Here is a 57,671-nt window from a genome sequence, read left to right as displayed (position 1 = left end):
GTGGCGCCGACGAGGACCTCTGGGAGCGTTGCCGCGATCGCCTCGGTGATCGAGGGCACGAGCGACACGACGCGGCGCGCCGGCCCCGCGAGGGGAACCGGCGCGCCGAGGTCGTCGACGAGCGACACGACGTGGGCCTTCGGCGGGGTCAGACGTTGCGGCGATACTGGCCGCCGACCTCGAAGAACGCCTCGGTGACCTGCTGGAGCGAGCACACCCGCGCCGCGCGCATGAGCACGTCGAAGACGTTGCCGCCCTCGATGGCGACGCGTCGCAGCTCCTCGAGCGCGGCCCGTGCCTCCTCCTCGTGCTCGGAGCGGAAGGCCCGGACGCGCGAGAGCTGGCCCTGCTTCTCCTCCTCCGTGCCGCGGGCGAGGACGACCTCGCGGGGCGTCTCCCCCTCGTGCGGGTTGCGGAAGGTGTTGACGCCGATGATCGGCAGGCTGCCGTCGTGCTTGCGGTGCTCGTAGAGCATCGACTCGTCCTGGATCCGGCCGCGCTGGTAACCGGTCTCCATGGCGCCGAGGACCCCACCACGCTCGGTGATGCGGTCGAACTCCTTGAGCACGGCGGCCTCGACGAGGTCGGTGAGCTCGTCGATGACGAACGAGCCCTGGAGCGGGTTCTCGTTCATCGCGAGGCCCCACTCGCGGTTGATGATGAGCTGGATCGCGAGCGCGCGGCGCACCGACTCCTCCGAGGGAGTCGTGACCGCCTCGTCGTAGGCGTTGGTGTGCAGGCTGTTCGCGTTGTCGTAGATGGCGATGAGCGCCTGGAGCGTGGTGCGGATGTCGTTGAAGTCCATCTCCTGCGCGTGCAGGCTGCGGCCCGACGTCTGGACGTGGTACTTCAGCTTCTGGCTGCGCTCGCCGGCGCCGTACCGCTCCTTCATCGCCACGGCCCAGATGCGTCGGGCGACGCGGCCGAGCACCGAGTACTCGGGGTCCATGCCGTTGCTGAAGAAGAAGGAGAGGTTGGGCGCGAAGTCGTCGATGGCCATGCCGCGCGCGAGGTAGCTCTCGACGTAGGTGAACCCGTTGGCGAGGGTGAAGGCGAGCTGGCTGATGGGGTTCGCCCCGGCCTCGGCGATGTGGTAGCCGGAGATGCTGACCGAGTAGAAGTTGCGGACCTTCTTCTCGATGAACCACTCCTGGATGTCGGCCATCATCTTCAGGCTGAACTCGGTGCTGAAGATGCAGGTGTTCTGGCCCTGGTCCTCCTTGAGGATGTCGGCCTGCACCGTGCCGCGGACGTTCGCGAGGGCGTACGCCTCGAGCTCGGCGCGCTCGTCGGCGGACGGCTCGCGCCCCTCGCGCTGGCGGAACACGTCGACCTGCTGGTCGATGGCCGTGTTGAGGAAGAAGGCGAGGATCGTCGGCGCGGGACCGTTGATCGTCATCGACACCGACGTGGTGGGCGAGACGAGGTCGAAGCCGCCGTAGAGGACCTTCATGTCGTCGAGCGTGGCCACCGAGACGCCGGACGTGCCGACCTTGCCGTAGACGTCCGGGCGCGGGTCGGGGTCGCGGCCGTAGAGCGTCACCGAGTCGAACGCCGTGGACAGGCGGGTGGCGGGCTGGCCCTCGGACAGCAGCTTGAAGCGGCGGTTGGTGCGGAACGGGTCGCCCTCGCCGGCGAACATGCGGGCGGGGTCCTCGTTGTCGCGCTTGAACGGGAAGACGCCGGCGGTGAAGGGGAAGAAGCCGGGCAGGTTCTCGCGGCGCAGGAACGACACGAGCTCGCCGTGGTCGGTGTACCGCGGCAGGGAAACCCGACGGATCGTGTTGCCGGACAACGACTCCCGGGTCAGCTTGGTGACGAGCTCGCGGTCGCGCACCTTCACCACCTGCTCGTCGCCCGAGTAGGACTCGACGACGGCGGGCCAGCCGGCGAGCGCGTCGGCGACCGGCTGCGGCACGTCGGTGCGCGCCGCGTCGAGCAGGCCGTCGACACCGGACGCGTCGGACCCGGCGTCGGCGAGCTCGCCGCGCACGAGGTCGAGGCGCTGGACGCGCGAGGCCGCGGCCGCGAACCGCGCGGTGTCGGAGTGGTACCGGCGGACCGTCTCGCTGATCTCGGCGAGGTAGCGGACCCGGGCGGCGGGGACGACAGTGGCGATGCGCGTCGACTGCTTGGTGGACACGTGCGGCAGGACACCCTCCTGCACCGGCATCCCCTTGTCGGACAGCAGGTTCCGCAGCTCCTGGTACAGCGCGGTGACGCCGTCGTCGTTGAAGGTCGCGGCGCTCGTTCCGTACACAGGCATGTCGGCCGGGCCCTTGCCGAAGGCCTCGCGGTTACGGACCATCTGGCGGCCGACGTCGCGCAGCGCGTCCTCGGCGCCACGGCGCTCGAACTTGTTGATGGCCACGACGTCGGCCATGTCGAGCATGTCGATCTTCTCGAGCTGGCTGCTCGCGCCGAACTCGGGCGTCATGACGTAGAGGGACACGTCGGAGTGCTCGACGATCGCGGCGTCGCCCTGGCCGATGCCGGGTGTCTCGAGGACGACGAGGTCGAACCCGGCGGCCTTGACCACGGCGAGGATGTCGTCGAGGCGGGCCGGCACCTGGCTCTTACCGCGCGTGGCGAGGCTGCGGAAGAAGACCCGGTCGCCGTCGAGGGCGCTCATCCGGATGCGGTCGCCGAGCAGGGCGCCGCCGCCGCGGCTGCGGGTGGGGTCGACGGCGAGGACGGCGACCCGCAGCTTGTCCTGCTGGTCGAGGCGCAGGCGGCGCACGAGCTCGTCGGTGAGGCTCGACTTGCCGGAGCCGCCGGTGCCGGTGATGCCGAGGACCGGCACGTGCCGGCGCGACGCGGCCTCGCGGACGCCGGCGAGCAGCTCCTCGTCGAGCTGGCCCTCCTGGGCGCCGGTGACGGCGCGGGCGACGGCGGCGCGGTCGCCGGCGAGGACGGCCTCGAGCGTCGGGACCGAGACGCCCCAGGGGTCGAAGTCGCAGTCGGCGACGACGCCGTTGACCATCCCGACGAGGCCGAGGCGCTGGCCGTCCTCGGGGCTGAAGATCGTGACACCGGAGTCGCGGAGGCGGGAGATCTCCTCGGGGACGATGACGCCGCCTCCACCGCCGACGACGCGCACGTGCCCGGCGCCGTTCTCGCGGAGCAGCTGCACGAGGTACTCGAAGTACTCGACGTGCCCGCCCTGGTAGGAGCTGACGGCCACGCCCTGGGCGTCCTCCTCGATCGCGGCGTCGACGACCTCCTGGACCGAGCGGTTGTGGCCGAGGTGGATGACCTCGGCCCCCTGGCTCTGCATGATCCGCCGCATGATGTTGATCGACGCGTCGTGGCCGTCGAAGAGGCTCGAGGCGGTGACGATGCGGACGTGGTGGGACGGCTGGTGGAGCTCGCGCTGCGCTGCGTCGGACATGGCGAAAATACTAGGACTTCCAAATAATGGACGTCAACGCGTCACCCCCCCTACGATGAGCGCATGACTGCGGAGACGAGCGCGCCGGCCGGCTCCGGCCTCGGCTTCGACCCCATCTCGCGGGCCCGCGAGCAGTGGCACGAGCAGGGCTGGGACACCGCCGCCGACGGCATGGCCGCCATCACCTCGCTCATGCGTGCCCACCAGATCGTCCTGGCGCGCGTCGAGGCCACCCTCAAGCCGCTCGGCGTCACCTTCGCCCGCTACGAGGTGCTCATGCTCCTCTGGTTCAGCCGCCGGGGGTCGCTGCCCATGAAGGTCATCGGCAGCCGCCTGCAGGTGCACCCGACGAGCGTCACCAACGCCGTGGACCGGCTCGAGGACGCCGCCCTCGTCGTCCGCTCGACCCACCCCGAGGACCGACGCGCCATGCTCGTCGCGCTGACGCCGAGCGGTCGCGAGCTGGCCGAGCGGGCCACCAAGGCGCTCAACGCCGAGGTCTTCGAGCAGCCCGGCCTCGGGGCCGACGACGTGCGCGACCTCGTCGACACGCTGACGCGCCTGCGCAGCCACGCCGGCGACTTCTGAGCCGACCCTCGGCAGACTGGCGGCATGACCGCACCCGAGACGACGTCCCCGGCCGGCCCGGAACCCAGCGAGCACCTCGCGTGGCTCGCCGAGCAGCGACGCGGCCTCCGCGCCTTCGCCCGGGGCGCCGTGCACCCCGCCGGCGGTTTCGGCCGCCTCGACGACGCCGGCCGCCTCGCCGAGGGCAGCGCGGTCGAGACGTGGATCACCGCCCGGATGACGCACGTGGCCGGCCTGGCCGTCCTCGAGGGCGATCACGGCTGCCGGGACCTGCTCGACCACGGCGTCGCCGCGTTCGCCCCGGGCGGCGTCCTCGCCGACGCCGACGCCGGTGGCTGGTACGCGTCGGCCGACGCGTCCGGCCGGCCCGAGGTCACCGAGAAGCGCGCCTACGACCACGCCTTCGTCGTCCTCGCCGCCGCCACCGCGTCGGCGGCGCGGCACCCCGCCGGCGACGACCTGCTCGACGCGGCCCTCGACGTGCTCGACCGCCGCTTCTGGCGCGACACCGACGGCCTCGTCGTCGACGTCTGGGACCGCGGCTGGACCGACCTCGAGCCCTACCGCGGCGCCAACGCGAACATGCACACCGTCGAGGCGATGCTCGCGGCGTGGGACGTGACGCGGGACCCGCGCTGGCTCGACCACGCCCGCAGCATCGTCGAACGCGTCGTGCACGCGTTCGCCCGCGACTGGGGCTTCCGCCTGCCCGAGCACTTCAGCCCCGACTGGGTGCCCGACCCCGGGTACAACCGCGACCGGCCCGGCGACCCCTTCCGGCCCTACGGCGTCACCACCGGGCACCTGCTCGAGTGGTCGCGGCTGTGCCTGCACCTGCGCCACGGGCTCGACGGAGCCGCGCCCGCGTGGCTGCTCGACGACGCCCGCTCCCTCTTCGACGTCGCCGTCCACGAGGGGTGGTCGGTGGACGGTGAGGACGGGTTCGTCTACACCACCGACTTCGAGGGCACCCCGGTCGTGCGCGACCGCCTCCACTGGGTCGTGGCCGAGGGCATCGCGGCCGCCCGCACCCTCCAGCTCGCGACGGGCGACCCGACGTACGGCACGTGGTACGACACCTGGTGGGCCCACGCCCGCGACCACTTCGTCGACGAGCGGCTCGGCTCGTGGCGTCACGAGCTGTCCCCCACCCTCCAGCCGGCGAGCACCGTGTGGGAGGGCAAGCCGGACGTCTACCACGCCTACCAGCTGTGCCTGCTCGGCGCGCTGCCCGAGATCACCTCCTTCGCCGGCGGCCTGCGCGACGGGCTCCTGCCGACGGTCGGCGACCCACCCCGCGCCTGACCCGGAGCCTGACCCGGGCCTGCGCTCAGCCGCCGATGACGCGCTCGAGGAAGGCGTTGCCGAAGACGCGGTCGGGGTCGACGCGGTCGCGCAGGGCCCGGAACTCGGCGAAGCGGGGATAGAGCGGCTCGAGATCGGCCGCCGTGGCGACGAAGCACTTGCCCCAGTGCGGGCGCGCACCGAGCGGCAGGAGCAGATCCTCGAGCGTCGGCAGCACGGCGTACACGGCCGGCACGTCGCGCACCCACGTGAAGTGGATGCCGACGACGTCGTGGCCGTAGGAGCTGCTGAGCCAGAGGTCGTCCGCGGCCACCGTCCGCAGCTCGCACGCCTGGAGCACCGGCGCCATCCGGTCGCGGAGGGCACGCAGGCCCTCGATGGCCCGCAGCGCGGCGGCGCGCGGCACCAGGTACTCGCTCTGCAGCTCCTCGCCGCGGCTCGGCGTGAACTCCATCCGGAAGTGCGGCAGCCGGTCGAGCCACGGGCCGGCCTCGCCCTGCTGGCGGGTGACCGACTCCGAGGGGCCGCCGTCGAGCATGTGCATCGTGCGGTCGGCACGAGCCGCCCCGAAGAAGGTGTCGGGCGCCGAGTCCTCGCGGCTCTTGCGCCACGCCTGGTAGATGCCCGCGTCGTCCCAGCGGGTGAAGAGGCTGACGCTGTACGCGTCGGAGGTGATGGCGTCGAGGTCGGCGTCGACGCGTTCCCACGCCAGTCCGGTGTAGACGTCCTGACGGACGAGGTAGGTGGGCTCGAGGTCGAGGGTCAGGCCGGTGACGACACCGAGGGCGCCGAGGGCGACGACGCTGCCGGGCAGGTCGGCGTCTCCACGCGTCAGCGTGCGGATCGCGCCGTCGGGCCCGACGACCTCGAGGCCCGAGACAGCCGCGGCGAGCGAGCGGTTGCGGTCGCCCGACCCGTGCGTACCGGTGGCGACGGCTCCGGCCACCGAGATGTGCGGTAGCGAGGCGAGGTTGCCGAGCGCCCAGCCCTGCCGCTCGAGGGCCCGCGCGACGTCGCCGTAGAGGGCCCGGCCCCGGACCGTCGCCGTGCGCGACTCGGCGTCGACCTCCACGCTCGTCGGCAGGCCCTCGAGGGAGACGAGCACGCCGTCGCTGTCGGTGACGTCGGTGAAGGAGTGCCGCGACCCGAGTGGCCGGACGCATGGCTCGCGCGCGACGACCTCCTGGAGCTGCTCGACGCTGGCAGGCCGCTCGACGCGTCCCGTGTAGGTGTGGTTACCGGCCCAGTTCGTCTCGACGATCGCCATGTCGCCCAGTCTGCCCGGCCCTGACCCGGTCGCCCCGTCGAGAGAGTGGCGGTGGGACGGATGGGGGCGCTGGGGATTCGTGCTCACTCGATGGCAGAGAGGGGTGAGCGGCGCCGGGCCGTCAGGCGGGTGGGCCGTCGCGACGCACGAGGGCCGCGTCCCGGCGTGTGGGACGCGGCCCTCGGTGCGGTGTGACGACCGCCGCTCGGTGGCTCAGTGGCGGCGGCGGTGGCGCGGGTCCTCGTGGAACTCGGGGTGGACGTCCTCGGGCAGCTCCTCCGGCTCGGCACCCTCGCCGGCCTGGGCGACGCCCCAGCCCTGCGTCGTGATGGTGTCGATGGGCGGGTTGCCGACGAGGTGGGAGCGCTCGGCTCCCTCGGGGTGGTGGTCGCGCTCGACCGCGGTGTCGTCGGCGTGCCGGTTCAGCGTGTCGTTGTCGCCCCCGCGTCGGCTCTGCATGAACGCGGCCCCCGCGACGACGATGACGACGACGCCGAGCAGCACCCACAGTCCGATGTTGTCACCCATGGCACCTCCTGGTCCGTTGGTCACGGGTGAGCCGCCCCGACGCCCCCGATCGGGTCGGGAGAGGTCGTGCCGCGTGGGTCGGGGCCGCGTCGCCCTGGCGATCGTGCGCCGCTTCGAGTCTACGCCGCAGGGCCGTTCGCGCCGGGGAACCGTGACGCACCGGGGCCGGGCCGGCAGTGCGGCCCGGCCCCGGTGCGGTGGGGGTAGGGGTGGGGTGCGGACGCGTCGTGCGTGACGCGTCGGGCGAGCAGCCTCAGGCGGCCACGGACGCGTCGGCGGCGACGAGTGTCGCGAGGGCGTCGGTGAGCCGGGCGAAGACGGCCGGGTCACCGAGGACGTCGGTGTCGATCGTCGTCTGCGAGACCTCGACGTCGGCGACGACGTGCGCGCCGGCGATCTGGGCCGACCGGCGGGTGTCCTCGTGGGCCCACTTGCCGCCGTAGGGGGTCGGCGTGGCACCGACGACGGCGAAGGGCTTGCCCTTGATGGCGCCCTGGCCGAAGGGGCGCGAGAGCCAGTCGATGGCGTTGTTGAGGACGGCCGGCATCGTGCCGTTGTACTCGGGCGTCACGGCGAGGACGCGGTCGGCCGAGCCGACGACGCGGCGCAGGTCGGCGACGACGGGGGGCACGTCGGTACCGTCGACGTCCTCGTTGTAGAACGGGAGCGCCCCGAGGCCGTCGACGATCTCGAGCTCGACGCCTTCGGGCGCCCGGTCGCGCAGGGCCTCGGCGATGCGGCGGTTCACCGAGTCGGTGCGCAGGCTCCCGACGAGGACGGCGACACGGGTGCGGGGGGTGGCAGCGTTGGTCATGACGAGCCAAACGGACCCCGGTCCGCTTCTATTCCCGAACCCTCCGGACGGTCGGTCGAACCGAAAACCGGCGGACGCCGTCCGCCGCTCCCCCTACGATCAGCGGGTGTCACCGACCCGTCCGCCCGTCGCCGCCGGACGCCGCCCGGGGCAGCCCGTCGACCTCGGGCTGCGGCCCGAGCGCGCGGAGCGGGCCGATGCCGCGCGCAACCGCGTGGCCCTCCTGGACGCGGCGCACCACCTCGTCGAGTCGTGCGGCGTCGACGCCGTGACGATGGACGCCGTCGCGGGCGCCGCGCATGTCGGCAAGGGCACGGTGTTCCGGCGGTTCGGCAGCCGGGCCGGGCTCATGGCCGCCCTGCTCGACCACAGCGAGACGCTCTGGCAGCAGCAGGTCATCTCCGGGCCGGCACCGCTGGGCCCGGGCGCCCCGCCCCTGACCCGCCTGCTCGCCTTCGGCGAGTCGCGCCTCGACCGCAACCTCCTGCACGGCGACCTCGTCGTGGCCGCCGTCGGGCGCTACGGCCGCTCCCTGCCGGCCGCCGCCTTCCACACGGCGCACGTGCGCGTGCTCCTCGCGTCCGCGGGGGTCGAGGGCGACCTGCCGGTGCTCGCCACCGCGCTCCTGGCCCCGCTCGAGGTGCCGATCCTGCGCCAGCAGCTCGACCTCGGCATCGACCGCGACCGCATCCTCGCCGGCTGGACCGACCTCGCCCGACGCGTCGTCCGCGGCTGAGCCCTCCCCCGGCGCCACCCGACGAGCAGTGACGGTCGGGTGCCCCGACGCCTCAGGCCCGACCGGTCGGGCGCTGCGACGCGGCCGCCTCCCCGAGGTCCTCGAGGGTGAGTCGGTGCCGCGGCTCGTGGTCGACGACGACCTCCTCGGTCACGCGCAGGTGCTCGTCGACGTGGAGCAGGACCCCGGGCTCGAGCATCCGCCACGGGTCCTCGTCGAGGCGCTCGCTCGCGACGACGACGCTCGGGGTGTCGGACAGCTCGTCGGACACCACGCGTGTGCCGGCCCGCGACCGGTGGTGCAGCCGGCCCCGGGGCCGGTGCCGCTCGAGGACCCACAGGGCGTGAGTGTCGGGGTAGCGCACGGCCCACAGGTCGGTGGCCGTCGTCAGCACGAGGTTGGCGGCGTACACGGGCAGCTCGTCGGCGACCCAGCGCAGCGCGGCCGTGATCCCGGCGCCGACGTCGCCACCGGCACGGGCGGTCTCGCGCGTCACCAGCGCGAAGAGGCGCTCGGAGTCGGTCTGGCCGTGCACGAGGCGGCGGTCCTCGTCGAGATGGCGGTCGAGGACGTCCATCCCCGCGACGACGCCGTTGTGGGCGAACAGCCGCCCGTCCTGCTCGAAAGGGTGGGTGTTCTCCGGTGCGACGGCGGCCCCGGACGAGTGCCGCACGTGTGCCACGAACGTCGTGCTGACGCGCTCACGCGCCTCGCTCGCGAAGGCGGCGTCGTCGAAGGCGGCCAGCGGCTGCTTCTCGACGACCGGCCGGTCGTCGGCGTCGAAGGTGCCGAGGCCGGTGCCGTCGGGGTTGGCGTGCGACTGCTCGGCGAGGCTGTCGGGCGCGTCGAGGAGCCAGAACGTCGCCCGGACGCGGGTGCTCCCGGCGGTCAGTCCGAACAGTCGGCACACGGTGGCCTCCTCGGTGACTGGCGGGCGCGGCATCGGCGCCGCACCTCGATCCTGCCCTCATCGACGGCTCTCGAGGACCTCCTTGGACTTCGCGATGGCGAAGCCCCAGCCCTGCGCGAGCGTCGGCTTCGGCGGCACCGCCACCTCGTCCGGGTTCGTCACGACGTCGAGCAGAACGGGCCCGTCGACGCCGAACGCCCAGCGGACGGCGTCGTCGAGCTCGGCGGCGTCGGTGACGCGTCGGGCCGTGAGGCCCATGGCCGAGGCGACGGCGGCGAGGTCGGGGTTGTCGAGCTGCGTTCCGAACTCCGGCAGGCCGCCCTGCTCCTGCTCGAGCTTGACCATGCCGAGGCGGCCGTTGTCGAAGACGACGACGCGCACGGGCAGCCGGTAGGTGACGGCGGTGCGTAGGTCGCCGAGGAGCATCATCAGCCCGCCGTCACCGGCGAAGGCCACGACCGGGCGGGTGCGGTCCAGGGCCTGCGCGCCGAGGGCCATCGGCATCGCGTTGGCCATCGAGCCGAGGTTGTAGGAGCCGACGAGCCGGCGGGTGCCGGCCATCCGCACGTGCCGCGCCAGCCACGCCGTCGACATCCCGGTGTCGCTGGTGAAGATCGCCGTCTCGGGCGCGTGCCGGTCGACGGCCGCGGCGACGGCCTCGGGCCGGATGCGCTCGTCGGGGTTGTCGAGGACCGCCCGGGCCCGGCCGAGGAGCGAGTCGTCGTGGTGCGGGTCGAGCAGCGCGGACTGCCGCTCGTGCCAGGCCCGGTAGGCGTCGGTCGCGGCCTCGAGGTGGCCGCGGTCCTCGCGTCGGGCGAGCAGCGGCAGCAGCGCGCGCAGGGTGGCGCGGGCGTCGCCGACGAGGGCGTGGTCGACGCGGGTGCGGCGCCCGATGTGCTCGCCCCGCGCGTCGAGCTGCAGGACGGCCTTTCCGGTCGGGTACCAGTCGCGGTAGGGGAAGTCGGTGCCGACGAGGACCAGCACGTCGCACGAGTCCATGGCCTTTGCGGCCGCCGGGTTGCCGATGAGGCCGGACTGGCCGACCTCGAACGGGTTGTCGTGCTCGAGGCCCTCCTTGGCCTTGAGCGTCAGCACCATCGGGGCGGCCAGGGTGTCGGCCAGCTCGAGCACCTCGTCGCGTGCCTCGCGGGCGCCGCAGCCGACGAGCAGCGTCACGGCTGCGTCGCCGCCGAGCACCTCCGCCGCGACCCGCAGCTGGTCTTCGGGGGCCGGCGCCGGCGCCGCGGCCGGGGCGAACGACGCGGGCGCGACCCCCTTGGGCACGTCGAGGCCGCCGATGTCACCGGGCAGCGTCAGCACGGCCACCCCGCGGTGGGCGTACGCGGCGTTGACGGCCTGCTCGAGCAGGTGCGGCAGCTGGCTCGGCGAGGTCAGCGTGTGCGTCCACACCGACACGTCGGCGAAGAGGGCGTCGTTGTCGACCTCCTGGAAGAAGTCAGAGCCGATCTCCTCGCTCGGCACCTGACCACAGATCGCGAGGACCGGCGCGTGCGACTTCTTCGCGTCGTAGAGGCCGTTGAGCAGGTGGATCGAGCCCGGCCCGACGGTGCCCATGCAGACGCCGATGGTTCCGGTCAGCTGGGCCTGGGCGCTCACGGCGAAGGCCGCGACCTCCTCGTGGCGCACGCCGACCCACTCGATGCGGTCCTCGGTGCGGATGGCGTCGGTCAGCGGGTTGAGCGCGTCGCCGACGACGCCCCACACCTGCGTGACGCCGGCCTCCGCGAGCGCCGTGACGATGTGCTCGGCGACGGTGGTCATGTCGGCTCCTTCCTTCAGAGGTGACGGGGCGACGCGTGCGGCGCGAACCGGTCGGCCGTGGCGACGTCCCAGTCGGCGGCCCAGGCCTGCGGCGGCTCGGCGAGCAGCTGACCCGGCTCGAGCCACTCGTAGAGCTCGGCGTAGGAGAGCGTCGTCGTCGAGGTGACGTTGCGGCGCAGGTGGTGCGGGTTCAGCCGCGCCGGGTCGGTGACGCCCATCGCCGCCATGATCTTCACGGCCGACTCGACCGTCGCCTCCTGGTACTGCTTGACCCGCACGCTCTTGTCACCGACGTCGAGCGCCCTGGCGCGGCGGGCGTTCTGGGTCGCGACGCCGCTCGGGCACTTGTCGGTGTGGCAGCGCTGGGCCTGGATGCAGCCCGCGGCCATCATCATGGCGCGCGCGGCGTTCGTGTAGTCGGCGCCCTGGACGAGGCGCTTGACGATGTCGTTGCCGGCCGCCACCTTGCCGCTGGCGCCGATCCGGATGCGGTCGCGCAGGCCGACTCCCACGAGCGCGTTGTGCAGCGTCATGAGTCCGTGGGTCAGCGGCATGCCCACGTGGTCCTCGAACTCGAGCGGGGCCGCGCCGGTACCTCCCTCCGAGCCGTCGACGACGATGAAGTCGGGCGTCGTGCCCACCTCGAGCATCGCCTTGCAGAGCGAGAGCACGTCGACGCGCGAGCCGACGCAGAGCTTGAAGCCGGTGGGCTTGCCGCCGGCGAGCTCGCGCATCCTGCCGATGAACTCCACGAGCTCGACCGGAGTGTGGAAGACGCGGTGCGAGGACGGGCTGACGCACTTCTCGCCCTGCGGCACCTGCCGGATGTCGGCGATCTCCTTGGTCACCTTCGCGCCGGGCAGGACGCCACCGATGCCGGGTTTGGCCCCCTGGCTCAGCTTGAGGGACACGCACTTGACGGCGTCGTGGGCGGCCTTGTCGCGGAAGGAGTCCGGATCGAAGTCGCCGTCCTTGGTGCGGGCGCCGAAGTAGCCGGTGCCGATCTCCCAGACGATGTCGCCGCCGTTCTCGAGGTGGTAGGGCGACAGGCCTCCCTCGCCGGTGTCGTGGGCGAAGCCGCCCATTGCCGCGCCCTTGTTCAGGGCGCGGATCGCGTTGGCCGACAGGGCTCCGAAGCTCATCGCGGACACGTTGAGCAGGGCCATGGAGTAGGGCTTGGTGCAGTCGGGGCCGCCGACCGTGACACGGGCCGGCTGCTTCGGCGGGTCGGTGGGGGCCATCGAGTGGACGAGGTACTCGTAGCCGACCTCGTTGACGTCGAGCTCGGTGCCGAACGGCCGCTCGCCGTGGATGCCCTTGGCCCGTTCGTAGACGACCGAGCGCGTGTCGCGGTCGAAGGGGCGGCCGTCCCAGTCGCGCTCGATGAAGTACTGCTGCAGCTCGGGCCGGATGTCCTCGAGCAGGTACCTCATGTGGCCGATCACGGGGTACCGGCGCAGGATCGTGTGCTTGCGCTGCACGAGGTCCCACGTCGCGAGCGCCGCGACGCCCGCCCCGACGCCGCCCAGCAGGGCACCGGCGCGCCCCACCCGTCCCGTCCGTCCCGCACCAGCCATGCCCGCTCCTCCCGGTCGCGGCGGCCCACCCGGCCGCCTCGTCGCGTTTGATCGCTCCCCATGGCGATACCCGGCAGGACAGGGCGACAACCTGAGAGTTCCCTGCGCGTCACGAGGTCCACAGGAGACGTCCAGCGAACGTCCAGCGCTGCGGTCCATCGTCATGGCATGGCCACTCGCCGACCGGTCGACCCGGGCTCGCCCCGCGCAGCGCGCGTCCTCACCGGAACCTACGCCGTCGCCACCGTGGCGGCCGTGCTCCTCGCCCTGTCGCACCCACGCCGCCCCGGCCCCTCAACCACGGAGGTCGTCTTCGGGCTGCTCAACGTGCCGGTCGCGCCGACCGTCGTGTCCGTCGTCGTGCTGGCGATCGTGACGCGGGCCCTCCTCGGCCGCAAGCGGATCGGCCTCTGGCTCGTGGCCGCCTTCCAGGCGCTCGGCGTGCTCATCGGCCTCGTCGCGGCGCTGCCGCCGGCGCGGCGCCCCTTCGTGTGGATGTGGCAGACCCGCGGCGACCTCGGCCGCGTCGTCGACATCGCGGGCATCGTCGTGGCCCTCGCCGCCGGATGGTGGCTGTGGCGCCTGCGCGGACAGTTCACCGGACGCCTGCAGCGGGGCTCGGGATGGCTCGCGGCGGTCGCCCTCGTCGTCGGCTCGGTGGCGACGCTGGGCGTCGCCTGGGTCCTCCTCGGCGCGGTGGGGGTGCCGCGGTCGCAGGCCCGCGCCGTCGTCGGCACGGTCTTCGCCGTCCTCGGCGGGGTGTCGCCGCGGCCCGGCGGCTTCGTGCCGCCGTGGGTCGTCGACGTCGTGGCCCTCTGCGTCGGCCTGACGATCCTCGTGGCCGTCACCCTCTTCCTCGCCTCGGCGCGCCCGGTCAACCGGTGGTCGCCCGACCGCGAGGTGTCGCTGCGGCGCCTGCTCGCTCGCACAGGCGCCGGCGACTCCCTCGGCTACTTCGCCACCCGGCGCGACAAGGCGTCCGTCTTCGACGACGAGGGCCGCGCGGCCGTGACGTACGCCGTCGCCGCCGGGGTCTCCCTCGCCGCGGCCGACCCGATCGGGCCGCGCGAGGGGTGGCTGCCGGCCATCGACGCGTGGCGCGCCGAGGCCCGCGAGTACGGCTGGCTCCCAGCGGTCATCGCGGCCAGCGAGGAGGGCGCGCGCGCCTACGCCTCGCGCGGCATGCGTGTCGTCGCGCTCGGCGACGAGGCGGTCCTCGACCCGCGCCGCATCGACCTCGACAGCGCCCGCCTGACGCGGGTGCGGCAGGCCGCGACGCGCGCGCGGCGGTCCGGCGTCACCGTCCGCGTCCGGCGCCAGGCCGACCTCTCGCCGGAGGACCGCGACCGCGCCGAGACCCTCGCGCGGCAGTGGCGCTCGAGCGACACCGAGCGCGGGTTCTCCATGGCGCTCGGACGCACCGCGGACCCGGCCGACGGGCACGTCCTGCACGTGCTCGCGACGGGCTCGGACGGGGTCGAGGTCGGCCTGCTCACCTTCGTGCCGTGGGGCCGCGGCGGCGTCTCCCTCGACCTCATGCGCCGCTCCCCCGACGCCCCGAACGGCACGACCGAGCTCATGGTCACCGAGGTGCTCGCCCGCGCCGACGAGCTCGGCGTCGGGCGCCTGTCGCTCAACTTCTGCATGTTCCGCGGGGTCTTCGCCGGCTCGGCGCGGCTCGGGTCGGGCACGCTGACCCGGCTCAACGCGTCGGTGCTCGGGCTGTTCGACCGGTTCTGGCAGCTCGAGCGGCTCTACCGGGCCACCGACAAGTACGACCCCGAGTGGACGCCGCGCTTCCTCTGCTACGACGACGGGCTGTCGCTGCCGCAGATCGCCCTCGCCGCGGCGGCCCTCGAGGGCTTCGTGCCCTGGCCGGCCCGGCACCGTTCGACGAGTGCGGTCCTCGACGCCGAGCACCTCGCCGAGGTGGCCGCGGTCGAGGCCGCCGGACCGTCCGTCGACGCGGGACGGCTCGCGCCGCGGCGCAGCGAGGAGTCGCGGCACCGCCTCGCCACGCTCGACCGGCTCCGGGCGTCCGGCCTGGACCCCTACCCCGTCGGTGGCGGCACCGCCACGCCGCTCGCGCTCGTGCCCGGCGTCCGCTGCGGCGCGTGGAGCGAGGGCGACGCCGTGGAGGTCGTGGCCCGCGTCCGGGAGCTGCGCGACCACGGCGCCGTCGTCTTCGTGACCCTCGAGGACGCCGGGGTGCGCGTCCAGGCGCTGCTCGAGTCCTCCCGCACCGGACGCCGGTCCGTCGACCGGTTCGCAGCCGACGTCGACACCGGCGACCTCGTGCGGCTCGCCGGCGAGACCGGCCGCTCGCGCACCGGCACCCCGAGCCTGCTCGTCGAGGACTGGCGCCTCGAGGCCAAGGCGCTGCACCCCGTGCCGTGGCGGGGCCTCGCCGACCCCGAGGCGAGGGTCCGTCGGCGGTCGACCGACCTGCTCACGCACCCGGGCGAGCTCGAGCTGCTGCGTCGCCGCTCGAGCGTCGTGGCCGCCCTGCGCCGCACCCTCGCCGACCGTGGCTTCCTCGAGGTCGAGACCCCGATGCTGCACGTGACCCACGGCGGCGCGACGGCCCGGCCGTTCCGCACCCACATCAACGCCTACGGCACCGACCTGTCGCTGCGCATCGCCCCGGAGCTCTACCTCAAGCGGCTCCTCGTCGGCGGCATCGGGCCGGTCTTCGAGCTCGGCCGCAGCTTCCGCAACGAGGGGGCCGACGCCACCCACAACCCCGAGTTCACCTCCCTCGAGGTGTACGAGCCGCACGCCGACTACGTGACGATGCGCCACCTCGCCGAGCGGCTCGTGCGCGAGGCCGCGGTCGCCGTCCACGGGCGTCCCGTCATCCCGCTGCCGACGCCCGAGCGGCTCCGTGCCGGGCTCGACGGGGTCGACCTCGTCGACGTCGGCGCCCCCTTCCCGGTGGTCCGCGTGCTCGACGCCGTGAGCGACGCCGTCGGCCTGCGCGTCGGACCCGACACCGACCTCGACGTGCTCCTGGAGGTCGCGGCCCGGCACGGGGTCACGGTGCCCGAGGCTGCCGGGTGGGGCGCGGTCGTCGAGGAGCTCTACGCCGAGCTCGTCGAGCCGAACACGGTCCTGCCGACGTTCTACACCGACTTCCCCGTGGAGACCTCGCCCCTCGTGCACCCGCACCGGACCGAGCGCGGGCTCGTCGAGCGGTGGGACCTCGTCGTCGCCGGGATGGAGGTGGGCACGGCCTACAGCGAGCTGACCGACCCGGTCGACCAGCGTCGACGGCTCACCGAGCAGTCGCTCAAGGCCGCGGCCGGAGACCCCGAGGCGATGGAGGTCGACGAGGACTTCCTCCATGCCCTGGAGCTGGGCATGCCACCGACCGGCGGCCTCGGCCTCGGCGTCGACCGGCTCGTCATGCTCCTGACGAACACCTCGATCCGGTCGGTCCTCACCTTCCCCTTCGTGCGCCCCGAGCCGGCGCGGCCCCGCGAGAAGCGGGAGACCCCGTCGTGGAGCTGACCGACCCCGGCCTCATCGTCCTGCTCGTCGTCCTGGCCCTCGCGCTCTTCGCCCTCGTCGTCGTCGGCTGGCCCCGCTGGGGTGGGCGCCTCGCCCGCGGCGCCGTCCGGGGCGGCCAGGTGCTGCTGCTCAACGTCGTCGTCGTCGCCCTCGCCGGCGCCGCCCTCAACGACCAGTACCTCTTCTACTCCAGCTGGTCCGACCTGCTCGGGTCGCGCTCGGCCGAGGTGCAGCTGCACCACGGTGGCGGCGTCAAGCAGGTCGTCGAGGCGAAGGTCGTCGGGCCAGGCCTGGCGCACGCGACCGGACGCACGAGCTTTGTGCTGCCGCAGCCCGGTTCGCGCCTGCAGACCTACGCGGTGACCGACCCGAGCACCGGCACGTCGGGCCAGGTGCTCGTCTACCTGCCGGCCGGCTACGATCCCGCCGCGTCGCGCACGTACCCGGTCATCGAGGGGCTGCACGGCTTCCCCGGCAGCCCGCAGTCCTTCTCGCGACTCAACTTCCTCACCACCGCCGACGCGCTCGTGGCCCAGCACCGGCTCGCCCCGTCGATCATCGTCATCCCACGCATCGACACCCCGGCCAGCCTCGACACCGAGTGCGTCAACGGCGCACCCGGCTTGCCGCAGACCGACACGTGGCTCTCGCGCGACCTGCCCGCGTGGGTCGTCACGCACCTGCACGCCCGTCGCGACCGCACGTCGTGGGCGCTCATGGGCTACTCCTACGGCGCGTGGTGCGCTGCATCGCTGTCGATGCGCCACCCCGACGTCTTCGGCGCGGCCATCGTCATGCAGGGCTACTTCCGCCCCGACTTCTCGGCCGGCTACGACCCCCTGACGACCCGGGGCACCGAGGCCTACGACCTCATCCGGCTCGCGCGGACCAGCCCCCCGCCGGTCGCGCTGTGGGTGCTGACCTCGCGCCAGGACCCGCTGTCCTACCCGTCGACCTCGAAGTTCCTCAGCGTCGCCAAGCCTCCCCTCGACGTCACGGCCACGGTGCTCGCGACCGGCGGTCACCGCGACACCGTGTGGGAGCCGTACGTCGGGCGCTCGATGGTGTGGCTCGGCCAGACCCTGCCGGGGTTCCGTGGCTGACGCCGGGCGCCACCGCAGCCCGCCCGGACGGGGCGGGCGCGGCCCGGCGTCGCCGCGGCCCCACCCGCACCACCGCCACCTCGGGGTGCGCGCGCACCACGTCGTCATCGGGCTCGTCGTGGCGCTGGGCGCGGCCGCCCTCGTGGCGGTCGCCGTCGCCGCGGGCGTCGGCCCGGGCACGCTCGTGCGGGCCGTGGCCGGGGCCGTCTCGCCCAGCGCCACGGGAGCCGTGCCGAGCGGCACGCCGAGCGCCGGCACGTCGAGGAACGCGGGCCCGCTCGTCCTGGTCGGGCTCGGCGACTCGGTGCCCTCGGCCACCACCTGCGACTGCGCCGGCTACGTCGAACAGCTCGGTGCGCGCCTGAGCACCGCCACGGGCCGTACGCCCGTCGTGCACAACGACGCCGTCGGCGGATGGACGACGAGCGACGTCGAGCGCGACCTCGACTCCGCCGCGACGCACCGCGACCTCACCCACGCCGACCTCGTCGTCGTCGAGGTCGGCGCCAATGACTTCGACCTCGACCGCGTCGACGACCCGACCTGCCTGCCCGCCGCGAGCTCGCCCTGCTGGACCGACACCCTCAAGGGCCTGCACGACGGCCTGACCCGGATCGTCAACGGGATCAAGGCCGCCGACACCAACCCGGACCTGCGCGTCGCGGTCGTCGGGTACTGGAACGTCACGGTCGACGGCGCCGTGGGCCGGGCCCAGGGCAACGCCTTCGTCATCGGCAGCGACGCCCTGACGAAGGTCGTCAACAGCACCGTCGACCAGGTGGCCGCCGCGACCGGCGCCGTCTACGTCGACGCGTACACGCCGCTCAAGGGCGAGGCCGGCGACCGCGACCCGACGAGCGACCTGCTCGACGACGGCGACCACCCGAACGCGAGCGGCCACGCCCTGCTCATGGAGGCGGTGTACGACGCCCTCGAGGACGCCGGGGCCGTCAGCCGGTGGTCGTCGGGCTGACGGCCTCGGTGACGGCCTCGGTGACGGCCTCGGCGGCGGCGTCGCCCGACGCCGGCAGATGCTGCCGGTGGCCGAGCCGCTCGAGCCAGCGCACGAGCTGCACGTGCACCCGGTCGGCGCCGTGGACGAGCCCGTCGCGCTCGAGCAGGTCGGCGTCGAGCGCCCACTCGGCCGGGTGCACGAGCAGCGGGCGGGTCTGCCAGCCGCCGACGCCGCCGTGGCAGCCGACGAGCTCCTCGAACGCAGCCACCTCGTCGAGGACGGGGTCGTGCAGGGAGTTGACGTAGATGTCGGGCGCGTTGTCGAACCGCGCGACGCGCAGGTAGTCGGCGGCCGCGTCGGCACCGAACGCCGCGAGGGGGTCGGCCCCCTCGACGAGCCCGGTCTCGAGCACCCGCGACCCGTGGGCGCCGATCGCCACGGGTCCGGCGCCGCTGTCGACGACGACGAACGCGATGCCCGGGTGGGTGGCGAGTGCCTCGACGAGGCCCGGGTGCAGCGCCTCGAGGTCCTCGAGGCGCAGTCGCTCGGGGCTTCGGGCGAGCCAGACGCCGCCGAGGTTGCCCGAGCCGACGACGACCGTCTCCGGCCGGTCGGACGCGTCGCCACCGGCGTCGGCACCGGCATCGGCACCTGCGTCGGCACCTGCGTGGGCGCCGGTGGCGTCCGCGGCGTCGGCATCCGTGGTGGTGATGGTTGCCGGCGTTCTGGTCGTGACCTCGGGTCCGACCCGGGGCCCCTTGTCCCCCAGCGCCCGTCGCGTCAGGTGCCCGGTGACGCTCTTCTGCGCGGAGAGCTGGGAGAGGAGCACGTTGACGGGCCCCCACGACTCGACCTCACGCGTCGATGCCACGACGCCGGAACCGGTGGCGAGGTGCGTGGCGACGAGCTCCTCGAGCGACTGGCCGTAGCGCTGGCGGAAGGTCGCGCCCTGGCTCTGGCCGTGGTCGGACAGCAGCACGAAGTGGTAGCGGCGCGGCGTCGCCCCCGAGAGCGCGACGGTCTCGAGGGTCCGCAGCACCTCGTCGAGGCCGTAGAGCGCAGCGAGCGACTCGGGCCGCGTCACTCCGGCGTGGTGGGCGATCTCGTCGTAGTCGACGAAGTCGACGTACACCGACCGCGCGCCGCGCATCATCGCCTCGACGACGAGCGCGACGTTGAGGTCGCGCAGCAGGACGTTCGTGACGGCCCGCAGCGCGACGTAGGACCCACCCCGGTGGATGCGCGGGCGGACGTCGCGCCGCTCCTGGCGCCGCGCCTGGAACATCTCCTTGACCATCTCTCCGACCGACATGACGACCGCCCGCACGAAGCCGGCCGGGTGGGTGAAGAACGCGGCGTACGAGCTCGACGGGCCGAGCCGGACGTCCTTGTCGCGCAGGCCGCTCATCGACAGCAGCGAGGTCGGGGCGTCGCCCGAGAAGAGGTTGGAGATGCTGACGCCGTCGTCTGCGAGCAGCCCTCGGCCGTCGGAGATCCGCCGCTCGATGAGGGCGGCGTCCTCGGGGCGGTTGGCCACGACGAGCCGCCCTTCGGCGCGGTCGAACCAGCGGAAGGCCGGGATGCCGTCGTTGGAGCCGTGCAGCAGGCCCGCCTGGCTCACCGGGGTGGTCGAGGGCACGCGGGCCCGCCACTCCGTCCACGTGTGGGTGCCCGAACGCACCCACCGGCTGATGGTCGGCAGGTTGCCCGACCGGATCTCGTTCTCCAGCAACGGGGCCGGTACGCCGTCGAGCTGCACGAACACGACCCCGGGCATCTCGGGGTCCTCGACGCGCCCGTCCCCCGCCGCTCGCGACATGCGCACCGCGTGCACCGTGAGGTAGTCGCGGGTGCTGATCGAGAAGACCCACGTCAGCAGCGCCATCACGGCGCCGTAGACCCACGAGGCGAGGACGACCGCACCGACGCTGTCGACCGACACCCCCGGCGTCAGCCAGAGCCCGAGCCCGATGACCGCGGCGTTGGCGAAGAGGGCGAGCGCGATCGCGCCCGCCCATCCGAACAGCGCCGCCACCCGGACGAACACGGGCACGAGCAGCCAGCCGGCCAGGGTGATGGCGACGACGGCCAGCACGAGGACCATGCCGTTGTCGACCGCGACCCCCGGCGTCAGGAGGACGGTGAGGCCCAGGACGGTGAGGCGCGAGAAGAAGTCGAGCAGGCGGGTGCCGGCGTCGGCCCGGGCGCCGGGCGACAGGCCGGCCACCGTGTCGGACACGGCGCGCTCGTCGTGCCGCTCGAAGAAGCCCGTCGCCGGCCGCGACCACAGCAGGGCCAGCACGACGAGGCTGCCGACGAGGCTCACGACCGCCAGGAGCGTGCCGCCCGCGGACTCCCCGACGAGGGCCCACGCGTACGCCTGACGGACGATGAGCACGAGGGTGAGCACGAGGCGCGCGGTGTTCGCCCCGCGCAGGAGCAGCACGACGAGCACCGCCTGGGCCACCCCGAGCACGAGGAAGACCCACCCGATGGCCGCGACCGGCACGTCGAGCCCGACGAGCGCCGCGCGCAGGTCGGGTGCGGGCGCCTCCGGCAGTCGACCGGAGACGAGCACGAGGACGCCGACGGCGAGGTCGAGCAGCGCTGCGAGCGCCGTCAGCACGACGACCACGGTGACGCGGGGCGGCCGCCGGCCCACCGCGTCGGCCGCGTCCGCCACGTCCGCACCACTCACGGCCCGCTCCTCGACCATGCGCACCTCCCGGCGGCGAGACCCGTCGCGTGCCTCGAATGTAGCCGCGGGTGCGCGGGCCCACCACCGGTTCGCGGGACGCGCCCCACAGCCGCCGGTGCGGCGGCGACCGGTCTAGGGTCGGGACGAGGGCAGGCACAGTCGCCCGCCCCGCAGGACCGTCACGACGTGCCACCTCCGCACGCCGTCACCTCGACCCGAGGAGCCCCGCATGAGCCTCGACCGCCCGGTCACCCCGAACCCGTACGAGCTGCTGCCCGCCGTCGCGTCGTTCACCGTCACCAGCTCCGACGTCACCGACGGCGAGCCCCTGTCGGACGCGCAGGTGGCCTCCGGCGGCAACACCTCGCCACAGCTGTCGTGGAGCGGCGCCCCGGAGGGCACCCGCAGCTACGTCGTCACGTGCTTCGACCCCGACGCGCCGACGCCCTCCGGCTTCTGGCACTGGGTCCTGGTCGACCTGCCCGCCGACGTCACGTCACTCGACACCGGCGCCGCCTCGGCCGCGCTGCCCGGCTCGGCCTTCCACGTGCGCAACGACGCCGGGCAGGCGGGCTTCATGGGCGCGGCGCCGCCCGAGGGCGACCAGCCGCACCGCTACTTCTTCGTCGTGCACGCCGTGTCCGAGCCGACGCTCGGTGTCGACGACTCAGTGACGCCGGCCGTCGTCTCGTTCAACCTCGCGTTCAAGACGCTGGCCCGGGCCGTCCTCCACGGCACCTACCGGCACTGAGCCCGGCGCCGGGCTGGCCGGATCTCAGCCGCGCCCGGCCCCGTCAGTGCGTGGCCGGGGTCGCGGCGAGCGGGGCAGGTCGGTGCCACCGAGCAGGACCATCGCGAGCTCGGCCCGGGACGTCGCCCCGACGCCCTGCATCAGCTGCGCGACGTCGGCGGCGACGGTGCGCACCGAGATGCCGAGCTCGCGCGCGATGCCTGAGTCCTTGACGCCGAGGACGACGCGTCGGGCGACCTCGCACTGGCGAGGCGTGAACGGCGGGTCCATCCCCTCGGGGACCCCCGGCCGTGAGCGGCTCCAGGTCGCCTCGAAGATCGCCCGGGAACGCTCGAGCAGGTCGGCCCGGGTGGCGAGCCAGGCCGTGGGCTGCCCGGTCTCGCTCAGGGGGCCGGCGACGACGACCGTGCGGCCGTCGATGACCATCAGCTGGCACGGCACCGGGCCGAAGTGCACGTGCGGCATCTCCGAGGTGATGAGCGGGTAGAGCGCGAGGCTGCGCTCGGTCGTGACGTACCGCATCTCGAGCCCGCGACGACGCGACTGCTCGTCGAGCTCCACGGCACGGCTGTGCGGCTCGTAGCCCATCCGGGGCTGCATCGAGCAGACCCCGTGACGGACCGTCGGCTCGATCGCGGCGAAGCCCTCCTCGATCTGGCTCAGGCCCTCGCCGAGGCGCCGGAACCCGGCGGTCCGGCGGCCTGCGAGCCAGTCGGCGGCCAGGCCCGCCACGAGCATCTTGAGCTCCGCGGCCGGCAGGTCGAGGCCCGCCGCCGGGGCGGCGACGGCCAACTCCTGCGGCGGCGTCCTGTCTGCGTCGTCCATCCTCGAGCCCCTGTCGTGTGCGGGTCCAAGGATGCCTCACCGACCGGTCCGGTCTGGCCATCAGGGTCCGTCGCGCGGGTCGCGCGGGTCGCGCGGGTCGCGCGGGTCGCGCGGGTCGCGCGGGTCGCGCGGGTCGCGGGGCCGTCAGGGGCCGACGCGGCCGGGCACCGCGGCGCTCGTGAGCCGGGCCACGCACGAGCGCTCCGTGACGAACGGCCGGAGCTCGACGTCGGCGTCGGCCTCTCCCACGGCCGCGAGGGTGCCGCGGACGAGGCCCCGGTGGATGCCGCAGACGACGTCGGGGTGCTGCCGGGCCATCGCGAGGAAGGGGCAGTCGTGCAGGGTCAGCTCCACGGTCCGGCCGCGGTCGGTCGTACGCACCTCCGGCTCGTAGCCCCACTCGTCGAGCAGGTCGACGGCCAGACCCACCTTGCCGAGCCAGGCGCCCGGGGTGGTCGCGGCCGGAGGCGGCAGGGCGTCGCCGGCGGTACGTCCGGCGACCCACCGCTCGCCGGCCTCCTCCGAGGTGCCGTCCGCGCCGGGGCCAGCGGAGGACCACGACCGGGAGAGCAGCTGCGCGAAGGCCCGGAACGCCTCGCGCGACACGAGCGCGTCGACCGGGGTCGCGACGTACACCTTCCGCGGTCTGCCCACCCCCGCCCTGACGTACGTGGACGCCACGAGCCCGTTCTCCACGAGGAGCTCGAGGTGGAAACGAGCCGTCGTCACGTGGACGCCGAGCGCGTCCGCGACCTCCGACGCGGTCATCGCCGGTGACCGTCGGCCGCCGGCGACGGCCTGCTGCCGCAGCAGGTCGAGCGCGGTGCGGCGGGCTGCCGGGAGTGAACCCTCGCGCGCGGGTCGTCGCTCCATGACTCCTCCGATTTCGTGGATTTGGAGGATAGCCGGTCCCTGACCGGAGCACGGTCGGGTCTCCGGACATTTCGCTTGATCATCGCGCCGTATCCGCCCCATCGAGCACGAACGGCAGTAGCGTGGCCGGCAAGGGCCGCCCTCGCCGACGACGTCGCCTGCGCCGTTCGGGGGTGCCGCCGGTTCGCTTTGGAGGACGCGAGGTGCAGCTGTGACGCCAGCCCGACCGACACCCGAGATCGACGGACCGGCGTCGGCGGCGCTGCTTCGCGCCGGCCGCTTCTTCACGCGCTGGGACGAGTCGGCCGACGGTCGTGCCGTCTTCCGCGAAGGCGGCCGGGCGGGCGACGTCTTCTACCGCGACCGCTGGAGCCACGACAAGGTCGTCCGCTCGACCCACGGCGTCAACTGCACCGGGTCCTGCTCCTGGAAGGTCTACGTCAAGGACGGGATCATCACGTGGGAGACCCAGCAGACCGACTACCCCTCCGTCGGGCCCGACCGCCCGGAGTACGAGCCCCGCGGCTGTCCCCGGGGCGCCGCGTTCTCCTGGTACACCTACTCCCCGACCCGGGTGCGCTACCCGTACGTGCGCGGCGTCCTGCTCGAGATGTACCGGGAGGCCAAGGGGCGGCTCGGCGACCCGGTCGCCGCCTGGCACGAGATCACGACCGACCCCGACAAGCGTCGGCGCTACCAGCGCGCCCGCGGCAAGGGCGGGCTCGTGCGCGCGTCGTGGGGCGAGGCCGTCGAGATCGCCGCCGCCGCGCACGTCCACACGATCAAGGAGTACGGACCCGACCGCGTCGCCGGCTTCTCGCCGATCCCGGCCATGTCGATGGTGTCGCACTGCGTCGGCACGCGCTTCATCCAGCTCGTCGGCGGCGTCATGACGAGCTTCTACGACTGGTACGCCGACCTACCCGTCGCGAGCCCGCAGGTGTTCGGCGACCAGACCGACGTGCCCGAGTCGGGCGACTGGTGGGACGCGACCTACCTCATGATGTGGGGTTCCAACGTCCCCGTGACACGCACGCCCGACGCCCACTGGATGGCCGAGGTGCGCTACCGCGGCACCAAGGTCGTCACGGTCAGCCCGGACTACGCCGACAACACGAAGTTCGCCGACGAGTGGATGCCGGCCCAGGCCGGCACCGACGCCGCGCTGGCCATGGCGATGGGCCACGTGCTGCTCAAGGAGTTCTTCGTCGACCGCGAGGTGCCGTTCTTCCGCGACTACGTGCGCACCTACACCGACCTGCCGTTCCTCGTGCGCCTCGAGCCCGCCGGCGACCAGCCGACCGGGGCGATGGTCCCCGGCACGTTCCTCGTCGCCTCCGACCTCGGCGGCGTCGACGCGTCGGCGCCCGAGAGTGCCTGGAAGACGGTGCTGCTCGACGAGGCCACCGGGCGGCCCGTGGTGCCGAACGGCTCGATGGGCTTCCGCTACGCCGAGTCCGGCAAGGGCCGCTGGAACCTCGACCTCGAGGGCGTCACCCCCGCGCTGTCGATGGCCGGCGACGACTCCACCGCGGTCGAGGTGCTCCTGCCCGCGTTCGTCGAGCCCGACGGCACCGGCTCGGTGCTGCGGCGTGGCGTGCCCGCCCGACGCGTCGGCGACCACCTCGTCACGACGGTCCTCGACCTCATGCTCGCCCAGTACGGCGTCGGTCGACATGGCCTGCCCGGCGAGTGGGCCGGCGGCTACGACGACGTCTCGACGCCGTACACCCCCGCCTGGCAGGCCGAGGTCACCGGCGTCCCCGCTGCCCAGTGCATCCGCATCGCCCGCGAGTTCGCGACGAATGCCGAGCAGTCGCAAGGCCGTTCGATGATCATCATGGGGGCCGGCATCTGCCAGTGGTTCCACGGCGACGCGACGTACCGCTCGATCCTGTCGCTGCTCGTCCTCACCGGGTGCATGGGCCGCAACGGCGGCGGCTGGGCGCACTACGTCGGCCAGGAGAAGTGCCGGCCGATCACCGGCTGGATCTCCCTGGCCAACGCCCTCGACTGGAGCCGGCCGCCGCGCACCATGATCGGCACGGCGTACTGGTACATGCACACCGACCAGTGGCGCAACGACGGCTACTCCGCCGACTCCCTCGCCTCCCCGCTCGCGCAGGGGCACCTCGCCGGCAAGCACACCGCCGACACCATCGCCCAGTCGGCGCGGATGGGCTGGATGCCGTTCTACCCGCAGTTCTCGACCAACCCGCTGCAGGTGGCGCAGGACGCCGAGGCCGCCGTCGCCTCGGGTGCCGCGGAGAGCCCCGCCGCCTACGTCGCGAACGCCCTCCACAAAGGCACGCTCACCGCGTCGATCGAGGACGTCGACGCACCGGAGAACTGGCCGCGCACCCTCGTGCTCTGGCGCTCCAACCTCATGGGCAGCTCGGCCAAGGGCAACGAGTACTTCCTCAAGCACCTGCTCGGCACCCACTCGAACGTCATGGGCAGCGAGAACCCCGAGACGCCGAGGCCGTCCGAGGTTCGCTGGCACGAGGAGGCGCCCGAGGGCAAGCTCGACCTGCTCCTGTCGGCCGACTTCCGCATGACGTCGACGACGCTGCTCTCCGACATCGTGCTGCCGGCGGCGACCTGGTACGAGAAGCACGACCTCAGCTCCACCGACATGCACCCGTTCGTGCACGCGTTCACCCCAGCCATCGACCCGCCGTGGGAGGCCAAGAGCGACTTCGACCTCTTCCACCTTCTCGCACAGCGGTTCTCGCAGCTCGCGCGGACCCACCTCGGCACGGTCAAGGACCTCGTCAGCGTGCCACTCATGCACGACACCCCCGGCGAGACCGCCCAGCCCGGCGGACGCGTCGTCGACTGGCGCGCCACCGGTGCGCCGGGCACGCCCGGGCAGTCGATGCCGGTCTTCCAGGTGGTCGAGCGCGACTACACGGCGATCGCCGACAAGCTCGCGACCGTCGGGCCGCTCGCCGACTCCCTCGGCTTCACGGTCAAGAACGTCACCTTCCGCGTCGAGGAGGAGGCGGCCCGCCTGGCGCAGAAGAACGGCGTCATGCTCGGCGGCCCGGGCGACGGCCGCCCCGCCATCGACACCGACGCCAAGCTCGCCGAGGCGATCCTCACCTTCTCCGGCACGACGAACGGCCACCTCGCGGTGCAGGGCTTCCGCACCCTCGAGGAACGGGTCGGCAAGCGGCTCGTCGACCTCGCTGAAGGCGCCGAGGAGAAGCGGATCACGTTCGCCGACACGCAGATCCAACCGGTGCCGGTCATCACCTCGCCCGAGTGGTCGGGGTCGGAGACGGGCGGCCGCCGGTACGCGCCGTTCACCGTCAACATCGAGCGGCTCAAGCCGTTCCACACCCTGACGGGGCGCATGCACTTCTACCTCGACCACGACTGGATGCGCGACCTCGGCGAGTCGCTGCCGATCTACCGACCACCGCTCGACATGCACCGGCTCTTCGGCGAGCCCCGCCTCGGTCCGGACGGCGCCAAGCAGGTGACGGTCCGCTACCTCACCCCGCACAGCAAGTGGTCGATCCACTCGGAGTACCAGGACAACCTGCTCATGCTCTCGCTCTCGCGGGGCGGGCCGACGGTGTGGATGAGCCCGCAGGACGCCGCGTCGATCGAGGCCGCCGACAACGACTGGGTCGAGTGCACCAACGCCAACGGCGTGCTCGTCGCGCGCGCGGTCGTGAGCCACCGGATGCCCGAGGGCGTCGTCTACGTGCACCACGCGCAGGAGCGCACCATCGACGTGCCGAAGTCCGAGGCCACCGGCCGGCGCGGCGGCATCCACAACTCGGTGACCCGCCTGCTCGTCAAGCCGACCCACCTCATCGGCGGGTACGCCCAGCTGTCCTACACGTTCAACTACCTCGGCCCCACGGGCAACCAGCGCGACATGGTCTCGACGATCCGCCGCCGCAGCCAGGAGGTGACGTACTGATGCGCGTCATGGCCCAGATGGGCATGGTCATGAACCTCGACAAGTGCATCGGGTGCCACACCTGCTCGGTCACGTGCAAGCAGGCGTGGACCAACCGTGCCGGCACCGAGTACGTCTGGTTCAACAACGTCGAGACGCGTCCCGGCCAGGGCTACCCGCGCCGCTACGAGGACCAGGAGCGCTGGCGCGGCGGATGGACGCTGACGCATCGGGGAAGCCTGCGGCTCAAGGCCGGCGGACGCGTCCAGAAGCTGCTCGGCATCTTCGCCAGCCCGGTGCAGCCCGGGCTCGCCGACTACTACGAGCCGTGGACCTACGACTACCAGACGCTCGTCGAGGCGCCCCTCGGCGACGACTTCCCCGTCGCGCGGCCCAAGTCGCTCATCACCGGCGAGAACACGAAGATCACGTGGTCGGCGAACTGGGACGACAACCTCGGCGGCACGAGCGAGCTCGGCCACCTCGACCCGATCGTCGAGAAGGTCCGGCGGCAGTCCGAGGACGCGGTCCGGTTCGAGCTCGAGAAGACGTTCATGTTCTACCTCCCGCGCATCTGCGAGCACTGCCTCAACCCGTCGTGCATGGCCTCGTGCCCGTCCGGCGCGATCTACAAGCGCGCCGAGGACGGCATCGTCCTCGTCGACCAGGACCGCTGCCGCGGCTGGCGCCAGTGCATCACCGGCTGCCCGTACAAGAAGATCTACTTCAACCACAAGAGCGGCAAGGCCGAGAAGTGCACCTTCTGCTACCCGCGCATCGAGGTCGGCCTGCCCACCGTGTGCTCGGAGACGTGCGTCGGGCGGCTGCGCTACCTCGGCCTCTTCCTCTACGACGCCGACCGCGTCACGGAGGTGGCCTCGACGCCGGACGAGGGCGACCTCTACGAGGCCCAGCTCGACCTCATGCTCGACCCGTCCGACCCCGAGGTCGTCGCCGCGGCCCGGCGAGACGGCATCCCGGACGACTGGATGGACGCCGCCCGGCGGTCGCCCGTGTACGCACTCGCCAAGACCTACCGCGTCGCGCTGCCGCTGCACCCGGAGTACCGCACGATGCCGATGGTCTGGTACGTGCCGCCGCTGTCGCCGGTCGTCGACGTGCTGTCCTCGCAGGGGCACGACGCCGAGTCGCAGGACGTGCTCTTCGGGGCGATCGAGGCGCTGCGCATCCCTGTCGAGTACCTCGCCGAGCTGTTCACCGCCGGACGCACCGACGTGGTCACCGGGGTGCTGCGCAAGCTCGCCGCGATGCGCGCCTACATGCGCGACGTCTCGCTCGGGCGCGACGGCGACGCCTCGATCCCCGAGTCGGTCGGCATGAGCGAGGAGTCGCTCTACGAGATGTACCGGCTCATGGCGATCGCGAAGTACGCCGACCGGTACGTGATCCCGACCGCGCACGTCGAGCGGGCCCACGAGCTCGAGGAGCTCGCCTGCTCGCTCGACTACGACGAGGGCCCCGGCATGTACGAGTCCGGCCCGTTCGGCGAGGCCAGCGGGCGCCCGGCGCCGGTCGCCGTCGAGACGTTCAACGCGCTCAAGCAGCGCCAGACCACCGACACGGCGACGTCCGAGGACGAGCTGCGCGGACGCGTCAACCTCCTCAACTGGGACGGCAACGGCACCCCGCCGGGCCTCTTCCCGGGCCAGCGCGAGGGGCAGCCGTGATCGGCCGCCGCGCCCGCGCATCCCGCCGCGAGGGGGGCGACCGCGTCGTGCACCTCGTCGCCGGACGCTGCCTCGACTACCCGGGCGAGGAGCTGCTCGCCGGCCTGCCGCAGCTCGCGGACGCCGTTGCCGAGCAGCAGGACTCGCGCGCTGCCCGCGCCCTCGAGCCGCTCGTGGCCCACCTGGCCGAGACGCCGCTCGAGGTCCTCCAGCGCGCGTACGTCGACACCTTCGACCTCAGCCGCAAGCACGCCCTCTACCTGTCGTACTGGACCGACGGCGACACGCGTCGACGCGGTGAGGTGCTCGGACGCTTCAAGGCCGCCTACCGCGCGAGCGGGTTCGTCGTCGACACCCACGGCGAGCTGCCCGACTACCTGCCGATGGTCCTGGAGTTCGCGGCCGTCGCCGACCCGGCGGCCGGTCGGGCGATCCTCACGGAGTACCGCCCGAGCCTCGAGCTGCTGCGGATCGCCCTGCAGGAGAGGCAGTCCCCGTATGCCGCCGCCGCCGAGGCCGTCTGTGCGACGCTCCCCGGCGAGTCGCCACGCGACCGCGCCGCGGTCATGGCGATGGCGGGGCTGAGCGGTCCGCCGCCCGTCGAGGCCGTGGGCCTGGACCCCTACGACCCGCGTCTCCTCCCCCTGCGCGACGTCTCCCCCTCCAGCCCGCCCGAGCGAACGGAGGCCTTCCGATGAGCACCTTCCTCTGGGGCGTGCTGCCCTACCTCTGCATCGCCAGCCTCGTCGGCGGCACCGTGTGGCGCTACCGCTACGACAAGTTCGGCTGGACGACGCGCTCCTCGCAGCTCTACGAGTCGCGGCTGCTGCGGATCGGCTCGCCCCTCTTCCACTTCGGCATCCTGCTCGTCTTCGTCGGGCACGTCGGCGGGCTCGTCATCCCCGAGTCGTGGACCGAGGCCGTGGGGGTCAGCGAGGGGCTCTACCACTTCAACGCCCTGCTGTTCGGCGGCCTCGCCGGGGTCTGCACGCTCGTCGGCATCCTCATCCTCGTGTACCGGCGTCGGCGCACCGGCCCGGTGTTCATGGCGACGACACGCAACGACAAGCTCATGTACGTCTTCCTCGTCGCGGCGATCGTCCTCGGCCTCTGGACGACGCTTGTCAGCGTCGGCGCGGGCAGCGAGGCGCACAACTACCGCGAGACCGTCTCGCCGTGGTTCCGCTCGGTGTTCCTCCTGCGGCCCGACGTCGCCGCCATGGATGCGGCGCCGATCCAGTTCCACGTGCACGCGATCGTCGGGATGCTCCTGTTCGCGCTCTGGCCCTTCACCCGGCTCGTCCACGCCTTCACCGCGCCGCTGCACTACCTGTTCCGGCCCTACATCGTCTACCGGTCCCGCGACCGCGCGACGACCGGCGCCCGCTCGGCCCGACCCGGCTGGAGCAGCGTCGGGACGTCCGACCGCGACCGCCGCCAGTGACCGGCCCGCACGTCGATCCCCGCACCACCGCACCCCAAGGAGTCCCGATGAGCCGCACGGCGACCGAGACCGCGGCGTCCACCGCCCCCGACCTCTCCGGCCAGAACCGGAACCTCGGCCTGGCGCTGCTCGCCTTCACCATCACCTTCTGGGCCTGGAACATCATCGGACCGCTCGGCGTGCGCTACACCGCGCAGCTCGGCCTCTCGAGCAGCCAGAAGGCCCTACTCGTCGCGACGCCGGTGCTCGTCGGCGCCGTCGGGCGGATCCCGGTCGGCGCGCTGACCGACCGTTTCGGCGGGCGGCTGATGTTCCCGGTCCTCACGCTCGCGAGCGTGCCGTTCGTCCTGCTCGTCGCCGTCGCCGGCAACGCCAAGTCGTACGGGCTGCTCCTGCTCTTCGGGTTCTTCCTCGGCATCGCCGGCACGACGTTCGCCGTCGGCATCCCCTTCGTCAACGCCTGGTTCACGGCAGACCGACGTGGTTTCGCCACCGGCCTGTTCGGGGCGGGCATGGGCGGCACGGCGCTCTCGGCGTTCTTCACCCCGCGGTTCGTCACGTGGTTCGGCTACACGATGACGCACGTGATCCTCGCCGCCGCGCTCGTCGTCGTCGCGGCCATCTGCTGGTTCGGCATGCGCAACTCCCCGGCCTGGGCGCCGAACACCGACCCGGTCGTGCCGAAGCTCGCGGCCGCGGCGCGCCTGCCCATCACATGGCAGATGTCGTTCCTCTACGCCGTCGTCTTCGGCGGGTTCGTCGCCTTCTCCACCTACCTGCCCACCTACCTGAAGGACGTCTACTCCTTCGACCTCACGGCCGCCGGCACCCGCACGGCGGGCTTCGCGATCGCCGCCGTCGTCGCCCGGCCCCTCGGCGGCATCCTCAGCGACCGCATCGGCCCCCGGTCGGTGCTCGGCATCTCGCTCGCCGGCACGGCCGTCATGGCCGTCGTCCTGTCGTTCCGACCGCCGCTCGAGGTGTCGGCCGGGATCTCCTTCGTCGCGATGGCCTTCTTCCTCGGGCTCGGCACCGGCGGCGTCTTCGCCTGGGTCGCCCAGGCGGCACCACCGGCGCGCGTCGGCAGCGTCACGGGCCTCGTCGGCGCGGCCGGCGGGCTCGGCGGCTACTTCCCGCCCCTCGTCCTCGGTGCGACGTACGAGAAGCTCCTGCCCGCGTACGGGGTCGGGCTCCTCCTGCTGACGCTCGTGGCGCTCGGCGCCTTCGCCTTCTCCCAGCTCGGCATCCGCGACCGGGGCCGCCACGCCTGAGTGCGCGTACTGACGCGGCCGCCGGCGCCGGCCTGTCACGCTCCGGGCATGTCCTCCTCCGCGTCCGGGTCGCCGACCGACCCCGCCCGCGCGGTCGCGTGGGCCCTCGGGCTCGGCGTGCTCGCCACGGGGGGCCTGGCCGTGCTCGCGTGGGCGCTGCTCGTCATGCACGCCATCGGCTACGGCGGCTTCCTCGTGCTCTCACCCGAGTCTGGCGTCGCCCCGCCCGACGAGCACCGGTACATCCTGGCCCTGGCGACCGGCGCGTGCATCGCCCTCGTCGGCGGCCCCCTGCTGGCGTGGTCCGCGGCCCGCGGACCCGCCCGCACGTGGGGCGCCGCGCTCGTCGGGATCGGTGCCGGCGTGCTCGCCGCGGTCGCCGGGGCGTCGGCGCTCATGCTCGTGCTCGGCATCGACCCGGTCGACTTCGTCCTCGGCACCTGACCCCGGCCGCCGCCTCCCAGCGGACGTCCAGACTCCTTTCCGAGACTGGAGGCACGCCACACCCTCGAACCCGGGGCACCGATCGCCGGCGGACCACGAGCGGACGAGGAGCCGAACCGTGACCCAGTTCTTCGACACGGCCATGCAGCAGATCCTGCAGGCCCCGTTGTGGCTCGTCCTGGTCGTCGTCGGGCTCGTCGTCTTCGCCGAGGACGCCATCTTCGTCGGGTTCATCATCCCGGGCGAGACCGTCGCCATCCTCGGTGGCGTCGCCGCCTCGCTCGGGCACGTGCCCTACGCGGCCGTGCTCCTCGTCGTCGTCCTCGCGGCGGTCGTCGGCGACAGCGTCGGCTTCGAGGTCGGCCGCCACCTCGGCGGACGCGTCGTCCAGCTGCGCGCTTTCGACCGGCACCGCGACCGCATCGACAACGCCCAGGAGTTCCTCGGCCGGCGCGGCGGCATCGCCGTGTTCCTCGGCCGCTGGACGGCGTTCCTGCGGGCGGTCATGCCGGCGCTGGCCGGCATGTCGCGGATGCACTACCCGACGTTCCTGGCGTGGAACGCCGCCGGCGGGATCGCCTGGGGCGCGACCGTCGTGACGATCGGCTACGTGGCCGGGCGCTCGTACGCCAAGGTCGAGGGCTACCTCGGGCGGGGTGCGGCGATCGTCGTGGCGGCACTCGTGGTCGTCGCGGTCGTGGTGTGGCAGGTGAAGCGCCACCGTGCCGAGCGGTCCGACGAGCGCGACAGCGTCAACGCCTCCGACGTCGAGCCCACCTGACGCGTCGCGCCGGTGGCTCGGCCCGGCCGGTCAGACGTGCTCGGTGGCGAGCCGGAGGCCGAACCCGAGCATCGCCGTGCCGGTCAGGGCGTCGACCGCCCGCCGGACGCGTCGACGCTGCAGGACGCGTCGGGCACGGTCGGCCCCGAGCGTGACGAGCGCGAGGTAGACGGCCGAGACCACGGCGTGGACGAGTGCGAGCGGGACGGCCCGTAGTGCCGAGCCGCCGGCCGGCAGGAACTGCGGCAGCACGGCGAGGTAGAAGGCCAGCACCTTGGGGTTGGTGATGTTCGACGTGAACCCCCGACGCCAGCCGAGCCAGGCCTGGCGCGCGCCGCTGGGGCGTGGCGCGTCGGGGTCGGCGGCTGCGTATCGACCGCCCACCGCGGCACGCAGGGCCTGCACCGCGAGGAACAGCAGGTAGGCGACACCGACCCACTTCACCGCGGTGAAGACCGGCCTGCTCGCCGCGACGACGGCGCCGATCCCGAGGGCCACCGCGACCCCCTGGACCGCGTTCGAGGTCGTGACGCCGGCTGCCGTCCAGAGGCCGCGGCGACGCCCGCCGACGAGGGCCCCGCGCAGCACGACGGCGAAGTCGGGCCCCGGCACCAGCGTGACGACGACGGCGAAGAGGGTGAACGCCCAGACGCTCTGCCATGTCATGAGCAAAGTGTGGCATCACTCCTGACAGGACGCTCCCCATTCCCGGAGCACGGACGCGCCGGGCCCGCCCGGGCCCGACACCCCGGCGTCGCTCAGGGCTTGCGCCACACCGACACGTGGGCCTCGCTCGTGGCGGTGAACGGCGCGCCGGACCAGTCGGCCCAGCGCGACTCGAGCTCGAGCCCGGCCAGCTGCGCCATGAGGTCGCACTCCATCGGCCAGATGTAGCGGAAGTGCCCGACGCCGTGGTGCACCGTGCCGTCCGGACGCGTGCGGTAGTGGTGCGAGACGCACTCCTGGGTGACGAGGTCGTAGGTGTCGAAGACGAGGTGGTCCTCGCCCATCACCATCGGCACCACCTCGGTGCCCGGCGTCATCCGCTGCAGCGGCGGCACCCAGAGGTCGATGACGAACCGGCCGCCCGGGCGCAGGTGGCGGGCAGCATTGCGAAAGCACTGCACCTGCTCGGCCTGGGTGCGCAGGTTGGAGATGCTGTTCCAGACGAGGTAGACGAGGGAGTGGGCGCCGACGCCGTCCACCTCGGTCGTGGCCATGTCACCGACGACGACCGGGACGCGTCCTTCGGGGTCCTTGGCGCGCAGGCGGTCCGCCATCGGCTCGGACAGCTCGATGCCCGTGACGGCCACGCCCCGCGCAGCGAGCGGCAGGGCGACGCGGCCGGTGCCGACGGCGAGCTCGAGCGCCGGCCCGTCGCCGGCGAGCCGAGCGAGCACCTCGACGGTGCGTCCGAGCACCCCCGGAGCGAACTGCTCGGCGGAGTCCTCGTCGTAGGTCGCCGCGGCCTCCTCGGTCCACACGTCGCTGCTCGTCATCCGGGCAGTCTCGCGGCGCGGGCATCCCCCCCCCGACCGGTTTACGCCGCCCTGCCCACCGCCCTCTCCCGCCGCGCGCCGCCCGGTCAGCCGACGAGGCCGAGCGAGCGGACGCCGGTGTAGAGCGCGACGAGCACGAGCAGGCTCGCGAAGGCCGAGGTCAGGTGACGGGGGTCGACACGGCTGGTGAGCCGCCCGCCGACGAGGCTGCCGGCGACGGCGGCCACCGTGAAGACGCCGATGAGGGCCCAGTCGAGGTGACCGGCGCCCGAGCCGGCTCGAGCCGCGAGCGCGGTGGCGCTGTTGACGGAGATGACGAGCAGCGAGGTGCCGACCGCCACAGGCATCGGGAAACCGAGCGCGAGAACGAGCGCGGGCACGAGGGCGAATCCCCCTCCGACGCCGAAGAACCCGGTGAGCAGCCCGACCGCACTGGCGGTGACGACCACCTTGGCCACCCGGGGGCAGGCGCACGTGAACGGGCGCAGCGTGAGCATCGGCTCGACGGTGGGGTCGAGCGCCAGGTCACGAGGTGCGTCGCGGGCGCTGCGGGCGCGGCGCAGCATGAGCGTCGCGACGAGCAGCATGAGCGCCGCGAAGGCGGTGAGCAGGGTGGTCGGGTGCACGGACGCCGACAGGGCGGACCCGGCGAGGGAGCCCGCCGTGCCGAGCGCGCCGAAGAGGAGCCCCTGGCCGAACCGGACGCGTCGGGCCCGGGCGTGCGGCACCAGCGCGATGAGCGAGGTCAGCCCGACGATGACGAGCGAGCTCGTCGTGGCGGTGCGGGCGTCCTGGCCGAGCACGTAGACGAGGGCCGGGACGGTGAGGATCGAGCCGCCCCCGCCGAGCGCGCCGAGGGCGAGACCGATGGCGAGCCCGAGCGGGACGGCGATCAGCACGACGGCATCCTGGTCAGCGAGCCCGGGTCAGGCGACGGTGGCGCGGGCGCGGTCCCACGCGCCGTAGCCGCCGAGGATGTCGGACACGTCGGCGAAGCCCTGGGCGCGCAGCAGGCTCGCGCCCACCGAGCTGCGCCAGCCACCCGCGCAGAAGACGAGGACCGGACGCGTGGGGTCCAGCTCGTCGGAGCGGCGGGCGAGCTCGGCCAGTGGGATGTGCCGGGCGCCGGGCAGCGTGCCGGCCTCGACCTCGCCGGCGTTGCGGATGTCGACGACCTGGACGTCCTCACGCCCACGGACCGCATCGACCTCGGCCGCCGCCAGGCGGCTGGCCCGGACGACCTCGCCCTCGTGCGCCACCAGGTAGCCCTCGGGGTCGGCCACGTACCCCAGCACGTGGTCGTAGCCGATCCGGGCGAACCGCGTCGCGACCTCCTGCTCCTGCCCCTCGGGGGCGATGACGACGATCTCGTCGTCGGGGGCGAAGACCATGCCCACGGTCTCGGCCATCCGGCCGTCGACCGGCACGTTGACCGACCCTCGCAGGTGGCCGGCGGCGAAGTCCTGCACGTCGCGGGCGTCGTGCACCCGAGCCCCGCGGGCCAGGGCCGCCTCCACCGCGTCGACCGCGAGAGCCGGCACGGCGGCGTCGACGTCGCGCACGTCGCGCGACTGCTTGTTCAGCGTCGCGTTGTAGACGAAGTAGGCCGGGGCCGTGGGCTGCCCGGCCGTGACGACCTCGAGGAACTGCTCCTCGGTCATCGGCTGGCAGGCGTAGTTGAAGGCACGCTGCTCCCCGATCGTCGACTGCCGCTCGGTCGACAGGTTCTTGCCGCACGCCGAGCCGGCGCCGTGGGCCGGGAACACGCGGACGGCGTCGGGCAGGCCCATGAGCCGGTGCTGGACCGAGTCGTAGAGCATCCGGCCGAGGTCCTCGGCGGTGACGCCGACCGAGGCGAGCAGGTCGGGCCGGCCGACGTCGCCGATGAACAGGGCGTCACCGGTCAGGACGCCGTAGGCGACCTCGTCGTCGGCGCGCTCGAAGACGAGCACCGAGATCGACTCGGGCGTGTGACCCGGCGTGGCCATGACCTCGAGCATGACCTCGCCGAGGGAGACCCGCTCGCCGTCCGCCAGGTGACGCACCGGGAAGTCCGTGGCTGCGGCCTCGCCGTAGCCGATCCAGGCACCGGTGGCGCGCGCCAGCTCGAGGTGCCCCGAGACGAAGTCGGCGTGGAAGTGGGTGTTGACGACCCCGACGATCGTCAGCCCTCGCGCATCGGCATCGGCCAGGTACTCGGCGACGTCGCGCCGCGGGTCGACGACGACCGCCTGGCCGGTCGACGCGTCGCCGATCAGGTAGGACGCCTGCGACAGGCAGTCGAGGTAGTACTGGGTGAAGATCATGGATTCCTCCGAGTGGGCGTCATCTCTGCCACCGATGCTAACCCATACCCCCATGGGTATGTTCCCGCGGCGCCTCCGCCCGCACGTAGGGGGCGCGATCACCCCTCCGCGCCCGGGCCGCGAGGACGGACTCAGGTGCCCGCGACGAGGCCGTGCAGCCACCCGTCCAGGCGCGCCAGCTCGGTGGTCGAGGAGAACAGCGGCTCCCGGCCCGGCGGGGGCAGGAAGCCCACGGCGTCCATGACGAGCCAGTAGGGGCACGGCTCCTCGGGCGCGAGCGGCCCGTACGCGTCGAGGAAGCCCCGCGCCGGGCCCGGGCCGTGCGCGAGGGCGAGGGTGGTGGCCGCGTGCGCGGCGTCGAGCCACGCCGGCCCCGTCGAGGTCTCCACCCAGTCGACGACGCCGGACACCCGGCCGCCGTCCCAGAGCAGGTTGCGGTGGCTGAAGTCTCGGTGCAGGAAGGTCGGCGCGTACCCCGGCGGCTCCTGCGCCAGCAGCTCGAAGGCGCGCGACCACGACGCCGGGTGGCGCGTCCACGGCGGCAGCACCCGCTTGGCCTCCCACGCCCACGACTGGTAGGTCCGGAACGGCTCGGCCGGTCGCACCGCGTGGATCGCAGCGAGGGTGCCGGCCATCGCCTCGACCGTCGCACCATCGACCTCCCGGGTCGGCGTGCCGGGCAGGCGCGTCATGAGGTGGGCGGCCACGCCGGCCTCGGCGCCGTCGGCATCGAGCGCGACGCTCGTCGGCGCGGGCACCGGCGACGACGCGACCGCGCGCTGCGCGTCACGCTCCCGACGCGTCAGCTCGGCCCCGTGGGAGCGCCACGGCTCGTTCGTCATGAGGCGCAGCACGTGACCCCGTCCCGATGCGTCGGACAGCGCCAGCATCGTCGAGGTGAGCCCGCCCTCGAGCGGCCGGACGGACGCCACGTCCGCGCCGATCTCCCTCTGCGCCCAGGCGATCGCGTCGGCGTGGCGCTGGAGGCTGTCGGCCGGCGGTGTCATGCGCCGCACGGTAGCGGCTGCGCGGCGCACCGTTCGTGATGACGACCACCAACCACCCGCGACGCGTGGGCCGAGCACGTCGGCGACGTGGTGACGCGAATGGTGGTCGTCATCGTGGACGCCGGCGCCGCGGGAGGGCCTCAGAAGGCGAGGGCGTCAGAAGGTGACGGTGGCACCCATCGAGACGGTGCGGTCCTCGGGCAGGTTGAAGTAGCCGGTCGGCGAGGCCGCGTTGTGGGCCAGGGCGAGGAAGAGCCGCTTGCGCCAGGCGCGCATCGTCGGTGCGGGGCCACGGCTCACCGAGATGCGGGACACGAAGTAGTAGGCGGTGTCGGGGTCGACCTCGACGATGCCCTGGTCGCGGGCCAGCGCGAGGGCGCGCGGCACGTCCTGCTCCTCCTGGAACCCGAACCGCAGTGTCAGGTGGGTGATGGCGTCGTAGGGGTCGCCGAGGTGGTCGAGCACGACGCGCTCCTCGTCGGGCACGAACGGCACGTTCTCCGAGGACGTGCTGACGATGAGGACGAGCTCGTGGATGACGTGGTTGAACGTCGCGTTCTCGCGCAGGGCCAGCGGCGTGGACTCCTTGCCCGGGTGCAGGAACACCGCGGTGCCGGGCACCTTGGAGACCGGGTCGGTGTGCAGCCAGTCGATGAACGGCTCGAGCGGGCCCTCCATCTCGGTGCGTCGGTCGGTGACGAGCAGTCGCCCGCGCTGCCACGTCAGCATCACGGTCGCGACGAGCGTGGCGATGACGAGGGGCAGCCAGCCGCCGTGGAAGACCTTGGTCAGGTTGGCGGCGAAGTACGTCAGCTCGAGGGCCGCGAGCGGGATCCCGAGCAGCAGCAGGCGGCGACGGTCCCAACCCCAGGCGGCCTCGGCGTGGATGAGGAAGAGCGTCGTCGTGATGAGGAACGTGCCCGTGACGGCGAGCCCGTAGGCGGTGGCGAGCCGCTCGGAGGACTGGAACAGCAGCAGCAGTGCGATGACGCCGACGAAGAGGGTCCAGTTGACCGCCGGCACGTAGATCTGGCCGCGCTCGCGGTGCGAGGTCTGCCGAACGGTCAGCCGGGGCAGGTAGCCGAGGCGCTCGGCCTGGCGCGACACCGAGAACGCCCCGGAGATGACGGCCTGGGAGGCGATGATCGTCGCGACGGTCGACAGGACGACGAGCGGCAGGCCGAGGGCGTCGGGGGCCAGGTGGAAGAACGGGCTCGCAGCCGTCGACGGGTCGCGCAGGATGAGCGCGCCCTGGCCGAGGTAGTTCAGCGTCAGCGCCGGGAAGACGACGAAGAACCACGCGCGCCGGATCGGTGCCCGCCCGAAGTGGCCCATGTCGGCGTAGAGCGCCTCGGCGCCGGTGATCGACAGCACGACCGCACCCATGGCGATGAACGCGACACCCGGGTGCTCGACGACGAAGAGCACGGCGTAGTGCGGAGAGAGCCCGGTGATGATCGCCGGGTCGCGCACCACCTGCGCGACGCCCAGGACCGCGAGGACGGCGAACCACAGCGCCATGACCGGACCGAAGAAGCGGCCGACGAGCTCGGTGCCGAAGCGCTGGCCGGCGAAGAGCAGGGCGATGATCACCACCCCGATGGGCACGACGAGGTGCTCGACGCCGGGCGTCGACACCGACAGGCCCTCGATGGCCGACATGACCGAGATGGCCGGGGTGATGACGCTGTCGCCGTAGAAGAGCGACGCACCGAGGACCCCGAGCAGCATGACGAGGCCGTACCGCCTGCCGCCCGGTCGCACGGCGGTGCGGGCCAGCGCGGCCAGCGCCATGACGCCGCCCTCACCGTCGTTGTCGGCTCGCAGGATGAACACGACGTACTTGACCGAGACGACGAGCGTCACCGACCAGAAGACGAGCGAGATGACCCCGTAGACGTCGCTCGGGGTCGTCGCCACCGTGTTGTGGTCGACGGAGAAGACGGTCTGCAGCGCGTAGAGCGGCGAGGTGCCGATGTCGCCGAAGACGACGCCGAGCGCGCCGAGCGCCAGGGCTGCGAGACCGCCACGGGACCGTTCAGAGGTGTGCGCCACGAGCGTCCATCCTTCCACCGGGTCCGGCGAGGGGCGCGAGGTGCCTGAGGCCGGCGCGCCGCGCCACCGGCTACCAGGCGTTCTGGGCCTCCGCGAGCGCGGCGACCTCGGTCCAGGTCCACTCTGGGCGGCCCGCCGCACCGAGGGCGAAGAGCTGGTCGCCGGAGGTCCAGCACAGCAGGAGGGCGGTGCCGGCGTCGGGGTGCCCGGAGGTGTGCTGCTCGTGCGCCCAGGCGGCGTCCGCCCCGGCGACGTCCGGCGGCTCGACATCGGCCTCGGAGTCGAGGCGGACCGTGCTGCGCAGGTTGGCCAGCAACGCCGTCGGGATCGCGGCCAGGGCCGCCCGGGCGTCGTCCGGGCCCACGGTGGGGACGCGCTGGAGCCACAGGGAGCGGCCCTCGGACCGGTACGAGCGCCAGGCCGTGATGCTGCCGGCCGCCGCCGCCCGCTGCGCCCACGGCTCGGCGGGTTTCTGCCGGCCGGTTCGCCACGTGCGCTCGTCGAGCACGGCCCAGCCCGCGCCCGGCAGCGACGCGGCGTCGACGAGGGAGGACAACGCGTCCTTCCCTCCGGGCTTGGAACCGAGCTGGCTCAGGACGAACCGCAGTCGCGAGGGCACGGGCCCAGAGTGCCACGCGCACGGGCGACTCCGGGCAGGCGCGCCAGCCAGTCCTCGACGACGCCCACGCGCTGCACGGCCGGGTGGTGGAGGAAGACGCTGTCGTGGTGCACCGGGCCGATGACGACGACGTGCGCGAGGAGGCCCTGCCGCGCCCGCGCCAACGCGGCGCCGAGCTCGACGAAGAGACCCCGCCCGTCGTGCTCCGACGCGACCGCCGCGTCAGGTGCGTCGCATGAACCGGTAGAAGAACCCGCTGAACACCAGGACGATGCCGACGTTGACCGCCAGGCGCTCCCAGAAGTGGTTGCGGAAGAACAGCACGTCGACCGTCACGACGACGACCACGAGCGCCAGCACGTAGAGCGCAACGGCACCAGAACGTCCCACCGTCTCAGTGGAACCCCGACCGACGCGTCAGGGCAAGCGCCCGCCTCGACGCGCTGGTGCGGAGCCGGACGAGGTCAGCGGGAGCGGCGCGACCCGGCGCGGGTGCCGGCCGAGAAGGCGGCGGCGCTGCCGCCGCTGCTCGTCGAGTAGACGGTCGTCGAGCCGCCGCGACGGCCCGAACCGCCCTGGCCGCCCTGCCCGCCCTGACGCTTCTGCCCGCCCTGGCCGCCGGAGCGGCGACCTCCGGTCCGGGACTCGGGGCGCGCGTCGGGACGCGACTCGGACGAGCCCGCACCGGAACGACCCCGACCACGGCCGCCGGAGCGACCGGTGCCACGGGTGCCACCGCCGTCGGTGCCCTGGCCGCCCTGGGTGCCCTGGGCGCCACGGCCGCGGCCGCGTCCCCGGCCACGACCCGAGGTCTCCCCCGAGCCGGAGGCCGCACGGGCGGCCGGGGCCTCGCGCACCAGCGCGCCGGCGAAGGAGCGCTCGCCCGGGGCGAGCTCCTCGAGCAGCGGGTGACCCGGCGCGACGCGCGTCGTCGTCGGCTTGATGCCGGCCTTGCGGGTCAGGTCGCGCACGTCGCGGACCTGGTCGTCGAGCATCATCGTGACGACCGTGCCGGCGTTGCCCGCGCGGGCCGTGCGGCCGGAGCGGTGCAGGTACGCCTTGTGCTCGACCGGCGGATCGGCGTGGATGACGAGGGCGACGTCGTCGACGTGGATGCCGCGCGCCGCGATGTCGGTGGCGACGAGCGTCTGCGCCCGGCCGGAGTGGAAGTCGTCCATGTTGCGGGTGCGCGCGCCCTGGCTCAGGTTGCCGTGCAGCTCGACGGCCGGAACTCCCGACGCGTTGAGCTGCTTGGCGAGCTTCTTGGCGCGGTGCTTGGTCCGCGTGAAGACGACCTTGCGACCGGGGGCCGCGGCGAGGTCGAGGATGACCGGCAGGTGCGCACCGTTGTCGACGTGCAGCACGTGGTGGCTCATCGTCGACACCGGCGACTGGGCCGAGTCGGCCTGGTGGGTCACCGGGTTCGAGAGGAAGCGCTTGACGAGCACGTTGATCGCACCGTCCAGCGTGGCCGAGAAGAGGAGGCGCTGGCTGTCGCGCGGCGTCTTCTCCATGATCCGGCGCACACCGGGCAGGAAGCCGAGGTCGGCCATGTGGTCGGCCTCGTCGAGCACCGTGATCTCGACGGCGTCGAGGAACACGTGGCCCTGCTGCATGAGGTCCTCGAGGCGGCCCGGGCAGGCGACGACGACGTCGACGCCCTTGCGCAGGCCCTGGACCTGCGGGTTCTGGCCGACGCCGCCGAAGACGGTCTGCGACGTCAGGCCCAGGGGGCGAGCCAGCGGCGCCATGGCCGCCTCGATCTGGCTCGCGAGCTCACGCGTCGGGGCGAGGACGAGCGCCCGCGGTCGGCGGGACTGCGGACGGACGCCCGACTGCGACAGGCGCGTCAGCAGCGGCAGCAGGAAGGCGTAGGTCTTGCCGGACCCCGTGCGGCCGCGGCCGAGCACGTCGCGCCCGGCGACGGAGTCGGGCAGCGTCGCCGCCTGGATCGGGGTCGGGGTGGTGATGCCGAGGTCCTCGAGGACCGCGACGAGGGAGGTGGGCACGCCGAGGGCGGCAAAGGTCGTGTCAGTGGACACAGCGGGGGTACTCCAAAAAGTGGATGTGGTCGTTCTGCCCGGCGCGAGGGGCCTCGGTCATCGAGGGGTCGCGGCGCAAGAGCGAATCGACGGGCCGGCGCGGGGCGCCAGGCGCAGAAGAGGCGACCCGAGGCAGAACTGGGCGGGTCGCTGTCACCCAGTCTACCGGGCGCCGGGCGATGCCTCGACCACGGTCCACCGTGGGCGACACCGATGCCGAGCCGATGCGACACCGAGCGTGCTCACGGCCGCACCACAGCCGGGGGTCCTAGCGTCGGTCCGTGCGTGGGCGACGCGTCCTCCCCCGGTTCCAGCGGGCCACGACCGGAGTCGTGACCGCCGCGCTCTCCTGCCTCTGCGTCGCCGCGTGCAGCGGCGGGTCACCGGCGCCGACGTCCACCGCACCGCCTGCGACGAGCACCTCGCCCGCGACGGCGCCCGGCACGCAGAGAAGTCCGCAGTCCGGCACGGCGTCCACCGCGAGCACGCCGACGTCTTCGACGCCCACGACGCCCACGACGCCTTCGTCGGCCCCGACCCCGACCCGTGCCGCGGGCGCCCCGCGCGCGTACCGCACGACCGTCGTCCACCATGGCGCCGACCACCCCGACGACCTCGCGCTCGACCCGACGGGCGCCCTGCTCTACAGCGACTACACCAACGGCACCATCACGGGCCTGGCCGCCGACGGGTCGACGCGCGTCGTGCACCGCGGCCTCGACGGCCCCGAGGGCCTGGTCCAGCTCGCCGACGGCACCCTCGTGGTCGCCGAGGAGAACACCAACCGCGTCCTGGCCTTTGCACCCGGGCAGCAGTCGCCGCGGGTCCTCGCCACGCTTCCCGGACGTCCGGTCAAGGCGACCTGCCGTGGTGGCGTCGACGGGATCGCCTGGGACCCGACGACGCACACGCTCGTCATCCCCGACCCCGTCACCGGGACGATCTATCGCCTTGCACCCCAAGGCGGCTCACTGACAGCGCTGGCCCGCGGGTTCACCCACCCGGTCGGCGCCGCCGTCGACTCCGGCGGTGCGGTGTACGTCGCCGACGAGTGCGGCGGCGACGTCCGGCGCCTGGGGCCGGGCGGCAGCCACACCCGGGTCGCCCGCGCGAGCATGCCCGACGACCTGGCGTTCGACGCCGCCGGCGACCTGCTCGTCACCGACGTGCGCCACGTCGACCACGACCTGCGTCGCTGGCCGGCCGGCGGCGGGGCCTCGACGGTGCTCGCGAGCATCGGGCTCGTCGAGCCGCAGGGACTGCTCGTCGACGCGTCGGGCAACGTGTACGTGTCCGACGACCAGTCAGACGTCATCCTGCGGCTCTCCCCCGCCTGACACCCGCGCGGCCAGCGGCCAGCGCCGCGCTCACCGTCCGCCGCCGCCCATGCCGCGTCGGCGCACGTCGGCCTGGCGGTCGCTCCCGCCCCGCAGGACGAGCGCGGCCTCTGCTCGTGACGCCGCCCCGAGACCCTCCATCAAGGCCGCGACCTCGGCGGCGACCGTTCGGACGGACACCCCGAGCTCGCGGGCGATGGCGGCGTCCTTGGCACCCAGCACCATCCGTCGGGCGATGAGGCACTGCCTCGCTGTGAACGGCGGCTCCGCACCTGCTGGGACACCCGCCCGGGACAGCGGCCGGGCGATGTCCCAGATCCCGCGGACCAGCGTCACGAGCTCGGCGCGGGTCGTCAGCCAGGCGGTCGGGTACCCGTCGTCGTCGGGAGGTCCGCCCAGGACGGCGGTGACGCCGTCGACGAGGATGAACTGCGCTGGCGCCGGCCCGAACCGGACGTGCGGCATCTCGGAGCTGAGGAGTGGGAAGACCTCGGCAGTTCGCTCGCGCGTGACGAAGCAGAAGTCGAGTCCGCGCCGGCGGGTCTGGTCGTCGATCTCGAGCATGCCGTTCTGAGGGTCCCAGGACATGATCGGCTGCATCGTCCAGACACTCGAACGAGCCGTCGGCTCGAGGGCGGCCAGACCGGCGTCGATCTGTTCGAGGCCCGCTCCCAGCAGCCGGAACCCGGGGGTGGAGCGCCCCGCCCGGCGGTCGAGGACGAGCTGCTCGACCCGGGAGCGCAGCGTCGCAGCCGCGATGTGCATCTCCAGCAGTGCGTCGGCCGCCTCGCTCGGCCGTTCCTCACGCTCCATGTCGGTCCACTCGATCCCCCGTCCGTCCGACCACAGCATGCCCTGTGGCCCGGAGCGGCGTCACATGAGTTCACCGACGCCCGCCCTACTGCACCTGCTGTAGGGCGGGGTCGTCCGCGCGGCGGTGCCCCTCGGGGCCGCGCGGTCGCACGATCGAGGCATGAACGCGCCGGTCGTGACCTCACTGGGACACGCGGGGCTGCGCATCGACGCCCCGCACCTGACGATGCTCTGCGACCCGTGGATGTCGCCGCAGGGCGCCTTCCTCGGGTCGTGGTTCCCGTTCCCCGACAACTCGCACCTGCTGCGGCCCGACGTGCTCGACGCCGACTGGGTCACGATCTCCCACGAGCACCTCGACCACCTCGACCTCGACCTGCTGCGGATCCTGCCCGAGAACGTGCGCATCGTCATCCCGCGCTACCCCGCGCCGGAGATGATCTCGCGCATCCGGGCCGCCGGGATCCGCAACGTCGTCATCGAGCTGGACCGCTGGGAGCGGCTCGCGCTCAACCGCCACGGCGACTGGATGACGGTCATCCAGGAGCAGTCGCCGATGTGCCACGACTCGGCGGTCCTCGTGTACGCCGCGGGCCACGCGATCCTGCACACCAACGACGCTCGCCTCACGGTCGCGCAGCTGCGGCGGGCCGTCGAGGAGGTGGGCCGCCCGCTCGACCTCATGGGCGTGCAGATGTCCGGGGCGTCCTGGCACCCGATCTGCTACGAGTACCCGCCCGAGGTCATCGCCTCGATGAGCGCCGACAAGCGGATCGGCAAGTTCAAGTCGGTGAGCCGCCTGCTGCGCGCCGCCCCGCCGAAGCTCGTCATGCCGTATGCCGGTCCACCGTGCTTCCTCGACCCGGCGCTCGCCCAGCACAACGACCGGATCGCGCCGCCCGGGATCTTCCCGGACACGGGGCAGGCCGCCGCCCACCTGCGCTCGCGGCTGCGCGACCAGGCCGTCGTGCGCCTGCTGCCCGGTGACCGCCTCGACGTCGGCACCGGTGTCGTCGAGCCCGACCCGCACTGGGAGGGGTTCAGCCTCCTCGGCGACCGCGACGACGTCGCCGCCGACGGCCGGTTGCCGGACGACCTGCACGCCTACCTGGCCGCGTACGCCGAACGGCGCGCCGGTGACGTCGCCGCCGTGTACGCGGACTTCCCGGACCCGCCCCGGGGCAGCGGACTCGCCCAGCGCTTCGCCGCCCACTTCGAGGAGCTCGGCGCCCTGTCGGACTACTTCCTGCACCGCATCGGGATGACGGTGCGCTTCGTCGTCGACGGCGAGGACGGTGGCACGTGGGACGTCGAGCTCGGGCCGTCGCGGTGCAGCGTCGACCTGACGGGCAGCAGCCCGGCACCGGGCTACCGGATCACCGTCGAGGCCCGCTGGCTCGACGCCGTGCTCACGGGACGCGTCCGCTGGGAGGACCTGTTCCTGTCGCTGCGCATCTCGGCCTGGCGCGACCCGGACCGGTACAACGACTACCTCGTCGGGCTGCTCAAGCACGCCGACGCCGCGGCCCTCGACGAGGTCGAGCGCTACGAGACCGAGCGCGACCCCGAGGACACCGTGACGCTCGCCGAGCGCACCGAGGACGGCCGGCGCGACTGGGAGGTCAGCCGCTACTGCCCGCACGCCGGCGAGGACCTCGCGCACGGCGCCGTGATCCGCGACGGCGTCCTGCGGTGCCTGGCCCACAACTTCGAGTTCGACCTCGGCACCGGTGAGTGCCTCAACGCCCGCTGCGACCCGCTCGTCAGTCGCCCGGTGGGATCACCGGTGGTTGCCCCGTGACGAGGTAGCGGGCCGTCCACCCGATGACCCGCAGCGTCGCCCACAGCGTCGGACGCCGCAGGAACGTCAGGTCGGTGGCGACGCGCAGCGGCACGAGGTGCTCGACGTACCAGCGCTCCACGACCTCGGGGTCGGCGACCGATGCCTCCCCGGCGCCGGGCACGCTGACGACGCTGACGTCGTCGCGCAGGCTGATCTGCGCCGGGCCGGTGAGCCCCGGGGTCTCGTCGAGCACCCAGGCCACCTCGGCCGGGTAGCGCGCGGCGAGGGCGGGAGTCTCCGGGCGGGGCCCGACGAGCGTCATCTGCCCGCGCAGCACGTTGACCAGTTGCGGCAGCTCGTCGAGGCTCGTCTTCCGCAGCAGCCGGCCCGGCCCGGTGACGCGCGGGTCGCCCCGACGGGTCACCTCCGGCCCGGCGGCGCCGACGCGCATCGTGCGGAACTTGTACAGCGTGAAGGGAGTCCGTCCGCGTGTCAGCCGGACCTGCCGGAAGATGACGGGCCCGGGGCTCGAGAGCCGCACCGCGAGGGCGACGACGAGGAGCACGGGCGAGAGCAGGACGAGACTCGTGGCGGCGACAGCGACGTCGAGCCAGCGGCGCTGCCAGGAGATGCTCCCGTCGCGCGGGCGTCGTTGCATCGCAGCGGTGCCCGCGTGAGCACCACCGCCCGACCGCACTGCTGTGCGCCCACCGGTCGCACTCGGCGTGGAGGGCTCGGGCACTGCGTCACGAATCGTCATGGTTCACCCTGTTCCTGACGCGACGAGCACGCCGCTGAAGATCGACACCGCGGAGGCGACGTCCTGCTCGAGGCCGACCTGCAGCGACGAGGGCGTCATGTGGGTCCAGAGCTCGACACCGCGCTGGCGTCGCTCGAGCAGCGCCCGGGTCAGGTCGTTGGGCGCGAGCCCCGGGTCGGTCAGCGTGTACGTGCCGCCCTTGTAGGGCTGGCTCCACGTCCAGATGTCGACCGCGTGTGCCCCGTGCGCCAGCGGGATGTCGACGTAGGTGTGCACGTCGGCCTCGGCCGACTCCTTCGTCCCGTCGTAGGGGCCGGAGTGCGCGAGGGCCTTGCGCGCCTGCAGGCGGACGTCCTTGCCCCACCGTCGCGACGCCTCGTCCCAGGCAGCGGCCATGGCGGCGTCGCGCGTCGTGCCCCATCCCGTGTACTCGGCGTCGGTGCGCAGCCCGGCGCTGAGGTCGACGATGTCGAGCCCGCCCTTGGCGATGTAGCGGTCGACGGCCGTGAGCGACACGGCGGGGTTGCGCGCCACCTCGGCGGCACCGCAGATGCGCCGCCCGTCGGCGGACGCGGCACCGGCCACCGACTCGGGCACACCGCTCCAGCTGAGGCAGCCGAGCTCGGGCACGATGAGGTCGACGACGACCTTGCGGCCGGGCAGCCGCTCGTGCAGGGCGCGGGTCGTCGCGGTGAGGAAGGCCATGACGGTCGTGGCGTCGGTGCCGTCCTGGTAGCCGAGCTCGTCGGCGACCTTGACGCCCGCCACGCCGTTCCGGTCGGCCAGCTTCACCACGGCGTCGAGCGCCGAGGCGTACCGCTCCGGCCCGGTGACCCAGGCCTTGATGAGGTCGGCCTCGACCCAGGCCTGCGCGCCGTGGGCGACGACGGCCTCGGTGAGCGCGACGTACTGGGGCCGCAGCGTGACCGGACCCGTGGGCGGGTTCGTCGGCGCTGCAGCGGAACCGGAGGTGCATGCGGCGCAGCCCGTGAGCAGGACGGCGCCGAGCGCGGCGGCCGTCAGCCCGGAGCGTCGGGAGGAAGGTCGCGAGGAGCATCGGGGAGAACGCCGGCGGAGGTGCAGTTTCACGGTGTCCTCCCCACGAGACGTCGCCACGAGCGGACGAGGAGCAGGTCGGTGACGAGGTAGGCCACGGCGCTGGCCCAGGCCGCCCCGAGCGAGCCGTGGCGCGGGATGAGCAGCAGGTCGAGCACGAGGGTCACGATGAACCCCCCGCCGAGGATCAGGGAGTTGAGCCCCGGTCGGCCGGACCCGAGCAGGTAGCCGGACGCGACGCCCGCCGCCGGTTCGACGACGAGGCCGAGGCAGATCCAGACCGCGGGCAGCACGGCGTCACGGAACGCCTCGCCGTAGAGGAGCGGCAGGACCACGGTGGCGCTGGCCGCGACGACGACGGCCGCGACGGCCCCGAGAGCGATGAGACGGCCCACCCGGAGCCACTCCGGGTGGCGGGCTCCCTCGGCGCGACCGGCGAACTGCGGGTAGGTGACCCACGTCAGGGCGAGCCCCGGCAGGCGCAGCAGCTCGGCGTACTTCGACGCGACGACGTAGACGCCGACCTGCGCCGGCCCGGTCATCACGCCGAGGACGACGACGTCGAGGCGCAGGTTGAGCAGGTTGAGGATGCCCCCGACCTGGCTGCGACCACCGAAGGCCGCCATGCGGCGTGCGAGGGCGACGTCGGGCCGGCCGGCGAGGTGCCCACCGCGCTCGTGGACCCGCTTGGCGATCCGCACCCACGCGTGCACGGCGACGACGACGTCGGCGAGCAGCAGCGAGGCCACGAGCAGCCACCCGCCGCGCAGCCCGACCACCCACAGGGCCAGGAACGCCGGCACGAAGACGGCCTCCTCGGCGGCGGTGACGATGTTCGACCCCTTCGCGTCGCCGAGCGCCTGCAGGCACGACTTGCCGACCGCGACCGGCAGCTGGGTGGCCACGGTCGCCCCGGTCGCGAGGACGACGGCCGTCGTCGTCGTGCTCATGAGGTGGTCGTGCACGAGCGGGGTCAGCACGACCCAGACCGCGGTGCCGAGCAGGGCGCCGGCAGCCATCGTCGCGAGGACCGTCGGCCACAGGCCACGATGGCCCGCGTCGGGGCCGGCGACGAAGTAGCCCATGGCGCCGGGCAGCCCGCAGGCGGCGACGACGCCGACGAGGCCGGGAAGCACGCGCATCAGGGCGAGCACGCCGACGTCGTCGGCACCGCCGGTGCGGGCCACGAGGACGGTCACGAGCGCGATCGACAGGAGGGCGACGAGCCGGGCCCCGACGTTGCCGACGACCGACCGGGCCGTGGCGCCGCGCAACCGTGGCCGGGCCTGCTCGAGCACGCGCACCCACGTCATGATGCCCTCCCCTCGGGCACCCGGGCGAACGGGCGCACGCCGCGGGAGCCCGGGTCGAGGCCGGCGATGAGTCCGAAGAGGGCCCACACGTGGCGGAAGTGCAGCACCTCGTAGAAGAGCCCGGCCACCACGAGCGCGCAGCACAGGGCGAGCAGCCACTCCGGTCGTGGCACGAGGGCCCGCACGTCGGGCTCCTGCGGCCAGAGCGCCACCCGGCCGAGCCGGAAGGCGATGACGACGAGCAGCAGGACGAGTCCGACGCCGCCGACCGCCCCACGCTCGACGAGCGTCGCGAGGTAGTCGTTGTGGGCCTCCTTGATGTACGGCGCGGCCTGCCCGCTCAGCGTCGCCTTCGTCCGGCCGGGCCCGACGCCGAGGAGGTCTCCCTCGAGGTAGAGGCCGAAGGTCTCGGTCGCGAGCTCGGTGCGCGACCCGCTCGACTCGTCGGTGCGCCCGAGCGAGTCGCGCAGCACCTGGAAGCTGTCGCTCGCCTGCTGCCCGATGGCGTTGATGTCGACGCTGGGGGCGACCGATCCGAGGGCGGCCGCGGCGATGCACGCGACGGCCGCGGCCACCACGGCCCCCCGGCGCCTGACCAGGCCGACGACGAGGGCCACCACGACCATGACGCCGAGCCCGACCGCGCCCCCGTTCGAGCCGGTGAAGACCATCGCGAGGAGGATCGCGCCCGCGCCGAGCAGCCGGGCCCACCGCCGTCGCACCACCGAGGTCGCGAGCAGGAGCGCGAAGACGACGAGGAAGTAGTTGGCGCACAGGTTCGGGTCGGCGAAGGTCAGCGAGGCCCGGCCGCCGTCCTTGGAGCTGAGCCCGGCCATCCAGCCGATCCGGGCGATGCGCCCGACGCAGAGGACGATCGCCCAGCCGATGCCCGACCACACCCAGGCCCGCAGGACGATGGCGAGCAGCCAGCGGTACTGGCGCACCGCGTTGGCGATGCACGCGCACCAGACGAGCAGGAAGAGGTCCTGCACGACGGGCAGCAGGGCGGTCGCGTCGCCGGAGTGGTAGGCCGCGACCGATCCGGCCAGCATGAGGATGCTGACCGGCAGCACGTAGGGCATCGAGACCGGCACGGCCTTGGTGCGCAGCCAGGCCGCGACGGTGACGACGACGGCGAGGATGCCGACGTCGGCGATGGCGGTGTTGCCCGGGCCGCTCGGGACGAGGAGCGGCATCGCGCAGATCGCCACGGTGAGAGCCACGGCGACCCGGCGGGGTCCGCGAGCGCCTGGCAGGTCAGTGGCGCGATCCGGAACCGCTTGCGCCGCAACATCGCCCGCCCGCTCGAGCGGCACACCGGGGGCGAGGGGCGTCTGGATCCTCAGCATCGGAACAGCTCCGCCGCGAGGAGCAGGTGCTGGCGCGCGAAGGTGGCCTCGTCGGACAGTGCCGCGACCTCCGCGGTGCCGATGGCCAGGACGTCGCGCCAGCGGTCCGGGTCGCGCCCCGTCCGCTCGAGGTGCTCGGCGAGGACGCCGTGGACGAGCTCGGGCAGCCATCCCTCGCCCGCCACGAGGTAGCGCACGGGCTCGCCCCAGGGCCCGGCGACGAGCCCGGGGTGCCCGCGCACCTCGCGGCCGCTGCGGGTGTGCCGGTCGAGGTAGAGCACGTAGGACAGGGCGAAGCGGGTCAGGTCGCGCATCGGGTCGCCGCCGACCACGGCGTGCTCCCAGTCGACGACGCCGGTGACACGTCCGTCGGTGCGCAGCACGTTGCCGGCCCAGAAGTCGCCGTGCACGACCGACCACGGCCCGTCCGCGGGCAGCCGCAGTCCCGGCATGGTCGTGGCCACGGCGTCCGCCACGTCGCGGGCCACCGGGTCGGCCGGCCAGCGGGCCCGCAGCCGCTTGGCGATCCCCGGCCACCCGCCGGGCGAGCTCGACTCGGGCAGCGGGCCGACCGCGTCGGACAGCTCGCGCAGCCACGACGCGGCACCGGCGAGGTCGGCGCGGACGGCGTCGGGGCGCGTCGTGCCGCGCCAGCGGTGGTAGTCCACCGACATCGGGGTCCCGGGCACCGCCTCGGTGACGAGCACCGCTCCGCCGCGGTCGCGCCGGATGTCGACGAGCCGCGGCACCGTCCCGCCGACGAGCCCCGGGTCGAGGGAGCCGAGGGCCTGCAGCGCCGCCGCCTCGGCGACGACGGACACGGCGGCCACCGCGGTCAGGGCGGCCTTCGCCACGAGGCGAGGCCGGGCCCGACCGGGGTCGAAGACGAGGATGGTCGCCTTGGGGTTCTCGTCCTTGGACAGCCCGACGACGACGAGCCGCGGCGTCGCGGGCCCGGCGTGCTCGCGCAGCGCGGCACGGAGGAGGTCACCGGCCTCGGCAGGCACGGTGTCCGGGGCGACCATGTCGGTCACCGGCGGACCCCGACGACGAGGCGCCCGGGCACGAGCGCGCCGAGGACGAGCCGGACGGCCGCGGCGCCGACCCGCGTGCGCGTCGTCGCCGCGACGAGGCGACGGACCGCCTCGAGCGCCAGGCGACCGCGCACGACGCGCGGCGGCGTCGTGAGGAAGGTGGACAGCAGCCACGTCACGGCGTCGCGGTCGTCGGCGGCCACGAACGTCGCCGACGACCATGTCGGCAGCACGACGTACTCCGACTCCACCTCGACGCCGAGCCGCTCCGCGGCCCGACGCAACCGTCCCCGACCACCGGAGCGCCGGTCGGCCAGCGCCACCGGCGACCCGGAGGGCAGGCCGAGGGCCCGCTCTGCGTCGGCGGGCACCGACGGCCACACGACGGTCGCACCCGACGGCACGAGCACGGACGCCGAGGCGGGCACCGCGGGCCTCGACCGCACCACGGACGGCGCGGCGGTCATGACACCCTCGCCTGGAGACGGCTCGGGCCGGTCCCACCGAAACCCACGAGCTGCCGGCGGGGCTGGGCCGCACCCTGGGAGTAGACCCGGTCGAGCACCTCACCGGCGGTCGTCTGGTCGTACCGGTCGCCGAGGTGGGCCTGCGCGTGAGCCGCCCACAGCCGCGCCTCCTCGGGGTGGGCGAAGACGTGGTCGACGGCGGCGGCCAGGAGGTCGGCACGGCCGGGCGGCACGAGCAGGCCGGTCTCCCCCGGGATGACGACGTCGGGCACCGCGTTGACCGCCGTGGCGACGACCGGGATCCCGCACTGCTGGGCCTCGACGACGACGCAGGGCAGCCCCTCGTAGCGGCTCGCCATGGCGAACACGTCGAACGCCGGCAGCAGGGCGGCGACGTCGGAGCGGTTGCCGAGCAGGTGCACCCGGGCGTCGAGACCCAGGCGGTGCACGTCGCGGCGGGTGCGCTCGGCCAGCTCGCCGTCGCCGGCCCACACGAGCACGGCCGGGGTGCGCATCCGGCGCAGCGCCTCGAGCATGACCTCGGGCGCCTTCTGGAAGTCGAGGCGTCCGACGGTGCCGAGCACCGGGACGTCGTCGGGCAGCCCGAGCAGCGCCCTCCCCCGGGCCCGCGTCACCGGGTCGAGCCGGACGCTCGGCTCGTCGACGGCCGGACCGATGGTGTGCAGCTGGTCAGGTCGGGCGAGCCCGCGGCGCAGCGCCTCGACAGCGACGCCGGTGCCGACCGCGAGGTAGGCGTCGGTGACCCGCGACAGGCGGCGCTCGATGCGGATGTACGCGGCCCGCAGCGCGGGGTTCTGGAACTCGTGGAACGGGAAGCCGTGCAGGGTGTGGACGATGAGCGGGACGCCGCTGCGGGAGGCGGCCATCCGGCCGAGCGCCCCGGCCTTGGCGCTGTGGGTGTGCACGACGTCGGGACGCCACTCGTGCACGAGGTCGAGCAGCCGGCCGAAGGCGGTGGCGTCCTCGCGCGGCTGGATCGGCGAGACGAGCTCGGGCACGACGACGACCTCGACGCGTGCGGCGCGGGCGCGGTCGAGCAGGGCCCCCTCGCGGGTGCCGGTGACGAGCACGCTCTCGTAGCGGCCCGGGTCGAGGGCCACGGCCCCACGCACGGCGACGCCCCCCGCACCCGCGACACAGCGGGTCACCACGTGCATGACTCGGGTCGTCATCAGGACCCCACCTCCTCGGCCGGCACCAGGGCCCGGACCCGTTCGACGATCTCGCCCAGCGTCGTGCCGGGGGTGGACGGCAGGCGCACCCCGAGGACGGGGACGCCGGCGGCCAGGGTTCCGGCCACGTCGGCGACCGGGGGGTGGGCCGGCCCGAGCCCCGTGCCGAGGGCGAGCGTCGCCGCGTACGCCCAGTAGCGCCGCAGCTCGCCGGCCGCGTAGGTGCCACCGACGAGCTCGCGCGCGGCGGCGTCGGGGTCGGTGCGGCTCACCTCGACGGCGTCGCCGTCACCGCGGGAGAGCACGACCACGGCGTCCGGGCGGACGGAGTCGACGTGCCGCGCCCAGGCGGACTCGCGTCGCCCGTGCGGCATCTTCCGCCCCGAACCGCCCTCTGCCCGTGTGGGTTCCAGCAGGCCGTGCACGATGCGACCGTCGGTGGTGCAGAGGTTGTCGCTGACGGGCGCGTCGGTGGGTCCGCTGAGCGTCGCGACGAGCGTCGACTTGCCGACGCCGCCCGGCCCGGCGAGCACGACGGCGTACCCGTCGACCGTCGCCGCGGACACGTGCATCGGCACCTGCCCCCTCGTACCGGCCCACCACAGGGCCGGGTACTGCACGAGCACGGCCCGCTGCAGGAGCACCTGCCGGTCCGCTGCGGCCAGGCCCAGGGCCCGCTGGCGCCAGCCCCGCAGCGGCCGGGCCACCACCTCGAGCGTGCCCGGCCCGGGCCGGACGACGACGTCGAGCCCGCTCGAGCACGCGTCGGTGAGGACCACCTCGCGGCCATCGGTCCACGCACCCCGCGTCACGAGCCGGTGGCCGGCGCGGGCCGACACGGTCGCGTCGTCGGAGACCATGACGTGGACGTCCGCGGTCGCGGCCGGCCCCGCCATCTCCTGGCCGGCGCAGGACTCGCGGACGAGCTCGGTCCAGGCGGCGTCGCCGTCGACGTGCACGACGAGTCCCGCCGTGCGGAGCCACACGCTCATCAGCGCAGCACCCCCTCCGAGGCCGGGTCCGTCCCCGAGGCGGGTGCGGGGTCCGCGGGCGCGACCGCTCCGTCGGCGTCCGTGGACGCCGTGGACACGGTGGACGCCGTGGACGCCGTGGACGCCGTGGACGCCGTGGACGCCGAGGACGCGGTGGTCTCGGCGGCCGTGGGGCCGTCACCGTCTGCGTCGCGAGTGGTCTCCCGCGTCGGCGCGGCCGCCACGGCGGCCCGCCCGTTCGGGCGGTTGGCGGCCGGCTTCTCGCCCGCTGCCCTCCCCGCCGGCTCGGCGCGCACCACCTCGCGGTCCCAGGGCGACTCCCACACCGAGACCGCAGGGTCGAAGTCGTGCGACGCGCCCCCGGCGTCACCGGAACCAGCACGCGCCTGACCCGGCGCCGCGGCTTCGGGACGCGGTGCGACGACGACGCCGTCGTGGGCTGCCTCAGGCCGCGGGGCCTGGTGGTCGGCAGGGCGGGCCCGGCGCGGCAGCCAGCGGTGCCGGTGCCCGTGCGAGTAGCTGACGAGGCCGACGACCGGCCAGCCGAGCGCGTCGAGGAGCGCCCGGGTGCGCTCGATCGCCGCCGAGGACACCTGGTCGGGCGAGAGCACGACGAGGACGGGCCGCTCCCCCGGCTCGGCCCACTCACGGCCGAGCACCTGCACCGTGAGGCGGTGCCCGGTCTGCGCGCCCTGCGGGCCGAGCAGGGGCGCGAGCGACCGGGCCCACGCCTCCTCGCGCGCGTCGACGAGGACGAGGAGCAGCTGCGTCGCGTCGTACCGGCGGGCGAGCAGGGCGAGCCGGTCGGCGATCGGACCGGCGGCTCCGAGCGTGCTCGGGGCGAGGTCGCGGTGCGGCAGGTAGCCGACGTGCGGCACGCCCAGCGTGCGGGCGACGACACGCGGGGAGGGCAGCTTGGGCCGGAACGCCTCGAGGACGGCCGCGAGACCGACGCCGAAGAGCGCGCCGAGGAGGGCCACGAGCACGGCGCGCTGGTAGACCGCCGCCGGCAGCGGGATCGTCGGCTCGCGCACCGGGTCGAGCAGCACGGCGCGCGACGTGGTCGCCGTGGACAGGTCGAGGTCGGACAGCTGGCGCTCGAGCTCACCCTGGGTCGTCGTCAGCGACGTCAGCTGCGCCTGGAGCGCGAGGACGCCGTTCGGCGAGGCGCCCGGCATCTTCTTGACGAGCTGCTGGCGCTGCGCGGCGAGCGCGTCGAGCTGCTTCTGCACCTGGGTGCGCCGCTGCGCGACGGCCGGCTGGTCGCCGACGTTGGAGAACTCGATGACGTCCTGGGTCAGCGAGTTCGCGATGATCGCGGCCCGCTTGGGCGAGGTGTCGGTGACCGCGATCTCCATGACGGGCGAGACGCCGACGCGCCGCACGTCGATGTTGTTGGCGGCGAAGGTCGCCACGTCGGTCTGCAGGCCGCCCTTGTCGAGGGCCTGGCGCACGACACCCGGGCTCGTCGCGATGCCGAGCACGCGCTGGCTCGTGGCGTCGGCCTGCACGTTGGAGTTGGCGAGCTCGCTGCCCATCTGGACGCGGGCCACGGCCTCGTAGCTGCTGGGCTGGTTCTTGCCGATGTACCACGCCGCCCCGAAGGGCACGAGCACGCAGAGCAGGATGATCAGCCAGTGGCCGCGGATGACCCGGCCGAATGCCTCGTCGATCGTCATGATCCCCCCAGGACCGTGGGTACGCGTCGGGGCATGCGGCCCCGCCGACTCTCTGACGACGCTAGGTGCGCCCGTGCGCTGCCACATCGCTCCCGCAACGGACGAGCGCCTACGTCAAACGCATGACTCCCGCAGCCCGGCGACGTGCAGGAGCGGCCGGCGCCGGGTGCTCGAGACCGGCGACCGGCGCAGGGGGCACCGGACGCGGCCCGAGCGGGGGGAATGCTCGGGCCGCGCCTTGGGCGGCCGGGACACCGTTCCCCGGGGGGAGTCGGGGGTGGGTGTCCCGGTCGCGCTCGTGGGGCCGGGGGCGCTGCGCCGCTCCCGGCGACCGGGCTAGACCCTGATCCGCACGGTGACCGAGGACCTCTGGCCGACGTCGTCGGTCACGGTGAGGCGGATGTAGTACGTACCACTCTTCCGGTACGAGCACGTCGCGGTCGAGAGCGTCGTGGGCCCGATGACCCGGCCGTTGCCGCAGGAGTAGGTGTAGGTGAGCCGGCGCCGCTCCGGGTCGGTCGACCGGTAGGCGCGGAGGGTGGCGACCGTCGGCGCGTGCAGCCTCGACAGGGTCACGACGAGACGGGCGGTCGGCGGTCGGTTGATCCCGACGCGCACGGTGACGGGCGCGCTGGTGACGCGGTGGCCGACGTCGTCGGTGACGGTGACGGTGGCCCTGAACGTGCCACCGGTGCGGTACCTGCATGTCGCCCGGGCGGACAGCTGCGGGCCGACGCGCGTGCCGTTCCCACACGTGAAGGTGTACTTCAGCGGCCGTCGCTCGGGGTCGCGCGAGCCCGACGCGTCGAACGTGGCGGTCGCCGGCGCGATGGTCGTCGGTCCCTTGAGCAGCCGCAGCGACGCGGCGGGCGGGCGGTTGGCCAGCGACGTGATGGTCGTCGTGGCCTTGCCGGAGAGGCCGCTGACGCTGCTGCGCACCGTCACCTGCACCGTGAAGGTCCCGGTCCGCGAGTAGGCGCAGGTCGCCCTGGCCGTTGCCTGCGGGCCCACGGTCACGCCGGTGCCGCACACGAAGGTGTAGGTCAGCCGGCCCTTCTGGGGGTCCGACGACGTGCTCGCGTCGAGCGCCACCCGGAACGGCACGGCGCCGGAGCGCGGGGTCGCCGTGAACCTCGCCGTCGGCGCCACGTAGGCGGCCAGGACCGGGACGCTCGTGGTCGCCGTCGAGGCCAGGCCGGCCTGGTCGACG

General features: G+C 73.7%; 47 protein-coding genes (1 of these 47 running past the window's edge). 16 read left to right on the top strand and 31 right to left on the bottom strand.

The genetic code is table 11. The features are described 5' to 3' along the window. Positions 1-128, bottom strand: partial view of a helical backbone metal receptor gene (locus RY076_RS04620; protein ID WP_323096440.1) — the 5' portion only. It extends 640 nt beyond the left edge of the window; 128 of the gene's 768 nt are visible here — the first part of the coding sequence; its start codon is at positions 126-128; its stop codon lies off the left edge, out of view. Between the two features lie 20 nt (positions 129-148). Continuing rightward, entirely contained in the window at positions 149-3,391 is a 3,243-nt protein-coding gene (gene icmF, locus RY076_RS04615) for a fused isobutyryl-CoA mutase/GTPase IcmF (protein WP_323096439.1), read from the bottom strand. Positions 3,392-3,454: 63 nt separating this feature from the next. Between icmF and RY076_RS04610 the strand changes: the two genes are divergently transcribed. Together RY076_RS04610 and RY076_RS04605 are read left to right on the top strand one after the other, a co-directional pair. Next, positions 3,455-3,979: a MarR family winged helix-turn-helix transcriptional regulator gene (locus RY076_RS04610; RefSeq protein ID WP_323096438.1), complete on the top strand. Its 525-nt coding sequence runs from the start codon at positions 3,455-3,457 to the stop codon at positions 3,977-3,979. A gap of 24 nt (positions 3,980-4,003) precedes the next feature. Continuing rightward, positions 4,004-5,284, top strand: a complete 1,281-nt coding sequence (locus tag RY076_RS04605; RefSeq protein ID WP_323096437.1) for an AGE family epimerase/isomerase — start codon at positions 4,004-4,006, stop codon at positions 5,282-5,284. A gap of 25 nt (positions 5,285-5,309) precedes the next feature. Here the strand turns inward: RY076_RS04605 and RY076_RS04600 are convergent, their stop codons facing one another. The 3 genes from RY076_RS04600 to RY076_RS04590 form a co-directional block, all read right to left on the bottom strand. Further along, positions 5,310-6,545 carry a D-arabinono-1,4-lactone oxidase gene (locus RY076_RS04600; protein WP_413785745.1) on the bottom strand — a complete coding sequence of 412 codons (1,236 nt, stop codon included), beginning with the start codon at positions 6,543-6,545 and terminating at the stop codon, positions 5,310-5,312. Between the two features lie 219 nt (positions 6,546-6,764). Further along, a complete protein-coding gene (locus tag RY076_RS04595; protein ID WP_323096435.1) occupies positions 6,765-7,079 on the bottom strand; it encodes a hypothetical protein in 315 nt (104 codons plus the stop codon). 253 nt (positions 7,080-7,332) lie between these two features. Further along, positions 7,333-7,893 carry an NADPH-dependent FMN reductase gene (locus RY076_RS04590; protein WP_323096434.1) on the bottom strand — a complete coding sequence of 187 codons (561 nt, stop codon included), beginning with the start codon at positions 7,891-7,893 and terminating at the stop codon, positions 7,333-7,335. A gap of 106 nt (positions 7,894-7,999) precedes the next feature. Here RY076_RS04590 and RY076_RS04585 point away from each other — a divergent pair, with 106 nt between their 5' ends. Then, positions 8,000-8,629, top strand: coding sequence for a TetR/AcrR family transcriptional regulator (locus tag RY076_RS04585; RefSeq protein ID WP_323096433.1), 630 nt, complete (start codon positions 8,000-8,002; stop codon positions 8,627-8,629). Positions 8,630-8,681: 52 nt separating this feature from the next. On the opposite strand, the gene RY076_RS04580 is transcribed toward RY076_RS04585, so the two are convergent. From RY076_RS04580 to RY076_RS04570, 3 genes are read right to left on the bottom strand one after another with little or no spacing between them, the layout of a single operon-like run. Then, positions 8,682-9,572, bottom strand: a complete 891-nt coding sequence (locus RY076_RS04580; protein WP_323096432.1) for a class II glutamine amidotransferase — start codon at positions 9,570-9,572, stop codon at positions 8,682-8,684. 24 nt (positions 9,573-9,596) lie between these two features. Then, positions 9,597-11,321, bottom strand: coding sequence for a thiamine pyrophosphate-dependent enzyme (locus RY076_RS04575; protein ID WP_323096431.1), 1,725 nt, complete (start codon positions 11,319-11,321; stop codon positions 9,597-9,599). A gap of 14 nt (positions 11,322-11,335) precedes the next feature. Continuing rightward, complete coding sequence (locus tag RY076_RS04570; protein ID WP_323096430.1) at positions 11,336-12,898, bottom strand: FMN-binding glutamate synthase family protein; 1,563 nt, start codon at positions 12,896-12,898, stop codon at positions 11,336-11,338. Positions 12,899-13,066: 168 nt separating this feature from the next. On the opposite strand from RY076_RS04570, the gene lysX reads away from it, so the two are divergent. From lysX to RY076_RS04555, 3 genes are read left to right on the top strand one after another with little or no spacing between them, the layout of a single operon-like run. After that, a complete protein-coding gene (lysX, locus tag RY076_RS04565; protein WP_323096429.1) occupies positions 13,067-16,408 on the top strand; it encodes a bifunctional lysylphosphatidylglycerol synthetase/lysine--tRNA ligase LysX in 3,342 nt (1,113 codons plus the stop codon). Continuing rightward, entirely contained in the window at positions 16,399-17,511 is a 1,113-nt protein-coding gene (locus RY076_RS04560) for an alpha/beta hydrolase (protein ID WP_323096428.1), read from the top strand. Before lysX ends, RY076_RS04560 begins: the two co-directional genes overlap by 10 nt. After that, positions 17,504-18,484: an SGNH/GDSL hydrolase family protein gene (locus tag RY076_RS04555; RefSeq protein ID WP_323096427.1), complete on the top strand. Its 981-nt coding sequence runs from the start codon at positions 17,504-17,506 to the stop codon at positions 18,482-18,484. Before RY076_RS04560 ends, RY076_RS04555 begins: the two co-directional genes overlap by 8 nt. Here RY076_RS04555 and RY076_RS04550 read toward each other — a convergent pair. Continuing rightward, on the bottom strand, positions 18,462-21,164 hold the full coding sequence (locus RY076_RS04550; protein WP_323096426.1) for an alkaline phosphatase family protein: 2,703 nt from the start codon (positions 21,162-21,164) through the stop codon (positions 18,462-18,464). The genes RY076_RS04555 and RY076_RS04550 overlap by 23 nt on opposite strands. 229 nt (positions 21,165-21,393) lie before the next feature. Between RY076_RS04550 and RY076_RS04545 the strand changes: the two genes are divergently transcribed. Then, positions 21,394-21,915: a YbhB/YbcL family Raf kinase inhibitor-like protein gene (locus tag RY076_RS04545; protein WP_323096425.1), complete on the top strand. Its 522-nt coding sequence runs from the start codon at positions 21,394-21,396 to the stop codon at positions 21,913-21,915. A 24-nt stretch (positions 21,916-21,939) separates the two neighbouring features. Here RY076_RS04545 and RY076_RS04540 read toward each other — a convergent pair whose 3' ends face one another. Beyond that, positions 21,940-22,740 (bottom strand): helix-turn-helix transcriptional regulator, encoded by an 801-nt coding sequence (locus RY076_RS04540; protein WP_323096424.1) that lies wholly within the window; start codon positions 22,738-22,740, stop codon positions 21,940-21,942. Between the two features lie 144 nt (positions 22,741-22,884). Next, positions 22,885-23,613 (bottom strand): helix-turn-helix transcriptional regulator, encoded by a 729-nt coding sequence (locus RY076_RS04535; RefSeq protein ID WP_323096423.1) that lies wholly within the window; start codon positions 23,611-23,613, stop codon positions 22,885-22,887. Positions 23,614-23,824: 211 nt separating this feature from the next. Here RY076_RS04535 and RY076_RS04530 point away from each other — a divergent pair, with 211 nt between their 5' ends. The 7 genes from RY076_RS04530 (at position 23,825) to RY076_RS04500 (ending at position 33,157) form a co-directional block, all read left to right on the top strand. Beyond that, entirely contained in the window at positions 23,825-27,550 is a 3,726-nt protein-coding gene (locus RY076_RS04530; RefSeq protein WP_323096422.1) for a nitrate reductase subunit alpha, read from the top strand. Beyond that, complete coding sequence (gene narH, locus RY076_RS04525) at positions 27,550-29,217, top strand: nitrate reductase subunit beta (RefSeq protein WP_323096421.1); 1,668 nt, start codon at positions 27,550-27,552, stop codon at positions 29,215-29,217. Before RY076_RS04530 ends, narH begins: the two co-directional genes overlap by 1 nt. Then, positions 29,214-29,915, top strand: coding sequence for a nitrate reductase molybdenum cofactor assembly chaperone (gene narJ, locus RY076_RS04520; RefSeq protein WP_323096420.1), 702 nt, complete (start codon positions 29,214-29,216; stop codon positions 29,913-29,915). The genes narH and narJ overlap by 4 nt, the downstream gene beginning before the upstream one ends. Continuing rightward, positions 29,912-30,661, top strand: a complete 750-nt coding sequence (narI, locus tag RY076_RS04515; RefSeq protein ID WP_323096419.1) for a respiratory nitrate reductase subunit gamma — start codon at positions 29,912-29,914, stop codon at positions 30,659-30,661. The genes narJ and narI overlap by 4 nt, the downstream gene beginning before the upstream one ends. Before the next feature lie 47 nt (positions 30,662-30,708). Next, complete coding sequence (locus RY076_RS04510; RefSeq protein WP_323096418.1) at positions 30,709-31,932, top strand: MFS transporter; 1,224 nt, start codon at positions 30,709-30,711, stop codon at positions 31,930-31,932. A gap of 48 nt (positions 31,933-31,980) precedes the next feature. Continuing rightward, entirely contained in the window at positions 31,981-32,376 is a 396-nt protein-coding gene (locus RY076_RS04505; protein WP_323096417.1) for a hypothetical protein, read from the top strand. A gap of 118 nt (positions 32,377-32,494) precedes the next feature. Next, the gene (locus tag RY076_RS04500) at positions 32,495-33,157 is read left to right on the top strand and encodes a DedA family protein (protein WP_323096416.1); all 663 of its coding nucleotides are present in this window, start codon (positions 32,495-32,497) and stop codon (positions 33,155-33,157) included. A gap of 30 nt (positions 33,158-33,187) precedes the next feature. On the opposite strand, the gene RY076_RS04495 is transcribed toward RY076_RS04500, so the two are convergent. The 9 genes from RY076_RS04495 to RY076_RS04455 all read right to left on the bottom strand — a co-directional run bounded on the left by RY076_RS04495 (position 33,188) and on the right by RY076_RS04455 (position 42,685). After that, entirely contained in the window at positions 33,188-33,823 is a 636-nt protein-coding gene (locus RY076_RS04495) for a LysE family translocator (protein WP_323096415.1), read from the bottom strand. A 92-nt stretch (positions 33,824-33,915) separates the two neighbouring features. Further along, on the bottom strand, positions 33,916-34,656 hold the full coding sequence (locus RY076_RS04490; protein ID WP_323096414.1) for a class I SAM-dependent DNA methyltransferase: 741 nt from the start codon (positions 34,654-34,656) through the stop codon (positions 33,916-33,918). A gap of 86 nt (positions 34,657-34,742) precedes the next feature. Next, the gene (locus tag RY076_RS04485; protein WP_323096413.1) at positions 34,743-35,555 is read right to left on the bottom strand and encodes a sulfite exporter TauE/SafE family protein; all 813 of its coding nucleotides are present in this window, start codon (positions 35,553-35,555) and stop codon (positions 34,743-34,745) included. Between the two features lie 27 nt (positions 35,556-35,582). After that, complete coding sequence (locus RY076_RS04480; protein WP_323096412.1) at positions 35,583-36,962, bottom strand: MBL fold metallo-hydrolase; 1,380 nt, start codon at positions 36,960-36,962, stop codon at positions 35,583-35,585. A gap of 131 nt (positions 36,963-37,093) precedes the next feature. Next, on the bottom strand, positions 37,094-37,969 hold the full coding sequence (locus tag RY076_RS04475) for an aminoglycoside phosphotransferase family protein (protein ID WP_323096411.1): 876 nt from the start codon (positions 37,967-37,969) through the stop codon (positions 37,094-37,096). Between the two features lie 156 nt (positions 37,970-38,125). Then, the gene (locus RY076_RS04470) at positions 38,126-40,024 is read right to left on the bottom strand and encodes a potassium transporter Kup (protein ID WP_323096410.1); all 1,899 of its coding nucleotides are present in this window, start codon (positions 40,022-40,024) and stop codon (positions 38,126-38,128) included. A 70-nt stretch (positions 40,025-40,094) separates the two neighbouring features. Further along, a complete protein-coding gene (locus RY076_RS04465; protein WP_323096409.1) occupies positions 40,095-40,643 on the bottom strand; it encodes a hypothetical protein in 549 nt (182 codons plus the stop codon). A gap of 222 nt (positions 40,644-40,865) precedes the next feature. After that, the gene (locus RY076_RS04460; RefSeq protein ID WP_323096408.1) at positions 40,866-41,033 is read right to left on the bottom strand and encodes a hypothetical protein; all 168 of its coding nucleotides are present in this window, start codon (positions 41,031-41,033) and stop codon (positions 40,866-40,868) included. 74 nt (positions 41,034-41,107) lie between these two features. Continuing rightward, entirely contained in the window at positions 41,108-42,685 is a 1,578-nt protein-coding gene (locus RY076_RS04455) for a DEAD/DEAH box helicase (RefSeq protein WP_323096407.1), read from the bottom strand. Positions 42,686-42,966: 281 nt separating this feature from the next. Between RY076_RS04455 and RY076_RS04450 the strand changes: the two genes are divergently transcribed. After that, on the top strand, positions 42,967-44,022 hold the full coding sequence (locus tag RY076_RS04450; RefSeq protein ID WP_323096406.1) for an NHL repeat-containing protein: 1,056 nt from the start codon (positions 42,967-42,969) through the stop codon (positions 44,020-44,022). A 30-nt stretch (positions 44,023-44,052) separates the two neighbouring features. Here the strand turns inward: RY076_RS04450 and RY076_RS04445 are convergent, their stop codons facing one another. Next, positions 44,053-44,835 carry a helix-turn-helix domain-containing protein gene (locus RY076_RS04445; RefSeq protein WP_323096405.1) on the bottom strand — a complete coding sequence of 261 codons (783 nt, stop codon included), beginning with the start codon at positions 44,833-44,835 and terminating at the stop codon, positions 44,053-44,055. 160 nt (positions 44,836-44,995) lie between these two features. Here RY076_RS04445 and RY076_RS04440 point away from each other — a divergent pair, with 160 nt between their 5' ends. Beyond that, positions 44,996-46,636, top strand: coding sequence for a Rieske 2Fe-2S domain-containing protein (locus RY076_RS04440; RefSeq protein WP_323096404.1), 1,641 nt, complete (start codon positions 44,996-44,998; stop codon positions 46,634-46,636). Here RY076_RS04440 and RY076_RS04435 read toward each other — a convergent pair. From RY076_RS04435 to RY076_RS04390, 10 genes are all read right to left on the bottom strand, one after another. Next, entirely contained in the window at positions 46,599-47,378 is a 780-nt protein-coding gene (locus tag RY076_RS04435; RefSeq protein WP_323096403.1) for a sugar transferase, read from the bottom strand. The two genes, RY076_RS04440 and RY076_RS04435, sit on opposite strands and share 38 nt — an antisense overlap. A 3-nt stretch (positions 47,379-47,381) precedes the next feature. After that, on the bottom strand, positions 47,382-48,467 hold the full coding sequence (locus tag RY076_RS04430) for a hypothetical protein (protein WP_323096402.1): 1,086 nt from the start codon (positions 48,465-48,467) through the stop codon (positions 47,382-47,384). Then, complete coding sequence (locus RY076_RS04425; protein WP_323096401.1) at positions 48,464-49,747, bottom strand: oligosaccharide flippase family protein; 1,284 nt, start codon at positions 49,745-49,747, stop codon at positions 48,464-48,466. Before RY076_RS04425 ends, RY076_RS04430 begins: the two co-directional genes overlap by 4 nt. Then, on the bottom strand, positions 49,744-50,970 hold the full coding sequence (locus tag RY076_RS04420; RefSeq protein WP_323096400.1) for an O-antigen ligase family protein: 1,227 nt from the start codon (positions 50,968-50,970) through the stop codon (positions 49,744-49,746). Before RY076_RS04420 ends, RY076_RS04425 begins: the two co-directional genes overlap by 4 nt. A 119-nt stretch (positions 50,971-51,089) precedes the next feature. Beyond that, positions 51,090-52,121, bottom strand: coding sequence for a phosphotransferase family protein (locus RY076_RS04415; RefSeq protein ID WP_323097176.1), 1,032 nt, complete (start codon positions 52,119-52,121; stop codon positions 51,090-51,092). Between the two features lie 5 nt (positions 52,122-52,126). Continuing rightward, positions 52,127-52,597 (bottom strand): hypothetical protein, encoded by a 471-nt coding sequence (locus RY076_RS04410; RefSeq protein WP_323096399.1) that lies wholly within the window; start codon positions 52,595-52,597, stop codon positions 52,127-52,129. Then, the gene (locus RY076_RS04405; protein ID WP_323096398.1) at positions 52,594-53,790 is read right to left on the bottom strand and encodes a glycosyltransferase; all 1,197 of its coding nucleotides are present in this window, start codon (positions 53,788-53,790) and stop codon (positions 52,594-52,596) included. Before RY076_RS04405 ends, RY076_RS04410 begins: the two co-directional genes overlap by 4 nt. Beyond that, positions 53,790-54,782 (bottom strand): hypothetical protein, encoded by a 993-nt coding sequence (locus tag RY076_RS04400; RefSeq protein ID WP_323096397.1) that lies wholly within the window; start codon positions 54,780-54,782, stop codon positions 53,790-53,792. Before RY076_RS04400 ends, RY076_RS04405 begins: the two co-directional genes overlap by 1 nt. Then, positions 54,782-56,461 carry a hypothetical protein gene (locus RY076_RS04395; protein WP_323096396.1) on the bottom strand — a complete coding sequence of 560 codons (1,680 nt, stop codon included), beginning with the start codon at positions 56,459-56,461 and terminating at the stop codon, positions 54,782-54,784. The genes RY076_RS04400 and RY076_RS04395 overlap by 1 nt, the downstream gene beginning before the upstream one ends. 336 nt (positions 56,462-56,797) lie before the next feature. Then, positions 56,798-57,671: PKD domain-containing protein (locus RY076_RS04390; protein ID WP_323096395.1), on the bottom strand; the 874-nt coding region annotated here is incomplete at its 5' end.

The organism is Intrasporangium zincisolvens, assembly GCF_034724055.1.
Taxonomy (GTDB): domain Bacteria; phylum Actinomycetota; class Actinomycetes; order Actinomycetales; family Dermatophilaceae; genus Monashia; species Monashia zincisolvens.
Note: the sequence above shows the minus strand (reverse complement) of the source record. Positions and strands in the feature narration are given on the sequence as shown.

Bases quoted from the DNA above. Each gene is read 5' to 3' on its own strand.
- icmF (WP_323096439.1), bottom strand. From the start codon at position 3,391: ATGTCCGACGCAGCGCAGCGCGAGCTCCACCAGCCGTCCCACCACGTC.
- RY076_RS04610 (WP_323096438.1), top strand. From the start codon at position 3,455: ATGACTGCGGAGACGAGCGCGCCGGCCGGCTCCGGCCTCGGCTTCGAC.
- RY076_RS04605 (WP_323096437.1), top strand. From the start codon at position 4,004: ATGACCGCACCCGAGACGACGTCCCCGGCCGGCCCGGAACCCAGCGAG.
- RY076_RS04595 (WP_323096435.1), bottom strand. From the start codon at position 7,079: ATGGGTGACAACATCGGACTGTGGGTGCTGCTCGGCGTCGTCGTCATC.
- RY076_RS04590 (WP_323096434.1), bottom strand. From the start codon at position 7,893: ATGACCAACGCTGCCACCCCCCGCACCCGTGTCGCCGTCCTCGTCGGG.
- RY076_RS04580 (WP_323096432.1), bottom strand. From the start codon at position 9,572: ATGCCGCGCCCGCCAGTCACCGAGGAGGCCACCGTGTGCCGACTGTTC.
- RY076_RS04575 (WP_323096431.1), bottom strand. From the start codon at position 11,321: ATGACCACCGTCGCCGAGCACATCGTCACGGCGCTCGCGGAGGCCGGC.
- RY076_RS04570 (WP_323096430.1), bottom strand. From the start codon at position 12,898: ATGGCTGGTGCGGGACGGACGGGACGGGTGGGGCGCGCCGGTGCCCTG.
- lysX (WP_323096429.1), top strand. From the start codon at position 13,067: ATGGCCACTCGCCGACCGGTCGACCCGGGCTCGCCCCGCGCAGCGCGC.
- RY076_RS04545 (WP_323096425.1), top strand. From the start codon at position 21,394: ATGAGCCTCGACCGCCCGGTCACCCCGAACCCGTACGAGCTGCTGCCC.
- RY076_RS04540 (WP_323096424.1), bottom strand. From the start codon at position 22,740: ATGGACGACGCAGACAGGACGCCGCCGCAGGAGTTGGCCGTCGCCGCC.
- RY076_RS04535 (WP_323096423.1), bottom strand. From the start codon at position 23,613: ATGGAGCGACGACCCGCGCGCGAGGGTTCACTCCCGGCAGCCCGCCGC.
- narH (WP_323096421.1), top strand. From the start codon at position 27,550: ATGCGCGTCATGGCCCAGATGGGCATGGTCATGAACCTCGACAAGTGC.
- narI (WP_323096419.1), top strand. From the start codon at position 29,912: ATGAGCACCTTCCTCTGGGGCGTGCTGCCCTACCTCTGCATCGCCAGC.
- RY076_RS04510 (WP_323096418.1), top strand. From the start codon at position 30,709: ATGAGCCGCACGGCGACCGAGACCGCGGCGTCCACCGCCCCCGACCTC.
- RY076_RS04505 (WP_323096417.1), top strand. From the start codon at position 31,981: ATGTCCTCCTCCGCGTCCGGGTCGCCGACCGACCCCGCCCGCGCGGTC.
- RY076_RS04495 (WP_323096415.1), bottom strand. From the start codon at position 33,823: ATGACATGGCAGAGCGTCTGGGCGTTCACCCTCTTCGCCGTCGTCGTC.
- RY076_RS04490 (WP_323096414.1), bottom strand. From the start codon at position 34,656: ATGACGAGCAGCGACGTGTGGACCGAGGAGGCCGCGGCGACCTACGAC.
- RY076_RS04480 (WP_323096412.1), bottom strand. From the start codon at position 36,962: ATGATCTTCACCCAGTACTACCTCGACTGCCTGTCGCAGGCGTCCTAC.
- RY076_RS04475 (WP_323096411.1), bottom strand. From the start codon at position 37,969: ATGACACCGCCGGCCGACAGCCTCCAGCGCCACGCCGACGCGATCGCC.
- RY076_RS04445 (WP_323096405.1), bottom strand. From the start codon at position 44,835: ATGGAGCGTGAGGAACGGCCGAGCGAGGCGGCCGACGCACTGCTGGAG.
- RY076_RS04440 (WP_323096404.1), top strand. From the start codon at position 44,996: ATGAACGCGCCGGTCGTGACCTCACTGGGACACGCGGGGCTGCGCATC.
- RY076_RS04435 (WP_323096403.1), bottom strand. From the start codon at position 47,378: ATGACGATTCGTGACGCAGTGCCCGAGCCCTCCACGCCGAGTGCGACC.
- RY076_RS04425 (WP_323096401.1), bottom strand. From the start codon at position 49,747: ATGACGTGGGTGCGCGTGCTCGAGCAGGCCCGGCCACGGTTGCGCGGC.
- RY076_RS04415 (WP_323097176.1), bottom strand. From the start codon at position 52,121: ATGGTCGCCCCGGACACCGTGCCTGCCGAGGCCGGTGACCTCCTCCGT.
- RY076_RS04410 (WP_323096399.1), bottom strand. From the start codon at position 52,597: ATGACCGCCGCGCCGTCCGTGGTGCGGTCGAGGCCCGCGGTGCCCGCC.
- RY076_RS04405 (WP_323096398.1), bottom strand. From the start codon at position 53,790: ATGACGACCCGAGTCATGCACGTGGTGACCCGCTGTGTCGCGGGTGCG.
- RY076_RS04400 (WP_323096397.1), bottom strand. From the start codon at position 54,782: ATGAGCGTGTGGCTCCGCACGGCGGGACTCGTCGTGCACGTCGACGGC.
- RY076_RS04395 (WP_323096396.1), bottom strand. From the start codon at position 56,461: ATGACGATCGACGAGGCATTCGGCCGGGTCATCCGCGGCCACTGGCTG.